The organism is Enterococcus sp. AMC1623 (assembly GCF_058216495.1).
In genome coordinates this window covers 1,168,430-1,226,100 of the sequence record NZ_CM177096.1, presented here as the reverse complement: position 1 = coordinate 1,226,100, position 57,671 = coordinate 1,168,430, and the positions used below count along the sequence as shown (strand labels likewise).

51 protein-coding genes (2 of these 51 running past the window's edge) are annotated in these 57,671 nt (G+C 34.2%); 37 read left to right on the top strand and 14 right to left on the bottom strand.

The genetic code is table 11. The features are described from left to right. The 7 genes from AC4BC7_RS06040 to AC4BC7_RS06010 form a co-directional block, all read right to left on the bottom strand. A protein-coding gene (locus tag AC4BC7_RS06040) for a 6-phospho-beta-glucosidase (RefSeq protein WP_207940975.1) crosses the window boundary here: on the bottom strand, positions 1 to 893 show its 5' portion. The gene continues 544 nt to the left of window position 1, outside the view; the window shows 893 of its 1,437 coding nt (coding positions 1-893); its start codon is at positions 891 to 893; the stop codon falls past the left edge of the window. Beyond that, positions 893 to 2,773, bottom strand: coding sequence for a beta-glucoside-specific PTS transporter subunit IIABC (locus AC4BC7_RS06035; RefSeq protein ID WP_490504137.1), 1,881 nt, complete (start codon positions 2,771 to 2,773; stop codon positions 893 to 895). Before AC4BC7_RS06035 ends, AC4BC7_RS06040 begins: the two co-directional genes overlap by 1 nt. 92 nt (positions 2,774 to 2,865) lie before the next feature. Next, positions 2,866 to 3,705 (bottom strand): BglG family transcription antiterminator LicT, encoded by an 840-nt coding sequence (gene licT / locus AC4BC7_RS06030; protein ID WP_207940973.1) that lies wholly within the window; start codon positions 3,703 to 3,705, stop codon positions 2,866 to 2,868. Positions 3,706 to 3,845: 140 nt separating this feature from the next. After that, positions 3,846 to 4,937, bottom strand: coding sequence for a DNA alkylation repair protein (locus tag AC4BC7_RS06025; RefSeq protein WP_490504135.1), 1,092 nt, complete (start codon positions 4,935 to 4,937; stop codon positions 3,846 to 3,848). Positions 4,938 to 4,942: 5 nt separating this feature from the next. Then, positions 4,943 to 5,287, bottom strand: coding sequence for a nuclear transport factor 2-like protein (locus AC4BC7_RS06020; RefSeq protein ID WP_490504133.1), 345 nt, complete (start codon positions 5,285 to 5,287; stop codon positions 4,943 to 4,945). 72 nt (positions 5,288 to 5,359) lie between these two features. After that, positions 5,360 to 6,274, bottom strand: a complete 915-nt coding sequence (locus AC4BC7_RS06015) for a helix-turn-helix transcriptional regulator (protein WP_207940970.1) — start codon at positions 6,272 to 6,274, stop codon at positions 5,360 to 5,362. Between the two features lie 181 nt (positions 6,275 to 6,455). Further along, positions 6,456 to 7,172 (bottom strand): GGDEF domain-containing protein, encoded by a 717-nt coding sequence (locus AC4BC7_RS06010; protein WP_490504132.1) that lies wholly within the window; start codon positions 7,170 to 7,172, stop codon positions 6,456 to 6,458. Positions 7,173 to 7,977: 805 nt separating this feature from the next. Between AC4BC7_RS06010 and AC4BC7_RS06005 the strand changes: the two genes are divergently transcribed. From AC4BC7_RS06005 to AC4BC7_RS05935, 15 genes are all read left to right on the top strand, one after another. Then, entirely contained in the window at positions 7,978 to 8,727 is a 750-nt protein-coding gene (locus tag AC4BC7_RS06005; protein ID WP_207940968.1) for an amino acid ABC transporter permease, read from the top strand. Positions 8,728 to 8,740: 13 nt separating this feature from the next. Next, positions 8,741 to 9,547, top strand: a complete 807-nt coding sequence (locus AC4BC7_RS06000) for a transporter substrate-binding domain-containing protein (RefSeq protein ID WP_207940967.1) — start codon at positions 8,741 to 8,743, stop codon at positions 9,545 to 9,547. A gap of 14 nt (positions 9,548 to 9,561) precedes the next feature. Then, positions 9,562 to 10,272: an amino acid ABC transporter permease gene (locus AC4BC7_RS05995; protein ID WP_207940966.1), complete on the top strand. Its 711-nt coding sequence runs from the start codon at positions 9,562 to 9,564 to the stop codon at positions 10,270 to 10,272. Then, a complete protein-coding gene (locus AC4BC7_RS05990) occupies positions 10,269 to 11,021 on the top strand; it encodes an amino acid ABC transporter ATP-binding protein (RefSeq protein WP_207940965.1) in 753 nt (250 codons plus the stop codon). Before AC4BC7_RS05995 ends, AC4BC7_RS05990 begins: the two co-directional genes overlap by 4 nt. A 12-nt stretch (positions 11,022 to 11,033) precedes the next feature. Beyond that, positions 11,034 to 12,260 (top strand): aminotransferase-like domain-containing protein, encoded by a 1,227-nt coding sequence (locus AC4BC7_RS05985; protein ID WP_490504131.1) that lies wholly within the window; start codon positions 11,034 to 11,036, stop codon positions 12,258 to 12,260. A gap of 11 nt (positions 12,261 to 12,271) precedes the next feature. After that, positions 12,272 to 13,243 carry an NAD(P)-dependent oxidoreductase gene (locus tag AC4BC7_RS05980; protein WP_207940963.1) on the top strand — a complete coding sequence of 324 codons (972 nt, stop codon included), beginning with the start codon at positions 12,272 to 12,274 and terminating at the stop codon, positions 13,241 to 13,243. Between the two features lie 20 nt (positions 13,244 to 13,263). Further along, positions 13,264 to 14,013 (top strand): amino acid ABC transporter ATP-binding protein, encoded by a 750-nt coding sequence (locus tag AC4BC7_RS05975; RefSeq protein ID WP_490504130.1) that lies wholly within the window; start codon positions 13,264 to 13,266, stop codon positions 14,011 to 14,013. Positions 14,014 to 14,025: 12 nt separating this feature from the next. Beyond that, positions 14,026 to 15,183 (top strand): MFS transporter, encoded by a 1,158-nt coding sequence (locus AC4BC7_RS05970; RefSeq protein ID WP_207940961.1) that lies wholly within the window; start codon positions 14,026 to 14,028, stop codon positions 15,181 to 15,183. Positions 15,184 to 15,279: 96 nt separating this feature from the next. Beyond that, positions 15,280 to 15,723, top strand: coding sequence for an Lrp/AsnC family transcriptional regulator (locus AC4BC7_RS05965; RefSeq protein WP_490504129.1), 444 nt, complete (start codon positions 15,280 to 15,282; stop codon positions 15,721 to 15,723). Positions 15,724 to 15,836: 113 nt separating this feature from the next. Continuing rightward, positions 15,837 to 16,772 (top strand): ABC transporter ATP-binding protein, encoded by a 936-nt coding sequence (locus AC4BC7_RS05960; protein ID WP_207940959.1) that lies wholly within the window; start codon positions 15,837 to 15,839, stop codon positions 16,770 to 16,772. After that, positions 16,765 to 17,535: an ABC transporter permease gene (locus AC4BC7_RS05955; RefSeq protein WP_207940958.1), complete on the top strand. Its 771-nt coding sequence runs from the start codon at positions 16,765 to 16,767 to the stop codon at positions 17,533 to 17,535. Before AC4BC7_RS05960 ends, AC4BC7_RS05955 begins: the two co-directional genes overlap by 8 nt. A 244-nt stretch (positions 17,536 to 17,779) precedes the next feature. Next, positions 17,780 to 18,427 (top strand): PRD domain-containing protein, encoded by a 648-nt coding sequence (locus AC4BC7_RS05950; protein WP_490504128.1) that lies wholly within the window; start codon positions 17,780 to 17,782, stop codon positions 18,425 to 18,427. Between the two features lie 3 nt (positions 18,428 to 18,430). Next, on the top strand, positions 18,431 to 18,613 hold the full coding sequence (locus tag AC4BC7_RS05945) for a PRD domain-containing protein (RefSeq protein WP_490504416.1): 183 nt from the start codon (positions 18,431 to 18,433) through the stop codon (positions 18,611 to 18,613). 98 nt (positions 18,614 to 18,711) lie between these two features. Next, positions 18,712 to 20,580, top strand: coding sequence for a beta-glucoside-specific PTS transporter subunit IIABC (locus AC4BC7_RS05940; RefSeq protein WP_490504127.1), 1,869 nt, complete (start codon positions 18,712 to 18,714; stop codon positions 20,578 to 20,580). A 15-nt stretch (positions 20,581 to 20,595) separates the two neighbouring features. After that, on the top strand, positions 20,596 to 22,053 hold the full coding sequence (locus AC4BC7_RS05935; RefSeq protein ID WP_207940955.1) for a glycoside hydrolase family 1 protein: 1,458 nt from the start codon (positions 20,596 to 20,598) through the stop codon (positions 22,051 to 22,053). Positions 22,054 to 22,729: 676 nt separating this feature from the next. On the opposite strand, the gene AC4BC7_RS05930 is transcribed toward AC4BC7_RS05935, so the two are convergent. Further along, entirely contained in the window at positions 22,730 to 23,359 is a 630-nt protein-coding gene (locus AC4BC7_RS05930) for a GyrI-like domain-containing protein (protein ID WP_207940954.1), read from the bottom strand. Positions 23,360 to 23,401: 42 nt separating this feature from the next. Further along, positions 23,402 to 23,962, bottom strand: coding sequence for a cysteine hydrolase family protein (locus AC4BC7_RS05925; RefSeq protein ID WP_490504124.1), 561 nt, complete (start codon positions 23,960 to 23,962; stop codon positions 23,402 to 23,404). 324 nt (positions 23,963 to 24,286) lie between these two features. On the opposite strand from AC4BC7_RS05925, the gene AC4BC7_RS05920 reads away from it, so the two are divergent. Further along, complete coding sequence (locus AC4BC7_RS05920) at positions 24,287 to 24,718, top strand: Hsp20/alpha crystallin family protein (protein ID WP_207940952.1); 432 nt, start codon at positions 24,287 to 24,289, stop codon at positions 24,716 to 24,718. Between the two features lie 43 nt (positions 24,719 to 24,761). Here the strand turns inward: AC4BC7_RS05920 and AC4BC7_RS05915 are convergent, their stop codons facing one another. The 4 genes from AC4BC7_RS05915 to AC4BC7_RS05900 are packed head-to-tail and all read right to left on the bottom strand — an operon-like array spanning position 24,762 to position 27,124. Next, entirely contained in the window at positions 24,762 to 25,169 is a 408-nt protein-coding gene (locus tag AC4BC7_RS05915) for a NusG domain II-containing protein (RefSeq protein WP_207940951.1), read from the bottom strand. 2 nt (positions 25,170 to 25,171) lie between these two features. Continuing rightward, positions 25,172 to 25,441 (bottom strand): 30S ribosomal protein S14, encoded by a 270-nt coding sequence (gene rpsN, locus AC4BC7_RS05910; RefSeq protein ID WP_490504123.1) that lies wholly within the window; start codon positions 25,439 to 25,441, stop codon positions 25,172 to 25,174. A gap of 14 nt (positions 25,442 to 25,455) precedes the next feature. Then, entirely contained in the window at positions 25,456 to 25,569 is a 114-nt protein-coding gene (locus tag AC4BC7_RS05905; protein ID WP_016174717.1) for a putative metal homeostasis protein, read from the bottom strand. 19 nt (positions 25,570 to 25,588) lie between these two features. Then, the gene (locus AC4BC7_RS05900) at positions 25,589 to 27,124 is read right to left on the bottom strand and encodes a zinc ABC transporter substrate-binding protein AdcA (RefSeq protein WP_339076397.1); all 1,536 of its coding nucleotides are present in this window, start codon (positions 27,122 to 27,124) and stop codon (positions 25,589 to 25,591) included. Positions 27,125 to 27,359: 235 nt separating this feature from the next. On the opposite strand from AC4BC7_RS05900, the gene AC4BC7_RS05895 reads away from it, so the two are divergent. The 15 genes from AC4BC7_RS05895 to AC4BC7_RS05825 all read left to right on the top strand — a co-directional run bounded on the left by AC4BC7_RS05895 (position 27,360) and on the right by AC4BC7_RS05825 (position 45,041). Beyond that, positions 27,360 to 28,466 (top strand): baeRF6 domain-containing protein, encoded by a 1,107-nt coding sequence (locus tag AC4BC7_RS05895; protein ID WP_207940949.1) that lies wholly within the window; start codon positions 27,360 to 27,362, stop codon positions 28,464 to 28,466. 173 nt (positions 28,467 to 28,639) lie between these two features. Next, the gene (locus AC4BC7_RS05890; RefSeq protein ID WP_016174721.1) at positions 28,640 to 28,840 is read left to right on the top strand and encodes a cold-shock protein; all 201 of its coding nucleotides are present in this window, start codon (positions 28,640 to 28,642) and stop codon (positions 28,838 to 28,840) included. A 179-nt stretch (positions 28,841 to 29,019) separates the two neighbouring features. Then, positions 29,020 to 30,372, top strand: a complete 1,353-nt coding sequence (guaD, locus tag AC4BC7_RS05885; protein WP_207940948.1) for a guanine deaminase — start codon at positions 29,020 to 29,022, stop codon at positions 30,370 to 30,372. An 11-nt stretch (positions 30,373 to 30,383) separates the two neighbouring features. Next, positions 30,384 to 31,703, top strand: coding sequence for a solute carrier family 23 protein (locus tag AC4BC7_RS05880; protein ID WP_207940947.1), 1,320 nt, complete (start codon positions 30,384 to 30,386; stop codon positions 31,701 to 31,703). Positions 31,704 to 31,807: 104 nt separating this feature from the next. Then, positions 31,808 to 34,600 carry a helicase C-terminal domain-containing protein gene (locus AC4BC7_RS05875; protein WP_207940946.1) on the top strand — a complete coding sequence of 931 codons (2,793 nt, stop codon included), beginning with the start codon at positions 31,808 to 31,810 and terminating at the stop codon, positions 34,598 to 34,600. A gap of 35 nt (positions 34,601 to 34,635) precedes the next feature. Then, positions 34,636 to 35,136, top strand: coding sequence for a cell wall elongation regulator TseB-like domain-containing protein (locus AC4BC7_RS05870; protein WP_490504122.1), 501 nt, complete (start codon positions 34,636 to 34,638; stop codon positions 35,134 to 35,136). Between the two features lie 25 nt (positions 35,137 to 35,161). Continuing rightward, positions 35,162 to 36,352, top strand: a complete 1,191-nt coding sequence (locus AC4BC7_RS05865; RefSeq protein WP_490504121.1) for a pyridoxal phosphate-dependent aminotransferase — start codon at positions 35,162 to 35,164, stop codon at positions 36,350 to 36,352. Positions 36,353 to 36,395: 43 nt separating this feature from the next. Further along, on the top strand, positions 36,396 to 37,694 hold the full coding sequence (gene asnS / locus AC4BC7_RS05860) for an asparagine--tRNA ligase (protein ID WP_490504120.1): 1,299 nt from the start codon (positions 36,396 to 36,398) through the stop codon (positions 37,692 to 37,694). Between the two features lie 122 nt (positions 37,695 to 37,816). Further along, positions 37,817 to 39,088 carry an FAD-dependent oxidoreductase gene (locus tag AC4BC7_RS05855; protein WP_490504119.1) on the top strand — a complete coding sequence of 424 codons (1,272 nt, stop codon included), beginning with the start codon at positions 37,817 to 37,819 and terminating at the stop codon, positions 39,086 to 39,088. Further along, positions 39,078 to 39,212 carry a hypothetical protein gene (locus AC4BC7_RS05850; RefSeq protein WP_490504118.1) on the top strand — a complete coding sequence of 45 codons (135 nt, stop codon included), beginning with the start codon at positions 39,078 to 39,080 and terminating at the stop codon, positions 39,210 to 39,212. The genes AC4BC7_RS05855 and AC4BC7_RS05850 overlap by 11 nt, the downstream gene beginning before the upstream one ends. A 33-nt stretch (positions 39,213 to 39,245) precedes the next feature. Then, positions 39,246 to 40,514, top strand: coding sequence for a helix-turn-helix domain-containing protein (locus AC4BC7_RS05845; protein ID WP_490504415.1), 1,269 nt, complete (start codon positions 39,246 to 39,248; stop codon positions 40,512 to 40,514). A 122-nt stretch (positions 40,515 to 40,636) separates the two neighbouring features. After that, positions 40,637 to 42,163 (top strand): glycerol kinase GlpK, encoded by a 1,527-nt coding sequence (glpK, locus tag AC4BC7_RS05840; protein ID WP_207940940.1) that lies wholly within the window; start codon positions 40,637 to 40,639, stop codon positions 42,161 to 42,163. Position 42,164: 1 nt separating this feature from the next. Continuing rightward, positions 42,165 to 43,991: a type 1 glycerol-3-phosphate oxidase gene (gene glpO, locus AC4BC7_RS05835; protein WP_490504117.1), complete on the top strand. Its 1,827-nt coding sequence runs from the start codon at positions 42,165 to 42,167 to the stop codon at positions 43,989 to 43,991. Further along, positions 43,988 to 44,704, top strand: a complete 717-nt coding sequence (locus AC4BC7_RS05830) for an MIP/aquaporin family protein (RefSeq protein WP_207940938.1) — start codon at positions 43,988 to 43,990, stop codon at positions 44,702 to 44,704. Before glpO ends, AC4BC7_RS05830 begins: the two co-directional genes overlap by 4 nt. 109 nt (positions 44,705 to 44,813) lie before the next feature. Next, positions 44,814 to 45,041 (top strand): hypothetical protein, encoded by a 228-nt coding sequence (locus tag AC4BC7_RS05825; protein ID WP_490504115.1) that lies wholly within the window; start codon positions 44,814 to 44,816, stop codon positions 45,039 to 45,041. 86 nt (positions 45,042 to 45,127) lie between these two features. On the opposite strand, the gene AC4BC7_RS05820 is transcribed toward AC4BC7_RS05825, so the two are convergent. Beyond that, positions 45,128 to 47,620: a hypothetical protein gene (locus tag AC4BC7_RS05820; protein WP_490504114.1), complete on the bottom strand. Its 2,493-nt coding sequence runs from the start codon at positions 47,618 to 47,620 to the stop codon at positions 45,128 to 45,130. 196 nt (positions 47,621 to 47,816) lie between these two features. Here AC4BC7_RS05820 and AC4BC7_RS05815 point away from each other — a divergent pair, with 196 nt between their 5' ends. From AC4BC7_RS05815 to AC4BC7_RS05790, 6 genes are all read left to right on the top strand, one after another. Further along, positions 47,817 to 49,832, top strand: coding sequence for a GH25 family lysozyme (locus AC4BC7_RS05815; RefSeq protein WP_490504113.1), 2,016 nt, complete (start codon positions 47,817 to 47,819; stop codon positions 49,830 to 49,832). A 162-nt stretch (positions 49,833 to 49,994) separates the two neighbouring features. After that, positions 49,995 to 51,737: a hypothetical protein gene (locus AC4BC7_RS05810; protein ID WP_490504112.1), complete on the top strand. Its 1,743-nt coding sequence runs from the start codon at positions 49,995 to 49,997 to the stop codon at positions 51,735 to 51,737. Positions 51,738 to 51,889: 152 nt separating this feature from the next. Beyond that, positions 51,890 to 53,065 (top strand): CDP-glycerol glycerophosphotransferase family protein, encoded by a 1,176-nt coding sequence (locus AC4BC7_RS05805; protein WP_490504111.1) that lies wholly within the window; start codon positions 51,890 to 51,892, stop codon positions 53,063 to 53,065. Beyond that, positions 53,031 to 53,771, top strand: coding sequence for a WecB/TagA/CpsF family glycosyltransferase (locus AC4BC7_RS05800; protein WP_490504110.1), 741 nt, complete (start codon positions 53,031 to 53,033; stop codon positions 53,769 to 53,771). The genes AC4BC7_RS05805 and AC4BC7_RS05800 overlap by 35 nt, the downstream gene beginning before the upstream one ends. Before the next feature lie 22 nt (positions 53,772 to 53,793). Then, positions 53,794 to 56,484 carry a CDP-glycerol glycerophosphotransferase family protein gene (locus AC4BC7_RS05795; protein ID WP_490504109.1) on the top strand — a complete coding sequence of 897 codons (2,691 nt, stop codon included), beginning with the start codon at positions 53,794 to 53,796 and terminating at the stop codon, positions 56,482 to 56,484. A gap of 68 nt (positions 56,485 to 56,552) precedes the next feature. Then, positions 56,553 to 57,671, top strand: partial view of a CDP-glycerol glycerophosphotransferase family protein gene (locus AC4BC7_RS05790; RefSeq protein WP_490504108.1) — the 5' end (the start) only. Its footprint extends 1,182 nt past the window's final position; only the first 1,119 of its 2,301 coding nucleotides appear in the window; the start codon lies at positions 56,553 to 56,555; its stop codon lies beyond the right edge, outside the window.

The window sequence follows — 57,671 nt, the reverse complement described above, 5'->3', positions numbered from 1 at the left end:
TCTGCAGGTTCCATTTGTAATTGAATTCCAAGTTGTTCTAATTTTTTCTTCGCATAATTTGGGTAGTGGCCACGTACTTGGATATCACTAAAGAAAAAGATATTGCGATTTTTATCCATAGCATCAAAAACATCATCGGGATGACTAGAATAAGGATAATATTGTCCGCCTGCTAACATACAACCTACTTGATTTTTTTCATCAATTTCATGAGCTAATTTAGTTGCCAAAGCGGATGCAACCAGCTCGTTATGCGCGACTTGATATTTCACAGCTTCTTCGTCTTCACCTTCTTGGAAAACAATCCCCGCACCCATGAATGGTAAATGGAAAAGCATATTAATCTCATTAAAAGTAATCCAATACTTTACTTTTCCTTTAAACCGTTTAAATAATGCTTCGCTATAATGCAAGTAAGCATCTATTACTTTACGACTTCTCCATGAACCATAAGTTTCTACTAAATGTAGTGGCATATCAAAATGACAAATAGTAACTACTGGTTCAATATGATTGGCAACTAGTTTATCAATGACTTGTTCATAAAAAGCTAGACCAGCCTCACTAGGTTCTTCTTCTATACCAGTAGGGAAGATTCGGCTCCAAGAAATAGAAAAACGGTAGGCTTTAAATCCCATTTCAATCATATGATTAATATCTTCTTCCCAGTGATTGTAAAAATCGACTGCTTCTCTACCTGGATAAATAGTATCTTCGTCTAGATTTTTATAATCTAGACGACCAAGCATGACTGATTTACGATTTTTTCCAGCAGGCAAGACATCAACAATAGCTTTTCCTTTACCATCTTGACCATAGCCTCCTTCATATTGATTGGCAGCTGTAGCACCGCCCCATAAAAATCCGTCAGGAAATACTAAATTTTTTGTCATTATTTTCCTACCTCCACCAATAAATCACCACTTGTAACTTGTGTTTTATTTAATATATTCAGTTTAGAAAACTCTGTATAGTTCGTAAAGATAATCGGTGTAGTCGTTTCGAGACCTTCTGCTTTAATTACATTTAAATCTGCTTGAACTAAGGGAGTACCAACTTGTACGCGATCCCCATTTTTTACAAATGTTTCAAAAGGTTTTCCTGCTAATTTTACAGTATCTAAACCAATATGAATTAATACCTCTAAACCTTCATCTGAACGCAATCCAATCGCATGTTTTGTTTCAAAAACCATTTCAACAGTGCCGTTAATGGGTGAGACAAATGTTCCGTTAGAAGGGATGATGGCAATGCCTTTTCCCATTGCTTCACTTGCAAAAGCAGCATCATTTACTTGTGACAATGCCATTTCTTGACCATCTACTGGTGAAAAAAATGAAATCATCTCTGCATCTTTTGCATTGTCAACAGTGGGTTCTAGTGCATCTAATTCAGCAGTTTCTGCTGGTTTTTCTTTATATAAAATATAGGAAACAACAAACGCAACACCAAAAGCAATAGCGGCACCAATACAGGCATAGATTAAATTGCTAAAACCGTCTTCACCGATATACACAGGTAAGGTCATTAAGCCTGGAGAACCAGAAGCAAAACGTTTTACTCCCATAAATCCAATAAAGAGTCCCCCAACACCACCACCAATCATGGCAGCATATAAAGGCGTTTTAAAACGCATATTAATACCGAATAAGGCAGGTTCAGTGATTCCGCAGACACCGGTAATTCCCGAAGAAATACCTAACTCTTTTACAACAGGATCTTTTGATTTCAAACCAACTGCTAGCGCAGCGCCACCTTGAGCAATATTTGAAGCCAAGTTTCCTGGCCCAATCATGGCATCATAACCAACTGACATAATGTTATTTGCGCCAATTGGAATAATTCCATAGTGTGTTCCTGTTAATACTAATAGTGGGAAGAATGCACCAATAATCATTGGAACTAACCAACCTACATGTGTGTCCAAGAATAAGATACCTGCAGCAATTCCATTACCAATATGGAAACCAATCGGACCCAATACAACTAATGAGACAATTCCTGTTACTAAAATGGCGATTAAAGGAACAGTAAAGAATTTAATCATTTTTGGAGAATATTTATCAGCAAATTTTTCCATGTAAGACATAAACCAAACGGCTAAAATGATTGGGACTACGGATGATCCATACGTTGCATTATAGATAGGGAGAAATCCTAGTTTGATTGCTTCACCTGATTCTTTGGCAGTATTAACCATCGTTACAAAATTTGGATGAAGTAAAATTCCTCCAACCATCATAGCTAGATAGGGATTACAGTTGAATTTTTTAGCAGCTGAATTTGCTAACAGAATAGGCAAGAAATAAAAGCCTGCATCTGCCATAAAATTGATAATTTGATACGTTTGCGAAGTATTATCTACCCATTTGAATGCGACCACCAAAGCTAAAACTGCTTTTATCATCCCAGCTGCTGTAATTGCTGGCAAAATAGGCGTGAAAATACTAGAAATTGTCTCTAAGAAACGAGTTCCGATATTTTTCTTTTGTCCTTCAATTTCTTCTTCATTGGCTGAATTAGTTCCAGGCGTCAGATGTTTATTTATTTCATTATAGACATGACGAACTTCGCTACCAATAATTACTTGATATTGGCCACCGCCTATCGTTACGCCCATTACCCCAGGGGTTTCTTCTAATATTTTTTTATTTGCTTTACTATCGTCTTTTAAATTGAAGCGTAAACGAGTGGCACAGTGTGTTAGGCTATTGACATTGTTTGTCCCTCCAATACCATCAATGACTTTCTCTGCTATTTCTTGATAATTCATTTTTATTCCTCCTTATATTTTAAATAAATAAAAAGACCCAAATATCCCTATAAGAGATATTTAGGTCTAGCCCACATACAATGGTAACAATCCTAATCGGTAGTTGTTATTCGTTTAATGTGAATTGTTAAATAAATCAATTCATCTTCTTCTAATTCACGGTCAAACACACTCTGAACATAATTGCTTATTTTGAGAGCACAGGCGTATTCATTAGTATATTGATCTTTAATTTTTAGCATAAGTTGTACTGTCTCTAAGTCATTCAAACGAGTATCACTAAATAAGCGTTGAATGAAAAATTTTAAATGGGTAACAAAGCGTTCGTAATTTAACGAATACTCATCAATATCGATTTTAAAATGATATTTAACGATATTAAGAATATTTTGAATAATTTCAGCCATTTCACTCACTTGGCTAACTTCTTTCATATCTAAATTTGCATTTACAATATGAAGAGCAATAAAACCAGCTTCATCTTCAGGTAAATCAACATTTAAACGATGACGGATGATGTTGAGTGCTTCTTTCCCAATTAAAAATTCATGATTATAAAATCGTTTGATTTCCCATAAAAGAGCGTTTTTTAACATAATGCCTTCTTGTTTTCGTTCAATGGCATAATGGATATGATCGGTTAGGGTCAAAAATAAATTATCACTGAGTTTCTTACCTAAAGAAACTCGTGCAAAACTGATAATTTCGTTAGCAACTTGAATATGCTCGATAGGAATATCTAATAACATTTGCGTCAATTTATTGACATTCCATTCTTGGGTGATAACATAAGTTTTTTCTATTTGGCTTTCGTCAATAGAATCGCCAACACTTTTTTTGAATCCTAAGCCTTTTCCCATAACAATTATTTCATTATGTGCATTGTTAAATGAAACGACAATGTTATTGTTAATTATTTTTTTTATAACCATAATGAAAAGGCTCCTATGTTTCAATATATTGAAATAAATTAGAGTATAGCCCACAAGAATTAAAGCGGTAACAATCTCACGGGTATTCTATCATATAAACTTTGAGAGTGTCAATGACTGAATAATTGTAGTAGACAAACTTAGTGTAACTCTATTTCCGTCCAGGCAACTTCAATTCCATTTACTAACAAAACAATCGCATGTTTACCAGGGTAGTGGCGGCGAGTGGTTAAATTTGCCCATTTATGCGTGCGAGTTCCTGCCAAAATGGTTTTTCCAACAAGCGTTTTATCGGATAAAAGAAATTTTTTCCGACTCGTTTTTCCATTGGCTTTGATAAAATCAATGCCATATTCAAGACGGAGTTGCGTTGTTTGTTCTGGACAAATAGTTACGGTGTAGTGAATGTCACAGTTTTCACCAATGGTTAGTATTTTTGATGTAGGTGCAATTTTTGCATCACTGATTGCCGTTTCATCTACTGCATAGCCAAATAATTGCATGGCTGTAGGATGTGCTTCTTTTATCATCGTTCGGCACGCACGACGGACAATCCAATTTGTCTGTTCATTAGAACCTAACCAGTCAGCTGCGACTTGAAGGACAGTAGCCGGATGGTCTTTTGAAATGTCATTGAGATTGTTAGCTACACTTTTACGAACATATAGTGAAGGATCAGCTTTTAGCAATTTTAAAAGTGCAAGCACAGGTTCTGGGTTATCTTTGAACAGAGGTAAGGCTTCTGCCCAAGGTAATCGCGGGCGACAACCCTCACTTGCTAATCGACGAATATGTTCATTTGGATGAGTTGCCCAACTCATCAGTTGGTCCATTGTTCGTTTTGAGTCGCGTAATAAAAACGGTCGAATCGCAAATTCTGAAGTTGAAGCGGTCGTAAATGTTTCAAGTGCTAGCATGGAACGTTCCCAATCAGCTTCTTCTTGTCCATAAATCGTGACAAAATCTGGAAAGAATAGATAAGCAAAACCACTACAGGTATCTGTAAGTTGAAAGAGAATTTCTAACGCCGTTTCGTAATTGGCTGGGAGAAAACATCCTAATTGTGTGGCAATCTGTTTCGAACGTGCGCGTACTGATAGATCTTCCCATGTATCATCTAATACCGCAGTAAGAAATTCAGCGCTTTTAAAGCCAGGATACACACGTGTTACTTTATTTCCAAAACCTATTAAAAAATTTGTTGAATAAATATCTTTTAATCTGTCAGCCATAGCTGTCACTCCTCGCTAATTGATGGGACAATTGTCAATTTACTGATTTTTTCTTGTTCTAAAGAAAAATGGTAATCTAAATTAAGAGGGCTACCCGCGAAATTCCCAGTTATCGTAGCCGTAACAATGATTTGTTCGTCGTGTTCTACAAAATGCAAAATCTTTGCCTGAACAGCTAATTTGTTACTTGCCTCAATCATATGTTTTTCTATTTCACTAGGTCCATAAAATATCTTCTTTTCATCATAAAGAAGCGCATCTTCTGTAAAACAAGTAAACAATAAATGATTGTCAAACGTATTGGCTGCTTGAAAATAGGTCATAATTATTGGGGGTAATTGTAAAGTCATGAATATTCCTCCTAGATTGTTATTTTGGCTATCCAACGAGTATTATACTAACGATAACTTGACAACTGAGTGTCAAGTTATCGTGGAATTTTTATAAATTTTAATCATTTGTGTTAACTTAGTTTGCATTTGTCTACGCAACTTTTTAGGAGAAATAACTTCAAGTGTATGACCAAAAGAAAGCAGATGTTGAATTGTCCAATCAGATTCTGGTAAATAAGTGTGAATAGTGAATGATTGATCAGTATTTTGGGTGATTTCATGTTCTTTGAATTCATCAAACACACGGTATCTACCTTCAGGAGAAATCCGTAACTGTGCTGGCATCCATTTTTGGTCAACGGAAGTTTTGGTATTCAGTGAGGAGGGGACAGTAGGTAAAAATGTTTCCTCTGTTACGCTAATATCTGACATACGTGAGAGCTTGAAGGTTCGATTATCGTTTTTAATACGACAAAATGCTTGAAGGTACCAAGCATTTACTTTGAAAACGAGTTTTAAAGGTTCGATTTTTCGAATACTTTTCTCACCTGAATTATTAAAATAAGTTAGTTGAAGCACACGACCATCTAAAATCGCATGTTTTATCATAGTGAAATCATTTTTGCTATCGATACTACTTCCCCAAGAAGATACATCGACTTCAATCCAATTTGTATGACGTTTATTAAAGAGAGTGCTCACTTTTGAAAGAACGTTATCTGTTTCAGAACTTTGTGTGATAGCTAAACTCTGTAAAGCAAACAAGATTTCATTTTGTTCTTGTTCGGAAAGTAATGATTTATTTAATACATAAGTATCTACTAAAGAAATTCCACCACCTTTTCCTTGCTTTGTATAGATAGGAATGCCCGCAGTGGCAAGTAGTTCAATATCACGGTAGATGGTTCGAAGCGATACTTCAAAATAAGTCGCCAATTCTTTTGCGGTGATTGTTTTTTTATTTAAAAGTAGATAGATAATTTGAAATAGTCGATTGATTTGCATGAATCACACCTCAGATATTTTTATAGATAACTAGACATTAATATAGAAGAAAGCAGCTTGCAAATTTTATCTCTGAATGTGTTGACTAGTGTCACAGAAGAGATGGTTAAAGATAGTATTTCCAGCAAAAAAACTTGCAAACAGCTTTGCAAGTTTTTGTTAAGGTTAAAGAGAGGTATCTTTATTCAGCATACAACATGATATGGTTTCGTTGACTTTTGGCTTGATATAGTGCAGTATCAGCATTTTGTAACAAGTCTTCTGCAAACATATCGGTTGTATATTTTGCGATACCAATACTAATGGTTAAGTGTAAGTCAAAATTTTTGATAATTGTTTCGTTAATTTGTTGTCGTAATGTGTTACATATTTGAAGAACTTCTTCAAGACTTATTTCTTCAAATAAAATACAAAATTCATCACCACCAAAGCGAAAAGGCGTGATTGATTTACTACTATGTTTTTTGAGAATTTTACCAATCTCTTGTAAGCATTCATCTCCTTTGGCATGTCCCAGAGAATCATTCACCTTTTTAAAAAAATCGAGATCCATCATCGCCAAATAATAGTGACTGTTCTCGATGGACTGATTCATCTCTTGAAATACATTTAATAAAGCGAGACGATTATTGATATGTGTCAGAGGATCAGTTAATAATTGTTCTTGCATTGTTTGCCGTTCATATTCTTTTTGAATGACTGCCATATTTTTCTTTTTTTGAAAATAAATAATCACCATGCTGATACCATAAAAAAAGATTAGCAGTAGTGTAGAGATAATCATATTCATCATAGAAATACCAGACTCAAAAGGAGACGGCTTGTTACCATCGTAGTAAATAAAATAATCTGAGATTAACTTGCAACCGATAGTAATAATCGCTACATTTGTTGTCAAAGAATATTTTCCGTAAAAAGCTGTAAATAAAATAGGTGCAAAAAAGATAATTGATATTGAGTGATATAATGCACAGAATAAAAGACCATGCACACGCCGATTAAAGAAATCGATAGCAGATAGACTCGTGAAATGGAACTTAAATGACGAGTTCTCATCGTACAGACACTTAGGATTAAAAAAAGAATATTTAGTAGAAATGGATTGAGTACATATTTTATGTAATATTGGGATACTGTGAGTACGATTTGACTTTGCTCTACTTTGTAAAAGAGTATAGATAATAAAAGCTCAACGATTAATCCAAGACAAACCACACCAATTGTTGTTCGATAATGAAGTGTTAGCCATTGATTATCAATTTTTTGATATTCATGTTCAATCTCATTAATAAAGTTCGTATGCAATTTCTCAGACATTGTTCGTCTACCTTTCTATTAAGAATCTATTTTAGATGGAATAAAAAAAACGCTATGTTTCAGTATAGCATGCTTTTTTTCTTTAAAACCAAGTATCTGTTAATGACGGATGTTTAATATATTTTTACATAATTTTTAGTTAAATAAACGAATAATTGAGGGCTTATTTTATTAAAGTCAGTCAATTATTCGTTTATTTTTATTTTGAGTGAACTTATAAAATAAATGTGAATCCGCTTTATTTTTTAGATTATTTTGTAAAACACCTCATTTTCGAAATGGTTAAAGGAAAAGCCGAGGAGCTATTGTTATTTCTTTCATTGCTCTGTATTGTATGGATATGTTCAGAATATTCAGAAAAAACTGGACAAAAGGAGGAAAAAAACATGACGAGCTTTTTTAGTTGGAACTTGGTAGTCGAATATTTCCCCAATATTCTTAGTGCACTACCAGTCACGCTCATGATTGTGGGAATTGCGACAATAGTAGGATTGTTTTTTGGAGGTGTGATTGCGTTTTTACGTATTGAAAACATTCCAGTTCTTAGTCAAATAGGGGCAATCTTTGTTTCGTTTATTCGAGGCACGCCGATTCTGGTTCAGTTGTATGTTGTTTATTACGGTGTACCAATGTTATTGCAGCTCATTCAAATTGATGTGAGTTCATGGAATAAAATTATTTTTATTTACATTACGTATGGATTAAACACCGCAGCATTTCAATCCGAGACAATTCGAGCCGCGATTTTAAGCGTACCAGCGACACAAAAAGAGGCAAGTATTGCTTGTGGATTGACAAAATACCAAATGTATACACGAGTTATTTTTCCTCAAGTCGTTCGAGTCGCATTGCCGGCATTTGGCACGACAACGATTGCCTTATTACAAGATACTTCACTCGCATTTACCATTGGTGTAATCGATGTGGTCGGAAAAGCACGAGCCATTGGAGCCGTTACTTTCCATACATTAGAAGGATACGTTGGAGCCGCTATTATTTTCATCGTATTAAGTATGGTTCTAGAACGCATCTTTGCTTTATTAGAACGGAATATGAGTTTTGAGCAAAAACGAGCGATGAAGATACAACTACCGAAATTATTTTTATTTAAACGAAAAAAAACGGAATTGATTTAAGGGAGGAACTAGGATGAAAAAGTCAAGATGGGTCACTAGCGGAGTCATAACAGCAGCACTATTTGTATTAGGAGCATGTGGAAATAATTCAGCAGCAACTGAGGAAAAAGGAACCGAAATTAAAATTGGTACAGGGAATGATGCACTGCCTTTTGCATACTTAAATGAAAATGGCGAATTAGATGGTTATGATGTAGCTATCTTAAAAGCAATTGATGAAAAATTACCTGATTATACCTTTGTATTGGAAGGTGCTGATTTTTCGACAACATTATCTAATTTAGAGAGTAAAAAAGTCGATATTGCTGCTTATGAATATGAAATTAACGACGAAAGACAAGAAAAATTTATCTACGGAGACGTAGGTTACTCTGTATGGGACACATATATTATTTTTGATCCAGCAAATGGTTCAACATATAACACATTTGATGATTTAGCAGGTAAGAAAATTTATGTAACAACAGCAACAAACCAAGCAGTAATGGCAGAAAATTATTTATCAGAACACCCAGATGCATTTGAATTGGTTTATGGTGAATACAATAACGAACAAATTGTCCAAGCGTTAACTTCAGGTGTGGTGGATGCGACATTGAGCCCACAATACCAATTAGATAATTGGAACAATTCTTTTAATACTTCTTTAGAAAGAGGAAATGAACCAGTGCATAATTCGAATGCTTTTCTATTGTTTAATAAAAAGACTGACGAAAAATTAATCGAAGCTGTAAATACAGGATTACAGGAATTGATTGATGATGGAACTGTGAAAAAACTTTCTGAACAATACTTAAAAGGAGATTACGTTCCTAAATAAACGAGGTGAGGATTATGAGTTTTGATTTGAGCACGATGATTCATTCATTACAAGTAGCAAGTCAATATATTGGAACAACATTATTTATGGCAATCATCTCGTTAATGATTGGCATGATCTTAGGATTGGGAATTGCGTTAATTCGATTGTACAAGGTGAAAGTGATATCGCCTATTTTACAAACAATCATCACTCTTTTGAAAGGCGTTCCGATTGTACTGATTATTTTAAGTATCTATTTGATTGCTTCAAAACAATTTGATGTGTGGGCCGAATCAATGGGCTGGTCCTTGCGCTTTAAGAACTTTCAGATGATTTGGATTGCGATTGTCGCTTTAAGTCTTTTATCAACAATCAATAGTAGTGAAATCTTTCGTGGCGCATTTGCTTCGATTAAAAAAGGACAGTTGGATGCGGCACATTCAATTGGTTTATCACCTTTTCAAACGATACAACGTGTGCTGTTACCCCAAGCAATTCCTGTTTCTTTGCCAATGTTTAGCAATTTATTAATCAATTTGATTAAAGCTTCAGCATTGGGTTCAATGGTGAGTGTCGTAGATGTTTTTGCGGCAGCTAAAATTACTGCGCAACAAAATTACCGTTTTTTAGAAGCATACATTGCTGTAGCGATTATTTATTGGGCATTGAGTTTCCTCATCGAAAAAGGAGCAGGATTCTTAGAAGAACGAATGACACGTAGATTGAGGAGGTCAACGACATGATTACGATGAAAGTACGGAATATTCATAAACGTTTTGGTGCAAATGAAGTTTTAAAAGGCATCGATATGGAGATTAATAAAGGAGAAGTAGTTGTGTTATTAGGGCCAAGTGGTTCAGGAAAAACGACTTTCTTACGATGTTTAAATTTTTTAGAGCATGCCGATCAAGGAAAACTGACATTAGGTGGCGTGGAGACCAATATTGAAACAGCCACCAAAAAAGAAATTCTACAACACCAACGTAAAACAGCCATGGTTTTTCAAAATTATGCGTTGTTTTTGAACAAGACAGCTAAAGATAATATTGCTTTGCCACTCATGTTGGCACAAAAGCAAACGCCTGAGGAAGCAAATAAAATAGCCTTACAACTTTTAGAACAAGTGGGTCTTAGCGATCGTGCGGATTTCTATCCAAGTCAAATGTCAGGCGGACAACAGCAGCGTATAGGCATTGCACGAGCATTGGCTTTAAATCCGGAAATTATCTTATTTGATGAACCAACCTCGGCTTTGGATCCCGAGTTAGTTGGTCAGACACTGCATTTAATGCAAGAGATTGCCAAAACAGGCGCAACCATGGTATTGGTCACACATGAAATGCAATTTGCTTATGATGTGGCCGATAAAGTTATTTTTATGGAAAATGGTCACATTGTTGAACAAGGTACACCAAAAGAAATATTTGAACAAACGAAAGAAGAGCGAACCAAAGATTTTCTCGCTCGTTTTACAAGTCAATTAGCCGGGTAGGAGGAAAAATAGATGAATTATCGTTTTGCGAATCGAATGTTAGGGATGCAGACATCCCCTTTAAGAGAAAATGCGAAGAAAAATATGGAAGAGTCAGAAGTTATTTCTTTTGCGTATGGTTTTCCGCCAACAGAAGCCTTTCCTATGGCGACGTTGCAAGAAATTTCCCAAAAAATTTATACGGAAGTAGATCCACAAATACTTTTACAATATGGCGCAACAGAAGGGTATCCTCTTTTGCGAAAATTAATTAAAGAACGTTTGGAAACAATCAATGCACTTAAAAACGATGAAGAAATCATGGTTGTATCTGGTTCTACGCAAGCGATGGATGTGGCGGTAAAGGTATTATGTAATGAAGGTGATATTGTCTTATGCGAAGAAATGACTTTTTCTGGAGCGGTGAACGCAATTAAAGGTTATGGTGCGATTCCTAAAGAGGTTCCGATGAATATCGAAGAAGAATCGGTTGATTTAGAAGCTTTAGAAGAACTATTACGAATGGATAGCAATCATCGTATTAAAATGCTTTATTTGATTCCGACCTTTCAAAATCCTTTAGGTACCTCAATTCCCTTAGAGAAACGTAAAGCGATTTATCAACTTTCAAAAAAATATGATGTGGTTATTTTTGAAGATGATCCTTATGGTGATTTGTTATATGAAGGAGATCCTATTCCTAAAATCAAGGAAATGGATACGGATGGTAGAGTGATTTATGCAGGTTCATTTTCTAAAATATTGGCACCTAGTACGCGCTTAGGTTTTGTGATGGCTCCGGATGAATTATTGGAAAAAATGATTTTAGCCAAACAAGTATCTGATTCACACAGCAATTTTTATTGGCAAGTGATGCTTGCAGAATTTATGCAACACCATAATTTTGAAGAACATGTTGATTTCTTAAAAGCTTTATATAAAGAAAAATTAACGACGATGATGGCGGGGCTAGATTCTTTAGCGCAAGATAAAATTAGTTATATCAAACCAACGGGTGGGTACTTTATCTGTTGTAAACTTGATGACTCAATTGACATGGAGAACTTTTATCAATTTTTAGAAGAGGACAAAGTTGTGGTGATTCCCGGAAATATCATGAGTGTCAATGGCAAAGGCTATGAGCATTATATTCGATTAAACTTTACCAAACCGACAATTGAAGAAATTGAAATAGGAATTGCACGACTAGGCACTGCTATCGAAAAAGCGGCTGTAAAAGAAGTCTATCGCGCAAGCTGAGGAGGAAGACGATGAAATTAATTTTTTTTAACGTAAGTGAAGAGGAACGATCATTTATTCAAAAATGGTCGTTCGTTAATCAGATTCCTGTTCAGATGGTTTCAGAAGGAATTTCTAGTGAAAACATTGAGTTGGTTAAAGGCTACGATGGTATTTGTCTTTATCCAAGTGTCGAAATGCGACAAAGCGAAACCATCTATAAACGGTTGAGTGATTATGGCATTCGTCAATTGTCCATTAAGTCTACGGGAGTGGATAGTGTAAATTTCGAATGGGCAGATAAATACAATTTAACAATCACGAATGTTCCAGGCTACAGTCCCACATCGGTCGGTCACTTTGCGATTATGTCCATCATGCTATTATTGCGAAATGTTCCCCTTCATATGACTGAACGATCAAAACGAAAAAATCTTATTGGTCGAGAATTACAAGACGTAACAGTTGGCGTATTAGGTACGGGACGAATTGGTTGCGTCGTAGCTGAAGGCATTTATGCCTTAGGTGGCAATGTTTTAGCATCTAGTTCACGTCCGAATCCTCGTCTTAAAGGTATTGTTAACTATGTTTCTTTTGAAGAATTAGTCAAACAGTCAGATGTTTTATCGATTCATATTCCTTTGAATGAACGTTCACTGTATCAATTTTCAGATGATGTATTTGCGATGATGAAACCCAATGCCTGCTTAGTTAATACTGCACGTGGCAAAATCATTGATACAAACGCTATGATTGATTGGCTGGCTTCAGGACAAGCTGGAGGAGTTGCTTTAGATGCAATTGAAAATGAAGAACAATATTTCAATGACGATTGGACGAAAAATCCCTTTTATAAAAAATTAATTCAGTATCCAAATGTCTTTTTAACGCCCCATGTGGCTTTTCATACAGAGTTAGCAGTGAAAGAAATTACCGAAACGGCGTTGAACAATGCCAAAGAAATTCTAGTGAAAGGAGAGTCTATGAATAAAATTTCAGTTTAAAATAGAAAGTAGGGATTACGATGGTTCAAGCACAAATTCAAGGATTGAAAAAACAATTTGGCAAAAACGAAATTTTAAAAGATGTGAGTATGACTATTCACCATGGAGAAGTCATTTGTATTATTGGTCCAAGTGGTTCTGGAAAGACAACCTTCTTGCGTTGCTTAAATTTATTAGAACGTCCAGATGCAGGAAGTTATGTTTTAGGATCTGAAAGTTATTTATTACATCGAATTGGAAGCAAGCAACGACGCGAAATTGCGTTGAAAACGGCAATGGTTTTTCAATCGTATGAATTATTTCAACACATGACAGTTTTACAAAATGTGATGGAAGGACTAGTGACTCCTCGACATTATTCAAAAAAAGAAGCGCAAAAAATAGCATTAACCATGCTTGAAAAAGTTGGTTTGGCGGATAAAGCTGGTATGTACCCTATTCAGCTATCTGGAGGGCAACAACAACGGGTAGGAATTGCACGAGCAATGGCGTTGAGTCCAGAATTATTATTATTTGATGAACCAACTTCTGCTTTGGATCCAGAATTAGTAGGTGATGTCTTAAAGGTTATGCGTCAGTTGGCTGAGACGGGTCAAACGATGATTATTGTGACGCATGAAATGCAATTCGCTTATGAAGTAGCAGATAAGGTCGTTTTTATGGCAGATGGTGTAGTTGTTGAAGTAGGAACGCCTGAAGAAGTTTTTCAACATTCAAAAGAAGAGCGAACGAAGAAATTTTTATCGCAAATTAACTTTAAAACAGCCTAAAGGAGATTAGCGATGGAATATTCTCAAGAAAAAGTCCGATTATGGACCAAAGATTTTATTTTGTTAATGCTGATTACCATGCTAGCAATGACCGCTATTACCACTCAGATGGGAACGTTACCGTTATTTGTATCTGAATTAGGAGGATCAAGCGCTGTATCAGGAGGAGTCGTCGGTATTTTAGGAATTTCCGCCTTGTTTGTTCGTTTTCCGATTGGCTTTCTCCTTGATAAATATGGTCGGCGCATTCTACTAATCACAGGTTTATTTATTCTACTGATTGATTTTACACTATTGAATTTTTTACAAACCTTACTTTCATTGTTCTTATTACGCTTAGTGCAAGGTGTTGGAAATAGTATCCAAGCGACTGCTTCAGCAACCATGACCGCTGATTTAATTCCTAAAGAGATATTGGCACGAGGACTGGGTTATTTTAGTATTGCTCAATCCGTACCTAGTGCGATTGGACCGCTGATTGGGTTGACAGTCGTTGAAAATTATGGGTTTGATGCACTCTTTCGAATTGCGTTAGTTTTAACTGCACTAGCATTCTTTTTAAGTTTATTTGTCAGTGAAAGTCTAATGGTTACTGCTAAGAAAAAAAATGAGTTGGATGTTGGGCTATTGAAAAAGCCTGAAGTTGTTATTCCAAGCATCATTATGTTTTTGATTTTTTTAGCACAATCTGGAGTAGTTGCGTTTATCGCACAATTCGCCATAGAACGTCACATTTCTGGTGCAGGCTATTACTTTACAGTAATGTCTATTGTGACAGTTCTAGTGAGGCTTTGTTTTCCAGTATTACTAGAAAAAATAAATCAACAGTTTTTAATCATGGGTAGTATTTCGTTTGTAACGATAGCGTTTGCTCTGGTGGCATTTTCGAATGGTTTAGTGGAATTGTTGCTGTCAGCAATTTTATATGGAATCGGCTATGCAAATTTGATGCCGATAATGAATACGATTGTCTTACAAAGTGTTTCTGAGCAACAGCGAGGCAAAGCCACTGCTATTTTTTTATTGTCTTTAGATGTAGCTTATGGTGGTGGCGCAATGATTTGGGGTGTGGTAGCAACTTTTGTTGGGTTTTCAACTATGTATCTTTCATGTACACTATGTGGCATTTTAGCTGGCATTGTCTATTTATTTTGGCGAAATCGAATATAATATGTTATGAAATATAACATGAGTAACAAACAACTGTTGCATCGAACTCTTTCTATCGTTAAAATAGAGTAACGATAGAAATTGGAGGGGATCACTATGGATATGCTAGACGTCAAAATACTTAATATTTTACAAAAAAATGCGCGTGTCACGGTGAAACAAATTGCCGAAGAGTGTTTTATTTCTTCTCCATCTGTTTCAACAAGATTACAAAACCTTGAAAATCAAGGGGTTATTAAATCTTATCAGACAATTGTTGACTATCAGAAATTAAACTTTTCGATTAAAGCGTATATTCAATGCGCCGTGAATGCAAAAATCAAATATGAGTTTTATCAGTACATTGAAGCGATTCCCAACGTAGTGGAATGTGACTGTATCACGGGTGATTTTTCAATGTTAATGAAAGTTTTTTTTCAAAACACGATTGAATTAGATGAATTTATTAATGAATTACAAACATTTGGTGATACAAAAACTAACATCGTTTTTTCGACCAACATCGGTCCACGAGGTGTAAAATTTGATACGGATGAATAACTACTTGCTGAAATTTCAGTAAGTAGTTTTTTTAGAAATCAATCATTTTAATGTTAGAAATAAAACATGTTATGATAGTAAGGCAAATTATACCTAAAGGAGAAAATGATTGAATGAGTTATGCATTAGAAATTAAAGCATTAAAAAAAGTATACGCATCTGGTGTGGAGGCGTTACGAGGAATTGATTTAACCGTTGAAGAAGGAGACTTCTATGCACTCTTAGGACCTAATGGCGCTGGGAAATCAACTACAATTGGTATTATCACCTCACTTGTCAATAAAACATCTGGTCAAGTGAAAATCTTTGATTATGATTTAGATACAGCGTTAGTTCGTGCGAAACAACAAATTGGTTTAGTACCGCAAGAGTTTAATTTTAATCCCTTTGAAACAGTCCAACAAATTGTTGTGAACCAAGCAGGATATTATGGTGTGCCACGTAAAGAGGCGTTTAAACGTAGTGAAAAATATTTGAAACAATCTGATTTGTGGGAAAAGCGCAATGAACGTGCTGGAATGTTGTCAGGAGGGATGAAACGTCGCTTGATGATTGCTCGGGCAATGATGCACGAACCGAAATTATTGATTTTAGATGAACCAACTGCAGGTGTTGATATTGAATTACGTCGTGAAATGTGGCGTTTTTTAAGAGAATTAAATGAAAAAGGTACGACTATTATTTTGACGACGCATTATCTAGAAGAAGCAGAGATGTTATGTCGAAACATCGGCATTATTCAATCCGGACGTTTAATTGAAAATACAAGCATGAAATCTTTGTTATCAAAATTACAGTTTGAAACATTTTTATTTGATTTAGCACCATTCGACAAAGCCCCTGAGATTGTCGGCTATAATAGTTCATTTGAGGATGATACAACACTTGCAGTAGAAGTTGAACGTAATCAAGGAATCAATGAGTTATTTGAACAATTAACCAGTCAAGGAATTAAAGTCTTATCGATGCGCAATAAATCCAATCGTTTGGAAGAATTATTCCTAAAAATTACTGAAGAAAATCAACAAATGGGGGAGAAACATGTTTAGTCTTTATTTTACAGCTTTAAAAAGTCTCGCAGTTAAGGAGACACATCGCTATATGCGAATTTGGATACAAACATTAGTACCACCAGTTATAACAACATCTCTTTATTTTGTTATTTTTGGCAATTTAATTGGTGGACGAATTGGTGATATGGCAGGATTTACTTATATGGAATTTATTGTACCGGGATTAATCATGATGTCTGTGATTACCAGCTCTTATTCTAATGTTGCTTCTTCATTTTTCTCACAGAAGTTTCAAAAAAATATTGAAGAGTTATTGGTTGCGCCGGTACCAACACATGTCATTATCTGGGGATTTGTGATCGGTGGCTTAGGAAGAAGCGTTTTGGTGGGCGCATTAGTGACATTAATTTCTTTATTTTTTGTACCATTGCATGTTTACTCATGGGGAATTGTTGTGGTGACTCTTTTAATGACAGGAACCTTATTCTCATTAGCAGGCCTATTGAATGGGATTTTTGCGAAATCCTTTGATGATGTTTCGATTGTACCAACCTTTGTGTTGCAACCATTGACTTATCTAGGTGGCGTATTTTATGCCATTTCTATGTTACCACCAATTTGGCAAACAATTTCTAAAATCAACCCGATTGTTTATATGATTTCTGGATTCCGTTACGGATTTTTAGGAACAATCGATGTCCCGTTAGTTTTTTCGATGACTATTTTAGTGTTGTTCATTATTGTTTTGTATGGCGCTTGTTGGTATTTAATTGAGCGTGGACGTGGATTAAGAAGTTAATGAATTAAATGTTGTTTATTTTAATTTGGCGTAATTAGATGCATTACGCCAAATTAATGATATAAAAAATGAATTAAAAGTTATTGTTGAAAGCGCAATACTTTTGTGGTAAGATTTAAACAAATATTGACCATCTTGGTTTGGACTGTTACTGATTCGATCAGGCATGACCAATTTTTCAGTTTTTTTGTGCTGGAATATTGGTCATTTTTTGCGTATTGTGAGAAAAATGGAAGGTGTTTACATGAAGGTAATAAAAAAAATTAACAATAATATCGTTATGGCAAAAATGAGGGATGGTTCTGAAGTATTTGTGGTTGGTAGAGGATTGGGATTTCGACAAACACCTTTTATTTTAAATGATAATGATGAAATTATTGAAAAAATATTTACCCAACAAGATAAAAATGCCGATAAATATATGGCAATTTTTACCCAAATTCCCTTACCAATTATTAACATAACAGAAAAGATTATCGAGGAGGGAAAAGAATTATTACAAGCAAACTTAAATGAGTTGCTTTTGTTTTCTTTGGCAGATCATATTAATAATTCAGTGGAGAGAGAAGAAGGTACTGATGAAGTAATTAATACCTTACACTGGGAAATTAAACATATCTATCCAACTGAAACAAAAATTGGCGAATATGCATTGTCTTTAATTAAAGAAAAAACTGCCATTACACTCCCTAAAGAAGAGTCCAGTTTAATTGCATTACATTTTGTAAATGCCCAATTAAAAAATGGAGCAGATTTTTCAGAAACATCTAAAATTACTCAAATTATTAAAGATATTGTTACGATAGTAAAATATAATCTGAAGAAAAATATTAACGAAGATTCAATTAATTTTGCTCGTTTTGTGACACATTTAAGATACTTTATTTTTTGACAAATCAACAATGAATCATTAAATGAACAATCTGAATTATATGAAGTCGTTAAAAAAACGGCTGAGCAAGAACTAGAATGTTTAAAAAAGATTTGCCTATATCTTGAAAATAATTATAATTGGCATGTTACCACAGATGAACAATTATATTTATTATTGCATTTAAAACGTTTATCAACTAAATAGCCATTCTGGACTGTTACTGATTCGATCAGGCATGACCAACACAAAAAATTCATTTTTTTGTGCTGGTCATTTTTTATATATAAAAGGAGGAAAGTGATATGACTAATGAAGAATTAGCCAAGAAAATTGTTGAAAAAATAGGAGGGGAGGAGAATATTCAGAATTTTACACATTGTGCCACACGCCTGCGTTTTAATTTGAAAGATAATAGTAAAGCTGATTTGAAAACGATTGCTAATTTGGATGGTGTCTTAAATGCTCAATTGCAAAATGGGCAAACACAGGTAATTATTGGAGCTAAGGTTCAAAAAATTTATCATGAAGTTCAAAAAATAGTAAAAATTGATGAAGATGCTGCTCATTTTGAACCTGCGGAAAAGAAAGGAAAAATTAGTTCTGTCATTGAAACTATTGCTGGAATTTTTAGTCCAGCAATTCCAATGATTATTGCTGGAGGGATGTTAAAAGCAGTTGTTTCGCTTTTAACAACGTATAACTTAATTAATGCTGAATCTAGCGAAGTAGCTATTCTAAGTATGATTGGTGATTTAGTGTTTTACTTCTTACCGTTTATTTTAGCATTAAGCGCTGCCAAGAAATTTAAAACCAATGAATTTCTTGCTTTAGGTTTAGCAGCAGGATATATGTATCCAACAATTTTAAATGGTGCATTAGCAATTGCTGATACAGGTGTAGACACAATCAGTTTCTTTGGTTTGCCAATTCTTTTAGTGAACTACAAATCGACAGTTATCCCGATTATTTTATCTGTGTGGTTTTTAAGTTACGTGGATAAATGGGTAAATAAATTTATGCCTGATTTTTTGAAAATTATTTTTTCTGCAATGATTGTGTTGTTAATTATGATTCCATTGCAACTAGTTGTGTTAGGTCCAATTGGTTCTTATGTCGGTGAATATCTAGCTATATTTATCCGTTGGTTTTACACAGTTGGTGGCGTATTCTCTGCTTTTGCTTTAGGAGGCACACGGTCATTATTAACAATGTTAGGAATGCATTATGCTATTGGGCCTCTGCAAATTCAAGAAATTGCAGCCACAGGTGGTTCCTATATTTTAGTAAGTGCATTAACTGCCAACATGTCTCAAGCTGGTGCTGCCTTAGGGGTATTTTTACGTGCTAAAGATAAATCAGTTAAGTCATTAGCGGCTACGTCGTCTATTTCGGCTTTTCTAGGAATCACGGAACCTGCTATGTTTGGAGTTAACCTAAGATATAAACGTCCCTTTGGCTTTGCTTTACTTTCTTCTGCAATCGGAGCAGCATTTTTATCGTTGTTTAATGCGCAAGGAACTGCGTATGTACCGCCTTCATTATTAACTTTGCCAGTCTTTACAGCAAATAATTTTGGTGCTTTAATCATTGGTGTATTAATTTCAGCAGGATTAGCTTGCGTCTTGACATATCTTTTTGGTTTGCCAAAAGAAGTGACCACAGCTAGAGTTGAACCAACCGACGATTCAGTAATGATTTCAAGCAAGGTTAAAGAAAATTTTGTTATAGAAAGTCCCTTATCCGGCGAGGTAATTTCGTTAGCTGAAGTGAATGATGAAGTATTTAGCCAAGAATTGGTTGGTAAAGGGAATGCAATTATCCCTACTGAAGGAAAAATAGTTGCACCGTTTGATGGCACAATCTCCGTCTTTTTTGATTCCAAACATGCGTTAGGGCTACTATCTGATGAAGGAGTAGAAATATTAATTCATGTGGGAATCGATACGGTTAATTTAGAGGGTAAATATTTTAGTAGTACTTTAAAACAAGGCGATATATTTAAAAAAGGGGATGTACTTTTAACCTTTGATATTGATAAAATAAAAGCAAGCGGTTATGAAATTTCAACACCTATTGTTGTAACAAATATGGATGCTTATCAAGAAATCATTTCAAGTGAGCATAAATTAATTAAAACGGGTGAATCACTTATTAAAGTACAAACAAAATAGAAAGGAATGAAGATCATGAGTTTTCCAGAGAATTTTTTATGGGGCGGCGCTACTGCAGCAAACCAATACGAAGGTGGCTATTTATCAGGAGGTAAAGGATTAAGCACTTTGGATGCAATTACTGGTGGAGACAAAGATACACCAAGAATGATTACATTTAAAACAAAAGAAGGCGAGGTTAGTCAAGTCAAAGCCAATCAAAGTTTGCCAGAAGGGGCATTAGGATATATCGATTCTGAACAATATTATCCTAGCCACGTGGCAACTGATTTTTATCACCATTATAAAGAAGATATTGCGCTATTTGCAGAAATGGGCTTTAAATGTTTCCGCTTTTCGATGTCTTGGGCAAGAATTTGTCCGCAAGGGACCGAAGAAGTGAATGAAGAAGGATTACAATTCTATGAAAATATCATTGATGAATGTTTGAAATATGGGATTGAACCTGTAGTTACAATTAATCATTTTGATATTCCAATGTATTTAGCAGATGAATATGATGGTTGGTCCAACCGTAAAGTTATTGATTATTTTGTCTTTTTCTGCGAAACAATTTTTAATCGTTATAAAGATAAAGTAAAATATTGGATGACATTTAATGAAATTAATTTTTTACGTAGTTGGACTCAAATTGGTATCCATAGTAGTGAACCACAAAGTAAATACCAAGCAGCACATCATTTATTTGTCGCTAGTGCAAAAGCTGTTGAACTAGGACATAGTATCAATCCGAATTTCCAGATTGGGATGATGGTTGCTTACATTCCAAGTTATCCAATGACTAGTAAACCGGAAGACGTTTTTGCAGCCATTGAATATAATCGACAACATGAATTTTATATGGATGTGCAAGTGAAAGGGTATTATCCTGCACATCAACTGAAAAAATTTGAACGTGAAGGCATTACAATAGCTAAAGAAGCAGGTGATGATGAACTAATTGCCAAAGGAACTGTCGATTTTATCGGGTTTAGCTACTATATGTCAACAGCGTCTACAGTAAACTTAGAAAACGTGAAGTACATTGGCGGCAATCAAGTTCCAGCAGTTAAAAATCCTTATCTAACTGAATCTGAATGGGGCTGGGCGGTAGATCCATTAGGTTTAAGAATTTCATTAGTACAAATATACGAACGTTATCATATCCCATTATTTGTAGTAGAAAATGGGTTTGGTGCAGTTGATGAAGTGACCGAGAACGGCGAAATTATTGATGATTATCGTATTGATTATTTTTCTAAACATATTCAATGCATGAAAGACGCCATCGAATTAGATGGAGTTGATTTAATTGGTTATACGCCATGGGGTTGTATTGATATTGTTTCTGCTGGAACAGGAGAAATGAAAAAAAGATATGGTTTTATTCATGTTGACATGGATGATCAAGGAAATGGTACCTTAAAACGTACCAAGAAAAAATCTTTTGATTGGTATAAAGAAGTAATTGCAACAAACGGCGAACAGTTATAATTAACAAACAAGAGCAGAATGGAGAATAATTCTGCTCTTTGATTGTATTGTTCAGTTAATTCACAGATGTCTATGATGACTTTGTGATAAAATAAAAGAAGAAAGTATTGTGAAGATTCAATTTAGTGCGAATCCCAAACTCCCAGAAAAACACTAGACGATTCGCACCGAAAAAAAGCTGTAAAATGAGATTATGATGAGAGAAAATACAATTATATGTGTTTTTTTGAAAAAAAACACATATAATTGGGCGAAACTCATCAGGAAAACAGAACGAATCACTGTTTTTTATACTTAATCGCCGTTGCAGTCTTTATGACTGCATGGATTGAAATCAATCAACGTATGCTACTTGATAACTAAACATTTGTTGCAGTCTTTATGGCTGCATGGATTGAAATAGCGAGGGTCAACGCTGACCTCAAGGACGGTTGCAACGTTGCAGTCTTCATGACTGCATGGATTGAAATGAGATTATCCTCAAAAATAAGTTGGATATATGGCGAGTTGCAGTCTTCACAACTACATGGATTGAAATTCCCACCATAAAAGAACTTATTTTTACTCTTGTGGTTAGACTCTTTCATACTTGCCTAAATTAAACTGGGCGAAAAACATAATTCACATTAAAAAAATAGAGGATTCTTACTTTCATAAGAACACTCTGTTTTTTTCTTTAATCTATCCGTTTTTTTATTGGATGACGAAGGACGGTTTTTAATTTTTCTTTTGCTGTCTTACGTGGATCACTGATATAAATTTCATGATGCATGCGGTACTCGAAATTGGGTGCATAACCTTGTTCCTCTAGATATTGATTCATAATAGCTAATGTTTTAGGTTCATCATCATACGGACCAAGATGCATCATCTGTACGCAAAGCCCTTCATCATAAGTAAAGAAGAAGACGTTTGAATAATCTTGTTTTTTATGGGTAGTGGCATAGTCAATTGCCCAAGAGAAAGCTTTTTTGGTGACAAAATCAGGTAAGCGAATAACTGCAATCCATTGAAATAACTCTTTATGTTGATAATCAATACCTTTTATACCATCCATCCACCAAAAACCTTCTAGAGGAGGGACAACATATTCAAAATAACCTGGCAATTCCTTGCCTTTCATTTTGATGGTATAGGCAATCGTATATAGCTGTTTTAATGCGTGGTCGTATTCACCGTCAACTTCATTTGGATCGCCTTTTCCACGAATCGCAATAAAATTCATTTTAGGAATAGTAATAATCTCAGGCTTATTTTTTGGAAGATAATAGTGTTTGTTTTCTTTTTTAAAATCGAATTTTTTCATTAACAATTCCCTCTATTCTTATTCAAGCACCATCATATAATGTTAATCAATTGAAGTTTTATTTTTAAGGAAAGTATCTGTATCAATTACTGTTGCAAATTCTTCATGGAGTGTGGCAAGAGAGTAATGATGGAGTGTCTGAGCATCTACAAAATTCCCTTGATGATCTTTCATACCAAACGCAGCTGTAGCATCTGAAATTAAGTAGGTGCGATAGCCTAAGTTACCACTCATTCTAGTCGTTGTAGATACACAATGAGGTGTGGTTAACCCGACAATTGTTAAGTCGCCAATTTGTTTTTCTTTAAGGTAATCATCCAGACCTGTACCGATAAAGGCGCTGTTTACTTGTTTATGGATGATTTTTTCATGTGCTTGTGGAGCGACAATTTCTTTGATTGGAAAACCTGAACCGTGTTGGTAAAACACAGATTCTGTTAATTGCGAAATATGTTGGACATGAATAATTGTCCAATTGTTTTTTCGACAGAATGCTAAAATTTTTTGCATATTTTCTTCAGCTTGAGGATTATTTCGAGGTCCCCATTTAGCATCATCGAACGCTTGTTGCACATCGATTAGGAGCAAGGCACTATTTGTCATAAAATTCCTCCAATTATTATTTGTTTCTATTATAAAGGAGTTTTCGTTCTATTTATATCTTATCTTTAATTTAAGGATTCTTTTATAATTTGTTATAAAAAAGAACACATTTGAGTTGTAAGATGATAAAGACTAGGAGGAATCTGTATGAAATTTACTCAAATGAAACCATATGTTGTCTGGCGTTTTATCTTAGGATTCTTAGCATTATTTTGGGGAACTGTTATTTACGCTTTCGTTTGATTGTTTTAGCAAACTATTTGAAAAAGTAAATCGTTCTATTTATAATATAATTGAAAATAAAAATAGAAAGGATGGATTGAGATGGCAAATGAAATAATTCCACGTAACGCTAGCTTATTCGATATGACTCCTTTTGATTTTTTAGGCAATGCAGGTAGAAGTTTTTTCGATGGTTTTAAGGAAAATTTGGTGAAAACAGATATTTTTGAAACAGAAGCTGCATATAATGTAGAAGCAGAACTTCCAGGTATTCCAAAAGAGAATATCCACATCGATTATAGCAAAGGTGTCTTAACTATTGAAGGTGCACATCAAACTGAAAGTGAAGCAACAGATGATAAAGGAAAAGTTGTTCGCAGTGAAAGAAGTTATAATAGTGTGAAGCGGCAGTTCTTAATCGATAATGTAAAAGAAGATGAGATTAAAGCAACCTATCAAGATGGTATTTTGAAGGTTACGTTACCAAAGACAGAGGAAAGATTAGCACGTAAAAAAACTATTCCAATTGAATAAAATCAAAAATAGGAAGGAACTTTTTTAGAAGTTCCTTCCTATTTTAATTGATAAAAGCATCCTCGGCGCCTTCTTGTTGAATTTCAATGACTAATTTATGGGGAAGACAAATGCTTGTTTCTCCATTTTTAGCAATCCAACTGGTTTTAACCGCTATTTGATCGGGACTATTGTCTTCACGAACACGAATACGTCCATCTTTTACTTGAATGATATTATATTGATTTTCTGCTGGATAGTAAGTTTTTTCAAAATCTTGAATTTCATCTAAATTAAAGCGATCAACTTCTTGCCCGTTAATACGGATAATGGCATAACGAGCAGAAGTTTCTTCCGTTTCTGGTTGTTGTGCAGCAAAAATAGCGAGAGGAATGAAAGAAAAGAGAATTAGACAGAAAATGATTGGTAAATCAAAGGGTTTGATTCTCATTTGCTTCAATAGTTTTTTCATATTTACCAACTAGCTTTTTTTACGCCAGGAATTTGGCCAAGATGGGCATATTTACGAAAGTTAATTCTTGATAGTCCGAATTTACGCATATAAGCATGTGGTCGTCCGTCAATGACATCCCGATTTTTTAAACGATTGGGGTGTGAGTCTTTAGGTAATTTTGCTAAAGCTTCATAATCACCTTTGGCTTTTAATTCTTGTCGTAAAGCTGCATATTGTTCAACTAGCGCTTGTTGTTTCTTGTATTTTGCAATTTTTGATTTTTTTGCCATGAAAAAGGACTCCTTTATTTTTTGTTGTTTCGTTTATATTGATGAATAATTTTTAATGCGCGTTTACGCGTCTTAATATTGGGACTTTTTAGACGGCGATAGGCACTTGATAAATCTTGCTTTTCCATATAAAACTTCCTTCCTATATTAATGTGCTAACATTTCTTGAGCGATTTCAGTTGAAGATAAATCAGTTGGATAATACGTTGGCCAATTATCTACTTCTTCTAACAAAGCTTCTTGACTATCATTTCCAAAATAAATGTGGAAGTGAGCGGCTTTTGTTGGTGAAATTGAATGATCGCTAAATTGAACATATTTAAATGCTTTCGTATCTGGATCTGTTGCTTCAAATAAGAAACGAACGCCACGGTTTCCAGCTTTATAATTTAAAATCTCTTTTCCAGCATAGCGATACGTTGCTTTTTCAGACGAGTTATCGTCGAAAATAAATTCCATAGTATCATCGGTAATAGTTATTTCTTTGACATCTGTTTGGTAACCAACTGTATAATATTCTTTGTATTCTTCTTTTGTTTGACTTGGGTCCAGTTTGGCTTTGTAATCAAAGACTTGATCTAATGAACCATCTTCAAGTAATGGATAAACAGATTGCCATTCACCACTCCAATCAGATAATGGGCGATCTTTGACATCATTATCCTCAAAATAGCCATTATAAACAGTTTTTTCTTTTTCTGCTTTAGCTGTTTCTTCTTTTGGATTTTCTGTATCGGTTGTTTTACGTAAGGCTACTAAATTTTGTTCCATTACTGAAACATAGTCTTCACCGTTATCCATGGCTTCTTTTGTTAAACCTTCAAGTGGATTTAGAACTTCTAAGTCTACTTTGGCTTCATCAGCTAGCGTACGAGCGATAGCATCATTTGCATTTTCTTCAAAGTAAATATATTTTACACCATGTTCGTCAACAAATTCTTTGAGTTCTGCTAAACGGGCAGGGGAAGGTTCTTCATCTGGAGAAAGACCAGCAATCGGGACTTGTGTCAAACCATAATCTAAAGCCAAGTAACCAAAAGCTGCGTGTTGTGTGACAAAGCTTTTTTGTTTTGCTTGTTCAAATGCTTCTTGATAGCTTTCATCAAGAGTAGATAATTTTGTTAAATATTTTTCAGCATTTGTCGTGAACGCTTCTTTTTTATCTGGATATGCAGCAATCAATTGGTCACGGATACTTTCAACTTCTTGAATGGCACGATAAGGAGATATCCAAACATGAGGGTCTAGTTCATGACTATGTCCTTCTTCGCCATGTCCATGATCGTGGTCATGATCATCTTCAGAACCAGGTAACAATAACATGCCTTCAGTTGCTTTAATGACGTTGACGTCACCATCTTTTAACGATTCTTCAAGAGAAGGAACCCACATTTCCATATTCTCATTGTTGTAAACAAAGGCATCAGCTTTTTGAATATTAGCGATATCTTTAGCAGACGGTTCATAATCATGTGCTTCTGTTCCAGCCGGCATCAATAATTCGACGTTGGCTTCATCTCCAACAATATTTTTTGTGAAATCATACATTGGATAGAAGGTAGTAACAATTTCTAATGATTCCTCTTTTGATGATGTGCTATCCGTTTTATCCGCTGTGTTACTTGCACAAGCCCCTAATAAGAGTGTGCTGACTAACAACATACCTAATTTTCCTTTTTTCACTTTCTTCACTCACTTTCTACCTTAATAAGAATCTCTCTTATTATTTTTTCAAATCGTAATTGTTACGATTTAAGACAGTGCCTAATTTATCATAAGAGTAAAATGAAAGTCAAGCCTTTTCTTCATTTATTTTTTTGAATTGGCTATTACTAGTTACGTAACCGTTTTATTTGGAAAGCTCTCTGAGGCATGATACACTAATTGTGTAATATATAATTTTGTAGGAGGGAATATTATGGCGAAAATTGGTAAAGAATTATTGGATCAACTCACTTCCGAAGGTGTACAAGGACCATTTGTAACAATCATGTTAAATACACATGTGGCTCATCAAGACATCGAAAAAGATCAATTAAAATTCAAAAACTTTGTTAAAGAAGCAAAAAAACGATTTAATAAACGTTATTCCGAAAACGACTGGCAAAAATTCCAGGAAAAAACAGATACGTTATTGAATGATCGAAACTTTTGGCGTAGTGCAACAGCTAGTGTTGCGATTATTTTAACAACCGAAGAAACCTATGTTCACCGTTTAAGTATTGCTGTAGATGACCAATATTATGTTGGTGATACACCTTATCTATTAGCGATTATTAAAAATGCCCAATTCAATTATAATTACCATCTATTAGGTTTAAATCGTGATTCAATGAAATTGTATCGCATGGAAAATAAGCAACTTTCTGAAGTTTCTTTATCAGAAGGGGCACCAACAGATATAAAAAAAGCGCTGGGTGAAGAAATTACAGGTGGCAACTTAAACTTCCGCACACAAGGAAATTCAAGTGCTGCTTATCACGGTGTCAGTGCAAAAGATGAGGAAGTTGAAATTGATTGGGTGAACTATTACCAAGCAGTGGATGCTTTCTTGAAAGAGGAACTGGAAAATGGAGAGAAGTTACCACTTTATCTTTTTGCACTTCCAGAAAATCAAACAACCTTCAAAAAAGTGGCGAAATATCCTTATTATGATTCGTCAATTGCGGTATCTTCATCGCCTGCACAATTGTCTGTAAATGAAATTGAAAAAGGCACGCAAGTAATTGTTGATGAGCTGACAGCAAAAGAAGTGAAAAATTATAAAGAGTTGATTGAGCGTAAATTCTTTGATCAATTAGCAGATATTCGTCAAGCTGCATCAGAAGGGCGTGTTTCGCATCTATTCATCTCAACTTCGAACTTGATTGATGGTTATGGCGATAATCCAGAAGAGGAATATGATTGGCGACAAGTATTAAATACGTTAACAAATGATGCCATTCGTAATGGTGGCGATGTTTTTGTTTTAGATCAAAAAGATGCACCAGGTGAGAAGGAATTAGTAGCTATTTTACGCTATTAGTTTTAATTCTTCTGGAAAAAGGTAGATATTTTTATAATGAGTGTGTTATAATGAAAATGTAGTTTTTGTAATGGTAAATATGGTAGCTTGTTTCATTTTAAAACATCTTCCAAATTTTCACCTTAACAAGTAATTGCAAAATATGTGTTTATACACAAGGAGGATTTTTTAATATGGAAACAGGTACAGTAAAATGGTTTAACGCAGACAAAGGTTTTGGATTTATCACTGCAGAAAATGGTAACGATGTATTCGTACATTTCTCAGCTATCCAAGGAGACGGCTTCAAAACTTTAGAAGAAGGTCAAGCAGTAACTTTTGATATCGAAGAAGGACAACGTGGCCCTCAAGCTACTAACGTTGTTAAAGCTTAATTCTATATGAATTTACAAGACGAAGTTGAACAACTTCGTCTTTTTTTGTGCACTTTTTGTTGTAAACGGTTAATAAACGAACGATAATATAATTTAGGTTGTTAATTTACGTGAGAATCTTGTGGATTATAGGTTTTCTATTATAATTAAAAAGAATAAAAAAGAAGGAGCAAACAATCATGTTTTTTAAAGGGTCTGTATTCCATACGCCAAGCTATGGTCAATTAGTTTTTTTAGAAGATGCACTTATTGAAGTGGATGAACAAGGAATTATCCAAAATGTATTCCAAACAAAAGATACATTGTATCAAACCAAATTAAAAGAAGCTCAGGCAAGCGAGAAATTTGTAGAGTTAAAAGACGGACAATATTTCTTACCAGGTTTTATTGATTTACATGTCCATGCTCCGCAATGGCCACAAGCCGGGATTGCATTGGATGAACCATTAAATAAATGGTTAGATGAATGTACCTTTCCTTTAGAAGCGAAATATCAAGATAAGGAGTTCGCCCAAAATGTTTATCAAGATTTGGTAACAAATTTACTAGCACGAGGAACGACTACGGTTTTGTATTTTGCAACAATACATTTAGAAGCAAGTTTAGCTTTGGCTAGAATTTGCGCAGAGCAAGGGCAACGTGGGTTGGTTGGAAAGGTTGTGATGGACCATCCAGAAATGAATCCTGAATTTTATCGTGATGCTTCAACACAACAGGCGTTAAGTGATACGGAAGCGTTCATTGTAGCAGTGAAAGAATTATCAAAAGAGGTGACACAAGGTATCTATCCTGTTGTCACACCACGTTTTGTACCAAGCTGTACAGATGAAGGATTAGCTGGTTTAGGAAAATTAGCCGAAAAATACAATGTTCATATCCAATCGCATTGTAGTGAAGGTCAGTGGGAGCACGATCACGTCAAAGAACGCTTTGGAAAAACTGATACGGAAGTCTTACGTGATTTTGGTTTGTTAACAGAAAAATCAGTGATGGCACATTGCAATTTTGTGGATGAAAAAGATGGGGAAATTTTTGTGGAGACTGGTACTGCCGTTGCACATTGTCCCATTTCAAATGCTTATTTTGCGAACGGCGTTATTCCGATTAAACGCTTGAAAGAACAAGGAGTAGAAATTGGTTTAGGAACGGATATCTCAGGGGGATTTTCACCGAGTTTGTGGGATAACATCAAACAAGCGGTCATGTCTTCACGCATGTTAGAAGATGGTGTCGATGTTACTCGTACCCAAGATACACGTGGCGTAGCCGATTCACGTATTTCAGTAATTGAAGCTTTTTCTTTGGCTACACAAGGTGGAGGCGAAGCGTTAAGTTTACCAATTGGTGTCATTGAAAAAGGCTATGCCTGTGATTTGCAAGTGGTGGATATGAATGCAACAGGTGCATCTTTATCAGGCTTTGGCGTGTTCAATGAGCCAGCAGATCAATTGCAAAAATTACTTTATTTAGCAACACCTACCAATATTAAACAAGTTTGGGTACAAGGAAAACTTGTACACGAGAAGTACTAGGAGGAAAATTTGTGGAAACAAGAGTAGAGAAAAAGAATTTAACTGTGGGTGTCAATGAAGATATTCCCTTTGGCCAAGCCTTTATTTTAGGATTACAACATGTCCTTGCGATGGACGTATATGTTCCACCATTTATTATTGCAACAGCAGTAGGGATGTCTTCTCCTGAGGCAGCAGGACTTATTCAGTCTACCTTTTTAGGAGCGGGGATTGCGTCATTAATTCAAGTATTATTTTTCTTGAAATTACCGGTTTGTCAAGGGCCGTCCTTTGTTCCAGTGGGGGCAATTATTGGTATTTATCTTGGTTCAAAAGGAATGGATACAGTGTTGGGTGCAAGTGTCATCGGTGCATTAGCAGTTGTTTTGTTAGGGATGACTGGGGTATATAAATATATTGTCCGCAAGTTTATTCCAAGTATTGTTAGTGGAACGATTATCATGATTGTTGGTTTGACCCTGTTACCGTCTGCGTTTACTGGAAACATTTATGTTTCAAGCGAAAGTTTAAGTATCAATCAGAATATTTTATTAGCTATAATTACAGCAGCTACCTTAATTATTTTTTCAATGTTAGGTGAATATTTCCCTAATTTAGGCAAAATTTTCCGAATCAGCTCAGTGATTATTGCGTTAGCATTAGGCTCAGTAATTGCCTCTTTTATGGGCGGTTTAGATTTTAGTTCAGTCTCGGAAGCTTCTTTTTTAAGTTTACCAAATATCGCTTTTATTGATTTTGGATTGAAATTTGATATTTCTGCAATTTTAACAATGTTAGTTATTTATATGGTTCTTTTAGCTGAAACGACTGGTACTTGGTATGCAGTCAGCGCAGTAACTGAAGAAGCTGTCACAGATGAACAAATCAATAAAGGTGTGATTGGCGAAGGTTTGGGTTGTTTAATGGCAGCATTAGTAGGAACAACTCCAGTGACAGGTTATTCAACAAATGCTGGGATTATTTCAATTACAGGCGTTGCAAGTAAGAAAGTGTTTGTTATGGCATCTGTTTGGTTTATCATCTTATCTTTCTTAGGAAAATTATCTGCATTGATTCATGCCATTCCATCGGCAGTTATCGGCGGTGTATTTTCGGTTGTTTGTGTCATTATTATGTTGAGTGGTTTCCGTGTTATCAAAAACCAAGAATTTTCTGAACGAGAATTATATATTATTGGCGTGCCATTAATTGTCGCGATTGGTTTATTATTTATGCCAGCAGAAGTGAAACAAAGTGCTCCACAGTTTATCCAATATTTATTAGATTCACCAATTGCTTTAAGTGCGATTGTCGCAGTAGCGATGAATAAATTAATTCCAGAAACAAAATAAGCAAACAAAGATCATCTTGAGGGGTGGTCTTTTTGTTTGGGCAAAGGTGGGCGAATAAAAATCTTTGTAGTATAATGCAAAGAGCATGTGTGAGGAGGAAGAGGATGAAAACCACTTATGCAATTGTAGACATCGAAACCACAGGCACCGATCCTAAAAGTGATCGTATCATCCAATTTGGTTGTGTCTTAGTTGAAAATAATAAAATTGTTAGTCGATTTGCGACTGATATCAATCCGATGCAGCCGATTTCCAAACAAATTCAAAACTTAACGCATATTTCAAATAAACGTGTTAAAAAAGCACCACTTTTTGAAGATGTGGCAACCACTATTTATAATTTATTAGAAAATACGATTTTTGTTGCGCACAACATTCATTTTGATTATCATTTCTTAAATCACGAGTTGGAGCGTTGTGGAATGCCGCCATTGACGATTCCGGGAATTGACACGGTTGAATTAGCGCAAATCTTTTTACCAACAGAAGTCAGTTTTCGTTTAGGTGATTTGGCAGAAAATCTAGGGTTGGAACATGATGCACCCCATCAAGCGGATAGTGATGCTGAAGTAACAGCCACATTATTAGTATATATAGAAGCAATTATGAAAAAGTTACCGTTAGTAACAATGGAAAAAATAGCGCAATTAAGCGTTGTTACCAGTATGCAAACTAGCGAGTACATTCAATCAGTTGTTCAAGAGATGCGCGAGAATCCACGACCATTAGCACCAGAATTAGAAATAGTGGATGGCATGGCTTTGCGTAAAAAAGAAGTAAAATTATTTTTGGAACAACATTTTGAGAAAACATACCCTACGACCAAAAAAGAAAAAATGGCACTGTATCACGATAAACTAATGTATCGAAAAGAACAGAGTAAATTAATGAATATTATTTATCGCCATTTTACAACAGGTGAACAAAAAGATTTATTGGTTGAAGCTTCTACTGGAATGGGCAAAACAATTGGTTATTTATTGCCAGCACATTTTCTAGCAACGCCAGAAAAACCTGTAATTATTAGTACCGTATCCATTTTGTTGCAACAGCAATTAATGAAACATGATATTCCGTTGTTAAATTCCATTTTGGAACAACCGATTCAAGCGACGGTTGTCAAAAGTAAAAATCATTACATTGATTTGCAACGATTTAAAGCAACGTTAAACATGCCTGTACAGCAAAAACAATATGCCTTATATCAAATGGGAATTTTAGTTTGGCTAACACAGACAGTAACAGGCGATTTCGATGAATTGAATTTAGTTCGTTTGAATCATCTATTATTTAAAGAAATTAGTCATCGTGGGGTTGAAAATTTAGCAAAATCACAATCTTTATATGAAGAAGATTTCTTACGGCACTTATATGCACAAATGGCTCAAAGTAATGTGTTAATTATTAATCATGCGTTATTAGCACAAGAAACGCAACGCCAGCAACAATTGATTCCAGCAAGTCCCTATTTAATTATTGACGAAGCCCATCATTTACCAGACATTATGGAACAAGTTTCTAATTTATTTGTGGATACGGCAGCTTTTCAAAGAAAATTAGGTCAATTTCAAGAGGAAGGGCAATTATTTGATTTGATTCAGTTGATGGTAGGGCAAGATTATGAGACGTCACGACTATTTCAATTATATCGCGAAGAATTGACAGCAATCGCTGAAACACAAGAAGATATTTTTTATGAATGGTCCCAAGCAACAGGAAACGCAGAAAATATCGTGACTAAAGAACAGCGAGAATCAGTTTCACTACAATGTGAGAAAAATATTCAACGCTTGCTACTATACTACGAAGAATTACTAATTTTACAAAAACAGTTGGGCACATTAATGAATCAAATGAGTCATTCATGGTTGAATCGACAACGAATTTTGTTTGGGGATTTATTGAGTTTCTTTGATGAAATGCAACGTCAATATCAAGTGATGGATCGTTGGTTTTCGAATTGGGAAGAAAATTACGTCCATTTCTTAGTCTTTTATGGCAACCAACGGACTGTGAAATTACAATTAGTTGATTTTGACGCAGCCATTTTGCCTAATACTCGTTGGTACGAACGATATGAGCGGATTTTATATATTGGTGGAACGTTACGTGTATCCGGCGACCGTAGTTATTTTGCAAAAAAATTAGGTATTCCTGATGCGATGTTAAAAGTTGTACCAACTACGTACGATTATGCGAAACAAGCACAATTATTTACTTTAGATCAGGGGATTGCTATTCATGAATACGATGCTTCGGCGTATGCAAAATATTTAGCAACGACTTTGACAACCTTGTTAGAAGATGTGAATCAACCAGTCTTAGTCTTATTTACCTCCCATGATATTTTACAAAAAGTGTATGGTCGTATGCACATGGACTTTTTACAAAATGGTCGTGAGATTTTGGCACAAGGAATGGGCGGAAGTCGGGAAAAATTGTTAAAACGATTTATGCAATCAAATAACAGTATTTTGTTTGGAGCAGATAGTTTTTGGGAAGGTGTCGATTTACCAGGAGATTCCTTACAATTGTTGATTGTTACGCGCTTACCGTTTGAAAATCCTGAACGTCCGATGGTTAAAGCACGTCAGATGTATTTGGAAAAAAAGGGCATCAATCCTTTCATGCAAGAAACCATTCCTAAGGCAGCTTTAAAATTACGTCAAGGCTTAGGTCGTCTAATTCGTTCAACAGAAGATAAAGGAACGATGATTATCTTAGATCGACGTATTGTAACCACAAAATATGGAAAAAAAATCGCTCGCGCCTTACCAAAGGAACTTCCATTACAAGAAGCTTCAATAGAAGAAATCCAAAAAGCAACTGTTCAATTTTTAGAAAATAACAAAGATTTAAACGAAAATAGTACAGATTCAACGAAAGTTTTTGTATAATGAAACCTATCAAGAAAGGAAGTGGATAACTAGAAGTGAACACTAATGCGCAAAAAGAAAAACAAAAAATTATTGCATTGTTGACAGGAATTATTGTTTTGTTGTTGATCATTCTCTTTTCTTCGCTTTCTTATATCCGTGCGACAAGTCCAGTGCGGCAAGCTAAAACAGAAGCTATACAACTTGCAGAACAATACGCTAAGATTGAGCAAGTTGATCAATTCTATTGGTTTACAAGAGAACAAACTTATTTTTCTGTTTTAGGGAAGAATGATCAACAACAAGAGGTTATTGCAATTATTCCTAAGTCTGGAGAAAAAGTGACCGTTTTAGCGCAAGATGAAGGTCTAACCGAAGATGAAGCAAAGGAAAAGATTTTTAATGAATATCCAAGTGAAACATTAAGAAAAGCAACACTTGGAATGTTTGAAGATAAACCTGTCTGGGAAGTCATGACAAAAGATGATAAGGGGAATAACTATTATCTATTAGACTTTAAAGATGGCAAAGAGGTTAAAGTAATTCGAAATATTTAAGGTGTAAATTGAAAGGGTGAATGGTATGAAATTATCGAAAAGAACTGAAACATTAGAACCATCAGTGACATTAGCTGCTTCTACAAAAGCGAAGGAATTAAAAAGCCAAGGAATCGATGTTCTAAGTGTGACATTAGGTGAACCAGATTTTCCAACGCCAAAAAATATTCAAAAAGCGGCAATTGAAGCGATTGAATCAGGCAAAGCAAGTTTTTATACACCGAGTGCAGGGATTCCAGAATTGCGTCAAGCGATTGTTGATTATATTGAAAAATTCTATGGTTTGACTTATGAGGTTTCTCAAACTTTAGTAACTGACGGTGCAAAATTTGCTTTGTATGCTTTATTCCAGGCTATTTTGGATGAAGGAGACGAAGTAATTATTCCCACACCTTATTGGGTAAGTTATGGGGAACAAGTGAAATTAGCTGATGGGACACCCGTTTTTGTTGAAGGCAGCGAAGACAATCAATTTAAAGTGACTGTGGAACAATTAGAAACTGTTCGTACAGAAAATTCAAAAGCGGTGATTTTAAATTCACCTTCTAACCCTACAGGTATGATTTATACAAAAGAAGAATTAACAGCAATTGGTGAGTGGGCGGTGGAACATGATTTGTTAATTATAGCAGATGATATTTATGGTCGTTTGGTCTATGATGGATATGAATTTACACCAATTGCGACGATTTCTGAAGAAATTCGCAAACAAACATTAATTATCAATGGCGTATCAAAAAGCTATTCAATGACCGGATGGCGAATTGGTTTTGCTATTGGTGACAAAGAATTGATTAAAGCAATGACAGATATTGCTTCTCAATCAACAAGTAATTCAACTGCGGTGAGTCAATATGCAGCTGTAGAAGCCTTAACAGGTCCTCAAGATGCAGTCGAAGAAATGCGTCAAGCGTTTGAAGAACGGTTAAATCGTTTATATCCATTGATGTTAGAAATCCCTGGGGTAAAATTAGCGAAACCACAAGGCGCATTTTATCTTTTCCCTAATGTCAAAGGAACCATGGATCTTTGTGGATACACTGACGTGACTGAATTTACGGATGCTTTATTAAATGAAGCACACGTTGCTGTTGTAACAGGTGCAGGTTTTGGTGCAAATGAAAATATCCGTTTGAGTTATGCCTCTGATTGGGAAACATTAGAAGAGATGGTTAATCGAATTAAGGCATTTGTTGAAAAAAATCGCAGAAAGTAATACACTGTCATAGAACGTTTAATTATAGAATGGAGAGACACAAGTGGAACAAATTCAAATTATTGATGCACAACACCATGTTGGTGAAACAGTCAAAATCGGCGCATGGATTGCGAACAAACGCTCAAGCGGAAAAATTGCTTTCTTACAATTAAGAGATGGAACAGCAACTTTCCAAGGAATTGTCGTGAAAAATGAAGTAGGCGAAGATATTTTTCAAATTGCGAAAAATTTAACGCAAGAAACTTCTGTCTGGATTACAGGTGAAATTCGCGAAGATAGCCGTTCAAAATTCGGTTATGAAATTGGTGTACAAAGCATCGAAGTGATCGGTGAAAGTCATGATTATCCAATCACACCAAAAGAACACGGAACAGAATTTTTGATGGATCACCGTCATTTATGGTTGCGTTCTTCAAGACAGCATGCAATTATGCAAATTCGTAACGAAATTATTCGTGCAACTTACGAATTTTTCAACAAACATAACTTTATTAAAATTGATCCACCGATTCTAACTGGTTCTGCACCAGAAGGAACCACTGATTTATTTGAAACAAATTATTTTGATCAACAAGCATACCTTTCACAATCTGGTCAGCTTTATATGGAAGCTGCAGCTATGGCATTTGGAAAAGTGTTCTCTTTTGGACCAACTTTCCGTGCTGAAAAATCAAAAACACGTCGTCACTTGATTGAATTTTGGATGATGGAACCAGAAATGGCGTTCATGCATCAAGACGAAAGCTTAGAAATTCAAGAACAATACGTGGCATTTTTAGTGCAAAATGTATTAGATAATTGTGAACTAGCCTTAGAAACACTTGGTCGTGACCGTGCTATTTTAGAAAAATATACGAAATTACCTTATCCACGTATTTCTTACGATGAGGCAGTGGAATTATTGAAGAAAAATGGTTTTGACGATATCGAATGGGGCGATGATTTTGGTTCACCACATGAAACATTTATTGCTAATTCATATGACCAACCAGTGTTCATTTTAAATTATCCAAAAGCTATTAAACCATTCTACATGAAACCACATCCAACTCGTGAGGATGTTGTAATTTGTGCGGATATGATTGCTCCAGAAGGATATGGTGAAATCATTGGTGGCTCTGAACGTGATGTTGATTATGATCACTTATTTGCTGAAATTGAGCATCATGGTCTAAACCCAGACGAATATTCTTGGTATTTGGATTTACGTAAGTATGGTTCTGTTCCTCATTCAGGATTCGGATTAGGTTTAGAAAGAACAGTTACTTGGCTAACGGGGATTGAACATGTACGTGAAGCAAGTCCATTCCCACGTTTATTAAATCGTATTTACCCATAGAACTGACAAAGCGCCCGCATTTTGGGCGTTTTTTTGTTATACTTAGAATAAAAGAACAGCCAAAAAAACGTGTAAATCAATTAATTTACGCTTTTTTTTAATGAGAAAACAGAGGTGAAGGTATGAAAATTGTAATTATTGGCGCATCATTTGGTGGCGTTTATTGTGCGTTAGAAGCAAGAAGACTTTATCCTGATGCAGAAATTATGATTATTGAAAAAAATGAGCAATTTGCGTTTTTACCTAATGGGTTACTGTTATATCTTCAAGGTGTGTATGAGAATCTAGCAGATGCTACTTTTATTTCAAAAGAAACTTTAATGAAAAATAACATTCAACTACGTTTGCAAGAAATATTTTTATCTTGCGATGGTCAAGAAAAGACGTTACAAACGGATTGTGGGACGTATATGTATGATAAATTGGTTTTAGCAACTGGTTCAACACAACAATCAAAAGTAATTGAATTGCAAGAAGAAGAAATTTATCATTACAAAACCTATCAAGCAGCAAAATATTTGCTACCAAAGATCGAAGCAGCCCAAGAAATAACTTTGATTGGTGCAGGACAAGCGGGCATGGAAGCAGCCAGTGTTTTTATTGAATTAGGTAAAAAAGTTCATTTGTTTGAGGCAATGGATTATCCGTTATTTAAATATTTTGATCAAGACTTTTTAACTCCGTTTTTAGCTGCGTTAGAAAAGATTCCTCAATTAGATTTACGTTTGAATCAGCGAATCACTCAAATGGATCAGGAGGAATTAAGTGAATTAATTTTAACTACTGTCAATGTCCATCCGACAGAAACAATGAGTGACGTTTTAGCGACGCATAGCGATTTAACTATTCAGACGAATGATTTTTTAGAGACATCTCAGAAAGACATTTTTGCAGTGGGGGACTTAATTCAGATTCCTTTTACCTTAACCAATGAAAAAATCTATTTGCCACAAATCAACCATGCTGTTCGTTCTGGAATGACAGCGGCTGCAAATTTAGTTAAACCAACTAAGAAATTTCGTGGTGGTTTGCGGATGATTGGTACTAAAATATTTGGTTGGTATCTTGCGAGTGTGGGTTTGCTGGAATCTGAAGCCTTTTTATATCCTAAAAAATTGATGATTAAAACTACTGTTATACCTGCATCTATAACTTCTAAAGAAACTTTATATTGTAAGTTAATTATTGAAAGGAAGACACAACGTTTATTAGGTGTACAGTTATTGTCACAAGCGAATTGTTTGGCGATTATTGAGCGTTGCGGGTGGGTCATCCAACAAGAAATGACGATTGAGGCGTTATTAGAACAAGATTTCTTTTTTCAATCGCAATACAGCAGTACACTCGCTTTCTTAAATGACTTATTTGTAGGATGTGACACCGATGAAATTTGAAGAATTATTAGAGAAAAAAGAAGCAAAAAAAATGCGGCTTTTAAAAAACTTATTACTTTCAGGTGGAAAAGACACTATTACAGAAATGATGAAGAAGTTGCAACTTTCTAAAAAATCCGTATAAAATTATTTAGAAGAGTTAAGAGATGATTTAGCTATTTATGAAGGTCAATGTCAATTAATCTATGATAAAACAAGTGTTGAATTTTGGAAAATACCGGAGTTTTCTTTACGTGAACTAGAATTGACTTGGTACCAAGAAGCGCCTAAATATCAAATACTCATTCATCTACTGGAAAACAAAGAAATGGCTTTTATTCGTTTAACACAAGAATTGGCAATCAGTGAATCGTCCTTATCACGAAAAATCAAAGAAATTAATATCTTATTAAAAGAATTTAAACTGATGATTTGGCAAGGGAAAATCGAAGGCGAAGAAAGTCAAATTCGTTATTTTTATTTTCAATTGATGTGGTATCTCGACCAATACCCAAAACATTTAACGGGAAAAGAAAAACACTTGATTGAACAGTTTGAACGTGGTTTTGGTCTTATTTTTACTGAAGAAGCGCATCAACGGATTAACTTATGGGTGAAAATCACTAAATACCGTATTTCAATTCCAAAATTATCTTTTCAAGAATTTCACAAAAAATTTATCCCTTACCAAAAAGACCGCTTTTACTTACAGTTAAAACCTATTTTTCAACGATTTTTTAGTTATTATGCAGTAGAAATTAGGGAAGAAGAAATTATGCTACATTTTATCTTTTTAATTAGTATGTCTCTTTTAAACGAAAAAGATTTTTATCACTATTCCTTACAACGTTCACGATTTACACCAAGTAGTATTGCAGATACTTTAATTTTAGAAAATATTTTACGATTATATCCTCGTCCTAAAATTCGCCCAGAATGGGAAGCCAATTGTTATTATCATTTATCCCAAGTGCATTTGCGTTTGTATTTTTTTCAAGGGGATGTTGAAGTGTATGATCGTGAGAATATTTGGCAACTAGAGGCTAAACTATCTAGTCGTAATATTCAAGCATATACAAAAAAATTGTTGGGCTTGGCACAAGACACACTAGCGATTCCTTATGACGAAGAAAATAGTTTGTTGGCGATGACCGAAGTGAAATATTTGAGTATTGTCACGATTTTAGATGTAGAAATGAATCGAGAAATTCGGATAGGCATTGATTTAAAAATGGATCCATTATTTAAAGAAGCCGCTATTAATATGTATATGCTACATTTAAATATGATTAATGGTGTAGTAGTAGAGGCGTGTATTCCTGAACACCATTACGATTTAATTATTACGAATCAGCAGCAAGAAAAAGTACGCTATTATCGCTTATCAGAATTAGGAACGAATTATGATATTCAAGAAATTAAAAAAATAATTCGGCAATTAGAATAAGCCTTGCTATGCTTGAATTTTGTCAAAAAATACAAAAAACGCAAAAAAGCTGACAAAATAAATTGAAATAAAAAAGGTAAGATATGTATGTAAAGAAAACGCTATCAAAGGAGCAGATAATTATGACGACAAAAGAAAAAAAATACATTATGGCAATTGATCAAGGAACCACCAGTTCACGAGCAATTTTGTTTGATAAAAAAGGTAAAAATATTGGTAGCTCTCAAAAAGAATTCACACAATACTTTCCAAACTCAGGCTGGGTAGAACATAATGCTAATGAAATTTGGAATTCAGTTCAGTCGGTCATTGCAGGTGCGTTTATTGAATCAGGCATTCATCCAGATGAAGTTGCAGGAATTGGTATTACGAATCAACGTGAAACAACAGTTGTTTGGGAAAAAGAAACGGGGCGACCAATTCATAATGCAATTGTTTGGCAATCTCGACAATCTTCAGGAATCGCAAATCAGTTGGTAAAAGATGGTTATAAAGATATGATTCATTCAAAAACAGGTTTGATTGTGGATGCTTATTTTTCCGCAACAAAAATTCGTTGGATTTTAGATCATGTAGAAGGTGCACAAGAGCGAGCTGAAAAAGGAGAATTGCTATTTGGAACAATCGATTCTTGGTTGGTTTGGAAACTAACAGATGGCGATGCGCACGTAACAGATTACTCAAATGCAAGTCGGACGATGCTTTACAATATTCATGATTTAACATGGGATAAAGAAATTTTAGACCTACTAGATATTCCGCAAGCTATGCTTCCTGAAGTGAAAAGTAATTCTGAAATTTATGGGTATACAAAAGGATATCATTTTTATGGAAGTAATGTACCAATTTCAGGAATGGCTGGGGATCAACAAGCAGCACTATTCGGACAAATGGCTTTTGAACCGGGAATGGTCAAAAATACTTATGGTACAGGTGCCTTCATTGTGATGAATACGGGTGAAAAACCACAATTATCAGCCAATAATTTGTTAACGACAATTGGATATGGTATTAATGGAAAAGTTTATTATGCCTTAGAAGGAAGTATTTTTGTAGCCGGTTCAGCCATTCAATGGTTGCGTGATGGCTTACGTATGATTGAAACTTCTCCAGAATCTGAAGAGATAGCCGCTAAAGCGACAGGCGGTAATGATGTGTATGTTGTACCTGCCTTCACGGGATTGGGAGCACCTTATTGGGATTCAGATGCACGTGGAGCGGTCTTTGGTTTAACTCGTGGAACAACAAAAGAAGATTTCGTACGAGCAACACTTCAAGCAGTAGCGTATCAATCACGTGATGTTTTAGAAACAATGAAAAAAGATTCGGGCATTGATATTCCTCTATTAAAAGTCGATGGTGGTGCGGCGAAAAATAATTTATTGATGCAGTTCCAAGCAGATATACTAAATACTCAAGTGCAACGGGCTGCTAATTTAGAAACAACAGCGTTAGGCGCTGCCTATCTTGCGGGCTTAGCTGTAGGTTTCTGGAAAGACTTAGACGAGTTAAAAGCAATGCAAAAAGAAGGCGAAATTTTCACACCACAAATGGCAGAGGATGAACGTGAAGAATTGTATGAAAATTGGCAAGCAGCAGTTGCCGCTACACAAGTTTTCAAACCGCGCAAAAAGAAGGAAGGTCAATAAGATGACATTTTCATTTAAGACTAGACGAAAGAACATCGAAGAATTACAAGAAACAACGATTGATTTATTAATCATTGGTGGTGGTATTACTGGTGCAGGGGTAGCTGTTCAAGCTGCCGCTGCCGGTATGAAAACAGCTTTGGTTGAGATGCAAGATTTTGCAGAAGGCACGTCTTCTAGATCAACAAAATTAGTGCATGGTGGTATTCGTTACTTAAAGACTTTTGATGTGGAAGTTGTAGCGGATACGGTCAAGGAACGAGCGAATGTACAAAAAATTGCTCCTCATATTCCTAAACCAGATCCGATGTTATTACCTATCTATGATGAACCGGGAGCAACGTTTAATTTATTTTCTGCAAAAATTGCTATGGATTTATATGACCAACTAGCAGGTGTTAGTGGCACGAAATATGCTAATTATGTTTTAAATAAAGAAGAAGTACTACAAAGAGAACCACAACTCCAATCAGAAAATTTGCAAGGAGCGGGTGTTTATCTTGATTTTCGAAATAATGATGCACGTTTAGTTATTGAAAATATTAAGCAGGCGCAATCAGACGGTGGTTTAATGCTTAATAAAATGAAAGTGCTTGAAATTGTACATGACGAAAATGGTCAAGCAAATGGAGCAAAAGTAGAGGATTTATTAACAGGAAAAATATTTACAATCATGGCTCGCGTGATTATCAATACCACAGGACCATGGTCTGATAAGGTGCGACAATTGGATAGTAAAAATGAATTACCTGCGCAAATGCGTCCAACCAAGGGCGTACATTTAGTTGTTGACCGAAGTAAATTAAACGTGCCACAACCAACGTATTTTGATACAGGAAAAAATGATGGACGCATGGTCTTTGTAGTTCCTCGTGAAGAAAAAACTTATTTCGGAACAACAGATACGGATTATCAGGGTGATTTAAAACACCCTAAAGTGGAGCAAAGTGATGTCGCTTATTTATTAGACATTGTGAACCATCGCTTTCCAGAAGCAAATATCACGATTCAAGATATTGAATCCAGTTGGGCAGGTTTACGTCCGTTAATTTCAGGTAATGGTGGATCAGATTACAATGGTGGCAATAACGGAGCATTGTCAGAAGAGAGTTTCCAAGATGTTGTAAGCGCTGTTAAAGAGTATTTGGATAATCCCTCTGCTCGTGAAAAAGTAGAAAAAGCAATTAATGAAGTTGAAATATCCATTGATAATACTGTGAATCCTTCACAAGTATCACGTGGTAGTAGTTTAGACCGTTCAGTAGATGGTTTACTTACACTAGCTGGTGGTAAAATTACCGATTATCGTTTAATGGCTGAAGGAGCCTTACAAAAAATTCAAGAAATTCTAGCAGAAGATTTTCAAAAAAGGTTCGTTTTAATCGATTCTGTAAACTATCCTGTTTCAGGTGGACGAATTGATTATCAAAACGTGGATGATGAACTAGCTAAACTGGCAAAACTAGCAGAGGATAAAGGTTTAGATGAAAAAGATGCTCGCTATTTAGCTAATCTATATGGTTCTAATCTAGAAAAAGTTTTGCGTTATGACGAAAAAATTTCAGGTTTATCAGCACGCGATAGTTATTCGTTAAATTATGCGCTGAATGAAGAAGCAGTCTTGACACCTGCCGATTATTTGATGCGTCGAACCAACTTTATTTTATTCATTCGCGATGAAGTGGATGCTATTAAAGAACCGGTTATTAAAAAAATGCAAGCATTCTTTGGTTGGACAGATGAAGAAACTGAAAAACAACGTGCAGAATTAGAAGAAGTAATTGCAGAATCTGATCTAAAACAATTGAAAGAGGAGTTAGGACAATGAGCGATATGACACAGATTTTTAGTGAATTTTTAGGAACAGCGATGTTAATTTTATTAGGTAGCGGTGTATGTGCTGCCGTCAATTTAGCTAAAAGCAAAGCTGAAGCATCAGGTTGGATTGTAATTGCTGCTGGTTGGGCTACAGCGGTAACAATTGCAGTATATGCGTCTAGTTTTATGGGACCTGCCCATCTAAACCCTGCTGTAACTATTGGAATGGCGATTGCTGGTAAATTTACTTGGAGTTTAGTTATACCATTTATTATTGCACAACTTTTGGGAGCAATAGTTGGTGCAGCACTTGTATGGTTAGCATATCTACCTCATTGGGCAGAAACCAAAGATCAGGGAGCTATTTTAGGCACTTTTGCGACAGGTCCTGCTATCCGTAATTTACCAGCAAATTTAATGACTGAGATTATTGGTACATTTGTTTTAGTCTTTGCTCTATTAGCCTTTGGTGAAACAAGCTTTGCAGACGGTACGAATCCGATGGTAGTGGGAATTTTAATTTTGGCAATTGGGTTATCATTAGGGGGACCAACTGGCTATGCAATTAATCCAGCACGTGATTTAGGCCCTCGTTTAGCACATCAGTTTTTACCAATTAAAAACAAAGGAAACTCTGATTGGGGCTACAGTTTGATTCCCATTACTGGACCTATTATTGGCGGTATCGTTGCAGCAGGCGTCTTTAATATCTTACCGCTTTAAAAAAATCATATTTTATTGAACCGAAAAACTTGTATGTTTTTTAAATACGTGTTATGAATAGAGTATAAAATCAATAGTTATTTGCTTTATTCAAAAGGGGGACAATATTATGGTTCAAGTGAAAGAAATTGTCGTAGGAGAACGTTATGAAGTACAACCTAAAAATTTTCACCGTGGTGTTATTGGAACAGTAACTCGTGTGGAGAATGGTTCCATTCTTCTTAAAGTTGAAAATTATGATATTTGTGATCGAGGTAAAGTAAATGCAGATCGATTATTAGAAGTGGATACAAGCGATATTAAGTATTTGATTGATGATAGTTGTTTCTTTAGTTAAGTAAAACAATCGTTAGAAAATATTTTCTAACGATTGTTTTTTTTTTGCAAAAAAACAGGGACTATTTGATAAGTCCCTGTTAAAAACTAGTCCATTGGTATTAATAAAATCTTTGAAAAAGGTGTCCCTGAGAAAATATGAGTGATTTTATTACCACCAGCAGCTAATGTTGAATGCCAAAAGCGATTTTGTGAAGGCGTATCTCCCCAGAAAAAGCCAATATGACAATCATAATTTGGTTTAGTAAAGTCTGCTTCAAAATAAATTAAATCCCCTTTTTTCGCTTTGCCGCTTTGCAATAAAGCATCGACAGAGTAGAACGTATAATAATCAGTATTAGCAGTTAAAGCATCACGCCAGTTATACGCATTTGCTACACCACCAATGCCACTAGTGGCGTTCGCAACTTTATTGATATTTGCACCACTATTTCGTAACGCAGTAGCAATAAAACCTGTACAGTTAAATCCTGGTCCGTATTGATTAGGATTACCAATTGGACTCATGACACTAGCTGGAATAGCTAATGAGCCTCTAAAAGGAGTATTGAGATACATAGAACTGTTATTATTTAGTTCATTTAAGATATTGCTACGATTGATTCCTAGGTAAGAACCAGCACCTTTAGTTAAACTAGTGCCAGTTTCATTGATATAGCCGATCCAATGGCCGTTGGTTTCGTATAAACTTAAATAGCGTGTGCCATTAAAATGATCATAGTAACCTTTTGCTAGTACTGTTTTTCCTTTATACTTGGATGAATGTGTGCGTTTGTCCCAATTAAAGTTTTGCCAGATATCGTAGTTCGGAGATTGAATGGTCACATATTTATTGTAGGCATGGTATTTTCCACCTCCACCATTGTCGGACAGTTTGGTTCCAGAAGCATTGATGTAGCCTACCCATTTTCCTGCCTGGTCATACAGGCTTAAGTAGCGAGAGCCGTTGAAATGCTCATAATAACCGCGTGCTTGTAAAACTTTACCTGTATACTTGGATGAATGTGTGCGTTTGTCCCAATTAAAGTTTTGCCAGATATCGTAGTTCGGAGATTGAATGGTCACATATTTATTGTAGGCATGGTATTTTCCACCTCCACCATTGTCGGACAGTTTGGTTCCAGAAGCATTGATGTAGCCTACCCATTTTCCTACCTGGTCGTATAGGCTTAAGTAGCGAGAGCCGTTGAAATGGTCGTAATAACCGCGTGCTTGTAAGACTTTACCTGTATACTTGGATGAATGCGAGCGTTTGTCCCAATTAAAGTTTTGCCAGATATCGTAGTTCGGAGATTGAATGGTCACATATTTATTGTAGGCATGGTATTTTCCGCCCCCACCATTGTCGGATAGCTTGGCTCCAGAAGCATCCATATAGCCTATCCATTTGCCCGCTTTATCATATAAACTTAAATAACGTGTTCCATTGGAATGGTCGTAATAACCGCGTGCTTGTAGCAATTGTCCTTGGTAGTTAGAAGAATGCGAACGTTTATCCCAATTAAAATTTTGCCAGATATCATAATTTGCAGATTGAATGGTGACATATTTATTATATGCTTGATATTCACCTTGTGGAGTATCAGCATTTTTGGTATAGGTTTTGTCAATATATCCAATCGTAATATTTTCATTATTCTCAAGAGAAACATATTGTTTTCCATCGAAATGGTGATAAAGATTTTTTGCTTGGAATCTAGCATGTAATAAACTATTTTGGGATCTAGCTAATTTTAATCCTGTATCTGGATACACTATTTTATCAGGATTACTTACAGTGACATAAGTGTTAATAGGCTGTGGAGTTCCCAAAGGAGAGTCTATTAGTACATGATTAGCTTCTTCTAAATAACCAATTTTATTATTTTGGTTATCAAAAATTACAAGGTAGTGTTTTTCATTCCAAGAAGTGACACGATCTTTAACAAAAAAAGTTTTATTTAATAGATTAGTTGTATTTATCTGAGTTGTTAAATTGATATCTTGATAAATAATCGTTTCTTTTGAGATTAAAGTAAAATATTGCTCAACAGATTGGGGAGCATTAACAAATTTTATAGCTATTTCCGAAATATATGCAATTGTTTCTTCATTCTCATCGTTTAATTTGTAATAAGCGGTTTGATCACTAAATACAATTTTTTCAGTTATTTGATAAATCGAGTGAGTGAGATCGGGTAATGGAACTGTTTTTTGTTGGGTATCATTTTGTGTTTTGGCTTCTATTAACTCGTCTAATGTGTTCCAGTACTCCGCAGAATTGTTTTTTATGAAGCCTTGCTGTTGAATATTTTCAACAGTATATGAGGGTATATTATTTTTAAATAATGTGTCAGACTCTGTTTCAGATGAAGTAGAATCCTCTGAAATAATTGATTCTACGATAGAATCTTCAGTGGTTAATACTTCACTTGTGGTAGTGGAACTTTCGATAGAGTCCACAAATTCTGTAGATTCATTAATTTCTGTAGTTAAATTTCCTTGCTCAGTAGTACTCGTTTCATCGGCTAACATATTGGTGTTCATAGAAAAGAGCGCTACCATCAAACTCATACTAAAAAATAAATAGTTCTTTTTCATTGTTTTCTCCCCCTATAAAAATATTCTCAATTCTAATATATCATATTTATGTAAATAGTTCTTTTTTTACAAATAAATTAAATTTAATCGATTATTTATTTATAATAAGAATTATTGTAATTTTATAAAGAGCATGCTATTTTGGATTTATAGAGATCGTTTAAATAAATGAGAATTCAAAAGTTAGGATGGAAAAATGAAAAAGAAGATAGTATTTATCGGTATTAGTATTATAGTAATGGGACAACCAATATCAATTGTATCTGGTGTTGAAGATACGAGCGTGACAGCTGAATCTACAAAATTAAATACATCAATTGAAGAAACGGTATCAAATAATATAACGGAAGAAAATATTTTTTCAAGTAGTGACCTTGAAGAGGAAACATCTAGAAGTAATTTATCAGAACAAGGTGAACTTCAAGAAACGGAGTCCTCTGAATTAGAAAAAAGCTCAGTAGAAAGTTCAGCTGTAATTAGCGAGGAAATAATTGATTCAACTACTGAAACGAGTGAATATAATGTTGCTACAGATTATATGCTTCCAAGTGAACGCTCTGATTTATCTAATATTCAAACATTTAGTGCAAAAATAAATATACCTCAAGTTAGTGCAACGAATTTAAATGTGCCAGAGAAAAGTTTTATTGATGTTTCTTCACATAATGGAGATATTAGTGTAGAAAATTATAAGATAATGAAATCTTATGGAGTTAATGGTGTTGTTATCAAATTAACAGAAGCAACTAGTTATCAAAATCCATATGCCAAAAATCAAATAAAGAATGCTTTAGATGCAGGTATGAAAGTTTCTGTTTATCATTACAGTTGGTTCAAAACAACTGAGCAAGCAAGAAAAGAAGCTGATTATTTTGCATCCATGGCAAATTCTTTATCCTTGCCTAAAGATACGTTAATGGTAAATGATATTGAAGAACCTAAAATTGCAGAAGGAAATAATCACACACAGAATTCTTTAGAATTTGAAAAAAGATTAAATGAATTAGGATTTGTAAAGGTAACTCATTATGTAGGGCTTCACTGGATTACAAATGGAAAGATTAATCCTGCAACTTTAGGATATGAAAAAATATGGGTTGCAGCATATCCTTATGTACTTGATACAACTCAAAAATATACAGAATATGGCGCATGGCAATGGTCGTCACAATTAACATTTCCAAATGTTCCAGGTGTTTTTGATATTTCTTCTGACTATGTTAAAAATTTTATGAGCAAACCAACAGATGAAAGTGAAAAAATAAAAATACCACGAGATTTTAAATATGCGTCTATTACAAAAAATGCACCTCTTTGGAAAATTGACAATCAAGTTGCTGTTTCTATAGGAGATACGCAAAACTTATTAAATCAAGTATTAAAAATCAACTCAGAATTACAAGACTTAAAGCAAGATACGTATTATTTGCTAGAAAATAACAGAGGAGTCTTGTTAGGATATGTGAAAGCTAACGATATAGAGGGAACTAATAATCGACAAGGTTCTTATCATAGTTATGGTAAATACATGACCATTCAATCTCTGAACTACGATATCTGGCAAAACTTTAATTGGGACAAACGCTCGCATTCATCCAAGTATACAGGTAAAGTCTTACAAGCACGCGGTTATTACGACCATTTCAACGGCTCTCGCTACTTAAGCCTATACGACCAGGCAGGAAAATGGGTAGGCTACATCAATGCTTCTGGAACCAAACTGTCCGACAATGGTGGAGGTGGAAAATACCATGCCTACAATAAATATGTGACCATTCAATCTCCGAACTACGATATCTGGCAAAACTTTAATTGGGACAAACGCTCGCATTCATCCAAGTATACAGGTAAAGTTTTACAAGCACGCGGTTATTACGACCATTTCAACGGCTCTCGCTACTTAAGCCTATACGACCAGGCAGGAAAATGGGTAGGCTACATCAATGCTTCTGGAACCAAACTGTCCGACAATGGTGGAGGTGGAAAATACCATGCCTACAATAAATATGTGACCATTCAATCTCCGAACTACGATATCTGGCAAAACTTTAATTGGGGCAAACGCTCGCATTCATCGAAGTATAAAGGAAAAACAGCACTAGCAAAAGGCTACTATGATCATTTTAATGGCGCACGCTATTTAAGTTTATACGAAACCAACGGCCATTGGATCGGCTATATCAATGAATCTGGTGCAAAATTAATTCCTTGATTAAAAGAAAATAAAAGATATTGAGAGTCACGAAAGAGAATTAAGCATAGGTTCTTAGTTTCAATAGTAAATAATTGTGATTACCAGAATTTATTGGATTGAACAAGTAGAGTTTTGTTTTTGATAGATTACTTAATTTTTAGTTGGAGGAAAAATATTAGTATGGGAAGAATTTCTAAGATAGTAACAAATAAAAATTTTGGAGCAATTTTTATCTTAGCTATGGTATCGGTATGTTTACAATTAGTTCAGATACAAAATAAAAATTTATATTTAGGATATGATTGGATATTTCATTACAATCGATTTTATGATGCAGGACAACAAATAAAAGAGGGGAACTTTCAATATTTTATTTCGATGTACGGTTTTTCGCAATCTGGAAGCATTGTAAATGCTTTATACGGCCCAATGTTTGCATATGCAAATGGATTGTTATTATTATTATGTGGTTCTTGGTTTAAATATCAATTAACGACTAATTTTATTATCACATTTTTATCTGCTATAAGTATGTTTGTTTTGCTGAAACAAAACAAAATACGTATGTCAGTAAGTATTTTTTTATCTATCATTTATACTACATTGAATGCTGTACAAGGGTGGACATTCAACCAAACTTTGAAGTCATGGGCATGTGTACTTTTACCTCTAGGACTATTAGTGGCAATCAAATTTTGGGGGAGTGATAATAAATGGCAGAATTGTTTTTTATTGGCTTTCGTTGTGACTCTTTCTATACAAATACATGTATTAACAAGTGTTTTTTTGGTATTTTTATTAATGATATTTTTTATTATTGGAATGTTTGTCACTAAAAATAGATTTCAGTTAATTGAATGGGTGAGTGCGGCTGCAGTTTTAACAATTGCAATGACAGCAAATGTGTGGTATCCACTCCTTGAAACGAATTTGGAAAATATTATATTACCACCACGTCTTAATTATGATTTTAACGCAACTAGTTTACGAGTAGTTTTATCTGATTTTCCTACACATATTTCTCTTCTTGTTTCATCATTATTTATTTTACAAGCATTCTTTACATTATTTATAAAAAATAATTTATTAAATCGTACGGTAACTATCTTAGGATTCACATTGTTTTTTGCATCAACTAAGATATTTCCTTGGAATGAAATTATTGAAAAATTCCCAGTTATCACGATAATTCAGTTTCCAACTCGTTTTTTGGAACCTGCGGTAATTTTGATTATATTTGGATTGGGTTTGTCTTTAGAATTGCTACTTAAAGAAAAAAATTATAAAATAAAAAAGATTTCGATATATATGCTTCTAATTTTTTTAACAATATGTGGTGGAATCTATCATTTTAAATCAGCAAACAATCGACTTGCTTTGTGGCAGTCGGATGATGTTTTTTTTAGAGATCGTACTACGATTGCACTTAAAGATGATGCAGAACTATTAAGAAATTCTTTTAAGGAAGGAACCAATCTAGATGAACCGTTTAAATTACTAGTGAAACCTACATCTGATTATGTTCCTTTAAAAGATAAGAAATTTGTTACCAGTCCTGATTTCCATTCATTTAAAGAATATAAGGAAGCAATAATTGATAATCCATTAAATTCAAAACTGAAAAAATCAGTAGAAAAAAATAAACTTGTATATAGATGGCAAGCGAATTCTCAAGCTACTCAAGTAGTCCCTGTTATTGTATATCATCGAACAGTTCTTCAATTAAATGGTAAACTGTTAGATAAGAAAGACATCAATACTAATAATATAGGTGCTTTGGTTCTTACTCCAAAAAAAGGAGAAAATGTTTTAAAAATAAGTTATGACTCTTCATTTATATTTAAATATATGTTATTAGTATCCATGGTATCCTGGATTCTGTTTAGTATTCTTGTATTTGGATATAGTATAAGTTCAAAATAATTAGACAAAAATAATGCAAGAGGATTGTTTCTCTATGCATTATTTTTTTAGAAGAATAAGAAATATTATTAATAAAACTAGACGATAGATTGTCTTTTTGATAAGCTTTCAGTTAGAATAGACAATGATTATATATAATAGGAGGATATTGGATGGATTTTGCTGCTTCTATAGGGAAAGAAATTTATATAAATCTTGTGAAAAAAATTAGTAATCATACTAAAAATAAACATCATAAAATTGTATTTTTATTAAGTTTTCCTTCCACTAGTCAATCTATTTTAGATAGTCTATATGAGAAATTTAAAGAAGATTTGGTTATTTGCTATACTGAAAATGGCACTAAAGTAGCAAAAAAATACCAAAATAAAGGTTGTGCTATTTATGCTATTAATCATTTTCCTACTCTATTAACAAAAATTGTCCCTCTTGTCAAAGGAAGTTGCGTAGTACTTTGCGATAATTATTATGCTTTTTTAGCTGGTATGAATTTTTTTGAAGAAACTGTAGTTGTCCAATTATGGCATGCAAATGGTGCAATAAAATTATTTGGACTGAATGCTAACTACGCAAAAAAAGCTTCATTAAAAGATCAAAAACGCTATTTAGAAGTATATAAAAAATTTACACATTATGTGGTTAGTTCGGAAAAAATGGCTCAAATTTTCAAAAATAATTATCGTCAAAAAATCGTACAATTACCATTTGGATATTTACCCACGGATTATTATTTTAAAACAGAATGCATAAAAGATTCTAAAAAAAATGTTAGAGAACATTTTCAAACTTCAAAAAAAATAGCGTTGTATGCACCGACATATAGAGAAAAAAAATCAGATATTCCATTGGATTTTTCAAAGCTAAGTCATTTGCTTGGTTCAGAATGGCTATTATTTGTTAAAGCTCATCCTCACGATGAATTATTAAAACAAAGGTTGTCTCATGAAGCAAATATTATTACAGACTTTAAAGGAATGAGTTTACAAGAAATATTACCTTCTGTAGATTGTTTAATTACAGACTATTCTTCAATACCTTTTGAGTATTCTTTGGCTAATCCCATCGGTAAAATAATTTTCTTTTGTTATGATTTATCAGAGTATCAAAAAGAAGTAGGCATTGAGAATGATTTTATGGATTGGGCACCTGGAAAAATTGTTAGAACTGAATCTGAATTAATAAAAGAAATTCAAAATGAAACATATCAAAATTTAGATTCATTCAATCAATTGTGGAACGAATATGTTACTGGAAATGCTACAAATCAGTTAATAGAATGGGTGGAAAAAAAATATGCAAACCGAAAAGATAATGGGAATATCTGTTGATCAAGTGACATATATTGATATTTTGAATGACATACCTCATTATATTAAAACAACAAAAAAAATGACTGTGACTAGTGTCAATCCTCAAATTATAGTGGAAGGACAAAAGTATCCAGAAATTATCAAATTTATAGAAGAAAGTACGCACCGTATTCCAGATGGGATTGGAATCGTGATGGTTTCAAAAATGACTGGTGGTAAAATTAAAGAACGTGTAGCAGGATTTGAAGTGATGGTGAAATTTTTAGAATATGCCAATCAACACCAACACCGTGTCTTTTTTTATGGAGCCAAACCAGATGTTTTGCAAGATGCAATGAAAAATATCCAAACAAAATATCCTAATCTAAATATTGTGGGAGGAATTGATGGTTATACCACTTTGACAGAAGAACAAGTAATTAATAAAATGAATATTGCACGTTCGGACTTTGTATTTGTTGGTTTAGGATTCCCTAAACAAGAGCAATGGTTAAGTAAAAATGTTAATCAAGTAAAAGCATCTATTTTTCAAGATGTAGGAGGAAGTTTTGATGTGTTAAGTGGACATGTTAAGAGGGCGCCTCAATTTTTTATTGACTATCATTTAGAATGGTTGTATCGTTCATTGAGTAATCCAAAAAGAATTGGACGAATTTTTCAGTTACCTATATTTGTTGTTAAAAGTTTATGGTGGAAATTTGGAAAAAAAAATAAAGAAATTTAGTCACATTTGAGGAGTGGAACTTGTGGTAAACATAATTACACCTAGAGTGAAGAAGGTTTTGAAAAGAAAATTAAATAGGAAATATGAATTTCAATATTTGAGATTTTTGAAAAAACCTATTGAAAAAAATACAATTCTTATCGAATCTACACATGGGAGAGATTTTAGTGGACATGTTTTTTACATGACAAAAGAGTTGCAAAATAGATTTCCAGAAATGAAAATTATTGTTGGAATCAAATCTGAAAAAAAAGAAAATTTTGAAAAACTATTCCAAAAACATGAACTTAGCTCTGTAAAAGTTGTAGAATATTTATCTAAAGAGTATATGTTCTCTTTAGCAACATCGGAATATTTGATAAATGATACAACATTTTGGGACTTTTTTAATAAACGTCCTGAGCAAACATATATTAATATTTGGCATGGAACACCTTTAAAGTGTTTAGGAAAAGATATGGCATTAGATGGTTTTGGAAATGTGCAAAAGAATTTTTTAAGTTCAGATTTATTTGTACTAAGTAATGATTATACAAAAGAAAAAATGGTTAATGGATATAATTTAAAAAACATAAGCAGTACGAAAGTTATTGTTGGTCCATCTCCTAGAAACAGCATTTTGTTTAATGATGAAAAACGCGAAGAAATCAGAAATAGTTTAAATATTTCTGAAAAAAAAGTATATTTGTATATGCCTACATATCGAGATACAGGTACTTCAACAGCAATCATAGAAGAAACATTGTCATATCTTGATGAACATTTGCCACAAAATGCTCTTTTATTTGTGAAATTACATCCATTTGATGTAGAAAAATTAACAGTAGATTTATCTGAATTCAAAAGTATTGTAGAATATCCGGATGAAGTTGAAACTTATGAATTTTTAACAGCTATTGATACACTGATAACAGATTATAGTTCAATTATGTATGATTTTTCTTGCACGGATAGACAAGTTATTCTTTATACTTATGATAAAGAAGACTATTATAAATCACGAGGATTGTATGAGGACATAGATGACTATCCTTTTATACAGGTAGTAACTAAAGAAGCATTATGTCGAGAAATGATTCATCCTACAATCCAAAATTTTAAAGATTTAGCTAAGTTTAAAGAAAAATTCGTAGCTGTTGATAATATTGATGGGACCAAACAATTATTAGATTATATTTTCAGAAATGTAAAAACTGAAAATATCACTGAACATGAGTTGAGAAATAAAAAAGAAAATATTGTATTTTTTGCTGGAGGTTTATGGGATAACGGAATTAGTCGTGCTTTCTTTAATACGTTAAATTCTATTGATCTATCTGAAAAAAATTATATATTATACGTTAAAGATAGAGCAGTTAAAAAAGAACATAAATACAAATTACAAGAGTTGGGGATTCCGTATGTATTAAGTGCAGGTATTGCTCAATATAATTTTATTGAAGGTATTCTTACTTATTTATACCTCAATAAAGAATGGTTTGGACGAGGCATTGGAAAAAATTTAATTGAAAAAATTATTTTTAAAATGTATCGACGTGATTTTCGTCGCATGTTTAATGGATTAGAAATTAATCAATTTATTCATTACACTGGTTTTGAAAGGTCATTAGCAGCAATGTTGAGCGCTTTATCTGAATCTAAAATTAAAACGTCAATTTTTTATCATACAGATATGTTTGAAGAATATGAAGCTAAACGAAATATTAGTATGAAAACATTAAAACGCACATATGAATTAGCAGATCAATTAATTATTGTAAATAAAGAATTGAAGTCTCGTTTATTAGAAAATTATCCCAATTTAAATAACATTATTGTGTTAGATAATTTTTTGGGTTATCAAGATATTCGTACTCAAAGTAAAGAAAGTATTTTTACTTCTCTTTTAAATGTCCCTCTACAATATGGATATGCAGAAAATCTTATGGATGGAATTATGGGTGAGTTTAATGAGCTTAAAAAAACTAATATTAAAGTTGCCAATAAATTCTTACCAACTATTAGAAAACATAAATTAAGTACTCAAGGACTTTTTCCACATGTAGAAAAACATTTTGGTGAACTAAATCGAGGAATAAATAAGCCTTTTGAAGAATTTATAGACAAATCTTCAGAAGTGAAAATTAATTATAATGAACTAGGATATCTTTATGGTGTTAGTAAGTTACGCTTAATGGATGATTTGCTAAATCCTGATATTAAAGTCTTTATTAATATTGGAAGATTTGATATTCAAAAAGGTCATGATCGTTTGATTGATTCTTTTGTAGAAATAAATAAAGATTATCCGAATACTCGTTTAATAATTGTAGCACCACATGGACCATTGAAAAATCAAACCATTAAAAAAGTACGAAATTCTGGAATAAAAGAATGTATTACTATATTAGGTGGTATGGATAATCCATATTCATTACTAAGATTATCAGACGCATTTGTATTCACTAGCTTATATGAAGGATTAGGATTAGTTGTATTTGAAGCCCTTGCAGTAGGAACTGACGTAATCACAGTAGATATTCCTGCTACAACAGAGGGAATAATAAGAGGAAGTTCTGAAAAATATCCTGCTGCTATGATTGTAGAAGATTCACTTGAAGGTATCATTGATGGTTGGAAAAATTATATGTCACACACTCCAATACTTCCTTCATATGATTTTGACACACAAGAAGCAGAATCATTAAAAGTATGGCATAAAATAGTAAACTAGAAATAAATAGCAAAAAAAGGGTATAATCTACGTAAGATTCTACTCTTTTTTTGAAGGAGAAAATAACAATGTTAAATAAAATAAAAAAAAATATTATATCTCCAAACGAATTATGTTATTTACGAAATCGGGAAAAACCCATTTTAAAAAAAACTATTCTATTAGAAAGCACTCATGGTCGTGAGATATCAGGCCATATTTATTATTTAGCAAAACAATTAATGATTGATTATCCAGAACATGAAATATATTTGGTTTTAAGAAAAGATAAAATATCTCCAAAATGCTTTACAGGGAAAATTGTAGAGCATATGAGCGTTGAATATTTACGTTTGCTCGCAACTTGTGAATATTTGATAAATGATACTTCTTTTTGGGAATTTTTTCATAAGAGACCAGAACAAAAATACTTTATTTTTTGGCATGGCACACCTTTAAAATATCTAGGTAAATCTACACAAGTGCAAGGATATGGAAATGTTCAGAGAAACTTAGCAGCGGCAGATAAAATTTTTGTTAGCAATAAGTTTACCAAAGAAAAGCTAATAGCGGATTTTGGGATTAAAGATATTGTTAATAACCAAATTATTGTTGCGCCATCACCACGAAATAGCTCATTATTTGAAAATCGTGTTGTTAAAGGACGCTATCTTTACATGCCCACTTGGCGAGGAAAAGATGTTTCGAAAATATCTGTCTCACAGCAAATGCTAAGAGAACTTGAAAAACTAGATCAATTACTATCCGAAGACATAGAAGTATATGTTAAATTGCATCCTTATGAATCTTCGTTATTAAATTTTTCAGAACAAAATTATCGTCATATTAAAGCTTATCCTGAAACGGAAGAATTATATGAATTTCTGCAAACAGTAGAGCAGTTGATTACCGATTATTCTTCAATTATGTTTGATTTTGCGGTAACAAATCGTCCAGTTATTTTATGGACATTCGATGAAAAAGAGTATCTACAAGAACGTGGGATGTACCTTTCTTTGGATGAATTACCGTTTGTAAAAGTAGAGTCTTCAGAAAAATTAGCACACGTCCTTGTAAATTCATCTAAAATAGATTACACAATGATTCATCAAGAATACACATATTTAGATGAAAAAGAAGGTACAAAAATTATTTTGGACTATCTATTACAAAGTAAATTACATTCATCTATCTATGCCTATTCAAAT

Coding starts and splice junctions, on each gene's coding strand:
- AC4BC7_RS06035 (WP_490504137.1), bottom strand. CDS start 2,773: ATGAATTATCAAGAAATAGCAGAGAAAGTCATTGATGGTATTGGAGGG.
- licT (WP_207940973.1), bottom strand. CDS start 3,705: ATGGTTATAAAAAAAATAATTAACAATAACATTGTCGTTTCATTTAAC.
- AC4BC7_RS06025 (WP_490504135.1), bottom strand. CDS start 4,937: ATGGCTGACAGATTAAAAGATATTTATTCAACAAATTTTTTAATAGGT.
- AC4BC7_RS06020 (WP_490504133.1), bottom strand. CDS start 5,287: ATGACTTTACAATTACCCCCAATAATTATGACCTATTTTCAAGCAGCC.
- AC4BC7_RS06015 (WP_207940970.1), bottom strand. CDS start 6,274: ATGCAAATCAATCGACTATTTCAAATTATCTATCTACTTTTAAATAAA.
- AC4BC7_RS06005 (WP_207940968.1), top strand. CDS start 7,978: ATGACGAGCTTTTTTAGTTGGAACTTGGTAGTCGAATATTTCCCCAAT.
- AC4BC7_RS06000 (WP_207940967.1), top strand. CDS start 8,741: ATGAAAAAGTCAAGATGGGTCACTAGCGGAGTCATAACAGCAGCACTA.
- AC4BC7_RS05995 (WP_207940966.1), top strand. CDS start 9,562: ATGAGTTTTGATTTGAGCACGATGATTCATTCATTACAAGTAGCAAGT.
- AC4BC7_RS05990 (WP_207940965.1), top strand. CDS start 10,269: ATGATTACGATGAAAGTACGGAATATTCATAAACGTTTTGGTGCAAAT.
- AC4BC7_RS05985 (WP_490504131.1), top strand. CDS start 11,034: ATGAATTATCGTTTTGCGAATCGAATGTTAGGGATGCAGACATCCCCT.
- AC4BC7_RS05980 (WP_207940963.1), top strand. CDS start 12,272: ATGAAATTAATTTTTTTTAACGTAAGTGAAGAGGAACGATCATTTATT.
- AC4BC7_RS05975 (WP_490504130.1), top strand. CDS start 13,264: ATGGTTCAAGCACAAATTCAAGGATTGAAAAAACAATTTGGCAAAAAC.
- AC4BC7_RS05970 (WP_207940961.1), top strand. CDS start 14,026: ATGGAATATTCTCAAGAAAAAGTCCGATTATGGACCAAAGATTTTATT.
- AC4BC7_RS05965 (WP_490504129.1), top strand. CDS start 15,280: ATGGATATGCTAGACGTCAAAATACTTAATATTTTACAAAAAAATGCG.
- AC4BC7_RS05960 (WP_207940959.1), top strand. CDS start 15,837: ATGAGTTATGCATTAGAAATTAAAGCATTAAAAAAAGTATACGCATCT.
- AC4BC7_RS05955 (WP_207940958.1), top strand. CDS start 16,765: ATGTTTAGTCTTTATTTTACAGCTTTAAAAAGTCTCGCAGTTAAGGAG.
- AC4BC7_RS05950 (WP_490504128.1), top strand. CDS start 17,780: ATGAAGGTAATAAAAAAAATTAACAATAATATCGTTATGGCAAAAATG.
- AC4BC7_RS05940 (WP_490504127.1), top strand. CDS start 18,712: ATGACTAATGAAGAATTAGCCAAGAAAATTGTTGAAAAAATAGGAGGG.
- AC4BC7_RS05935 (WP_207940955.1), top strand. CDS start 20,596: ATGAGTTTTCCAGAGAATTTTTTATGGGGCGGCGCTACTGCAGCAAAC.
- AC4BC7_RS05930 (WP_207940954.1), bottom strand. CDS start 23,359: ATGAAAAAATTCGATTTTAAAAAAGAAAACAAACACTATTATCTTCCA.
- AC4BC7_RS05925 (WP_490504124.1), bottom strand. CDS start 23,962: ATGACAAATAGTGCCTTGCTCCTAATCGATGTGCAACAAGCGTTCGAT.
- AC4BC7_RS05920 (WP_207940952.1), top strand. CDS start 24,287: ATGGCAAATGAAATAATTCCACGTAACGCTAGCTTATTCGATATGACT.
- AC4BC7_RS05915 (WP_207940951.1), bottom strand. CDS start 25,169: ATGAAAAAACTATTGAAGCAAATGAGAATCAAACCCTTTGATTTACCA.
- rpsN (WP_490504123.1), bottom strand. CDS start 25,441: ATGGCAAAAAAATCAAAAATTGCAAAATACAAGAAACAACAAGCGCTA.
- AC4BC7_RS05905 (WP_016174717.1), bottom strand. CDS start 25,569: ATGGAAAAGCAAGATTTATCAAGTGCCTATCGCCGTCTAAAAAGTCCC.
- AC4BC7_RS05895 (WP_207940949.1), top strand. CDS start 27,360: ATGGCGAAAATTGGTAAAGAATTATTGGATCAACTCACTTCCGAAGGT.
- AC4BC7_RS05890 (WP_016174721.1), top strand. CDS start 28,640: ATGGAAACAGGTACAGTAAAATGGTTTAACGCAGACAAAGGTTTTGGA.
- guaD (WP_207940948.1), top strand. CDS start 29,020: ATGTTTTTTAAAGGGTCTGTATTCCATACGCCAAGCTATGGTCAATTA.
- AC4BC7_RS05875 (WP_207940946.1), top strand. CDS start 31,808: ATGAAAACCACTTATGCAATTGTAGACATCGAAACCACAGGCACCGAT.
- AC4BC7_RS05865 (WP_490504121.1), top strand. CDS start 35,162: ATGAAATTATCGAAAAGAACTGAAACATTAGAACCATCAGTGACATTA.
- AC4BC7_RS05855 (WP_490504119.1), top strand. CDS start 37,817: ATGAAAATTGTAATTATTGGCGCATCATTTGGTGGCGTTTATTGTGCG.
- AC4BC7_RS05850 (WP_490504118.1), top strand. CDS start 39,078: ATGAAATTTGAAGAATTATTAGAGAAAAAAGAAGCAAAAAAAATGCGG.
- glpK (WP_207940940.1), top strand. CDS start 40,637: ATGACGACAAAAGAAAAAAAATACATTATGGCAATTGATCAAGGAACC.
- glpO (WP_490504117.1), top strand. CDS start 42,165: ATGACATTTTCATTTAAGACTAGACGAAAGAACATCGAAGAATTACAA.
- AC4BC7_RS05830 (WP_207940938.1), top strand. CDS start 43,988: ATGAGCGATATGACACAGATTTTTAGTGAATTTTTAGGAACAGCGATG.
- AC4BC7_RS05825 (WP_490504115.1), top strand. CDS start 44,814: ATGGTTCAAGTGAAAGAAATTGTCGTAGGAGAACGTTATGAAGTACAA.
- AC4BC7_RS05820 (WP_490504114.1), bottom strand. CDS start 47,620: ATGAAAAAGAACTATTTATTTTTTAGTATGAGTTTGATGGTAGCGCTC.
- AC4BC7_RS05815 (WP_490504113.1), top strand. CDS start 47,817: ATGAAAAAGAAGATAGTATTTATCGGTATTAGTATTATAGTAATGGGA.
- AC4BC7_RS05810 (WP_490504112.1), top strand. CDS start 49,995: ATGGGAAGAATTTCTAAGATAGTAACAAATAAAAATTTTGGAGCAATT.
- AC4BC7_RS05805 (WP_490504111.1), top strand. CDS start 51,890: ATGGATTTTGCTGCTTCTATAGGGAAAGAAATTTATATAAATCTTGTG.
- AC4BC7_RS05800 (WP_490504110.1), top strand. CDS start 53,031: ATGCAAACCGAAAAGATAATGGGAATATCTGTTGATCAAGTGACATAT.